Source organism: Streptomyces sp. Root1310 (assembly GCF_001426425.1).
Taxonomy (GTDB): Bacteria; Actinomycetota; Actinomycetes; order Streptomycetales; family Streptomycetaceae; genus Streptomyces.
The window spans coordinates 57,672-115,342 of record NZ_LMEQ01000003.1 but is presented as its reverse complement, the minus strand read 5'-3'; the positions used below and the strand labels follow the sequence as shown (position 1 = coordinate 115,342).

The window sequence follows — 57,671 nt, the reverse complement described above, 5'->3', positions numbered from 1 at the left end:
GAGCGCCTCCGCGAGGGTCGGCACCGCACCGGCCGTCAGCCCGCGCACCTCGGCGGCGGACAGCGACCGCAGCGGCCGGTCCTGCCCCCACAGCCGCTTCAACGTCTCGTCGTGCAGCAGGACGGGAACGCCGTCCCGGGTGAGCCGTACGTCGAACTCGACGGCGTCCGCGCCCCGGTCGAGCGCGGAACGCAGCGAGTCGACGGTGTTCTCGCGGAAGCGGTAGGGGTCGCCACGATGGGCCACGGCAGTCACGTTGTGCATGGGCCCATTGTGGCGGCCGCCGGCCCTCAGGGGGCGAGCCGGCCCGTCGTGTAGGCGTCGATCTCGGCCCTGATGCGGGCCTTGCCGGCCTCGTCCAGGAAGGACGCGTCGACCGCGTTGACGGCGAGGGCGGCGATGCCCCGCTCGTCGAGGTCGAGGAGGCGGGCGGCGACCGCGTACTCGTTGTCGAGGTCGGTGCCGAACATGGGCGGGTCGTCGGAGTTGATCGTGACCAGGACGCCGGCCCGCACGAACTCCTTGATCGGGTGCTCGTCGAGGGTGCGGACCGCGCGCGTGGCGATGTTCGAGGTCGGGCACACCTCCAGGGCGATGCGGTGCTCGGCGAGATGCGCGAGCAGCTTCTCGTCCTGCGCGGAGCTGGTGCCGTGACCGATGCGCTCGGCGCGCAGGTGCGTCAGCGCGTCCCACACCGTCTGCGGTCCCGTGGTCTCGCCGGCGTGCGGCACCGAGCGCAGCCCGGCGGCGATCGCGCGGTCGAAGTAGGGCTTGAACTGCGGGCGCGGTACGCCGATCTCGGGCCCGCCCAGCCCGAAGGAGACCAGCCCCTCCGGGCGGATCCGGTCGTCGGTGGCGAGCCGTGTCGTCTCCTCGGCGGCCTCGAGACCGGCCTCACCGGGGATGTCGAAGCACCAGCGCAGCACGGTCCCGAACTCCGCCTCCGCCGCCTTGCGGGCGTCCTCGATGGCGTCCATGAAGGCGAGTTCGTCGATGCCGCGCCGGGTCGAGGAGAACGGGGTGATGGTCAGCTCGGCGTACCGCACCTGCTGGCGGGCCAGGTCCCGGGCGACCTCGTACGTCAGCAGCCGGACGTCCTCCGGCGTGCGGATGAGGTCCACGACGGACAGGTACACGTCGATGAAGTGGGCGAAGTCGGTGAACGTGAAGTAGTCGACCAGGGCCTCGGGGTCGGTCGGCACCTTGGAGTCCGGGTGCCGGGCGGCCAGCTCGGCGACGATGCGGGGAGAGGCGGAGCCGACGTGGTGGACGTGCAGTTCGGCCTTGGGCAGCCCGGCGATGAAGGCGTGCACATCACGGGCGCCGGCCGCGGCGGCAGCGGTGGGACCTGCGGGTGCGCCGGAGACGGGTGCGCCGGAGACGGGGGTGCCTGGGCCGGGGGAGCCGGGGGCTGCGGCGGATGCGTCGAAGCGGTCGGTCATGGGGTCCTCCCCGGGACGGCGCCCCGGGCCCGGCGGGCCGGACGGGACGCGGGTGATCGGCTGATCGATGAGTCGGGATCATCGTAGGCGGAGCGGGTGGGAGACGACCGTCGGCCTCGCTCGCGGCATGAGCCAACGCCCGTCGCACCGCCCGTCGCCCGGGCCACCGGCCGCCGTCCGTCGCCACGGCCCGCCACCCACCGCACCGGCCGCGGGCCGTAGCATGACGGAACGTACGCAGGGCGGAACGGTGTACGGACGACGGAACGCAAGAGGGAACGCGCGAGAGCGAACGCGCAGGACGCTACGCGCAAGACCGAACGCCTGGCGGCACGCGGGGCGGAGGGCGACAGAGGGGATCCACGCATGTCCGACGACGCGCCGACTCCGGCCGGTGACGCCGCTCACGACCCGTGGCCCGCGCCCGCACCCGACGAGGCGGACGGTCCGCAGGACGCGGCTCCCAAGGTGCCGTTGGACAAGGGCACGTCGGACGCGGGTACGGCAGGCGCTCCGGGCCGGGCGGGCGGCACGGGCCCGGCAGGCGGCGCGGGCCCGGCGGAGAACGGTGCCGGCTCCGTCGCGTCCCAGTCCGCGTCGAACCCCTGGGCCGCCCCCGGCGACAGCGCGCAGAGCGGGGCCGGCTACACCGTCGCCGCGAACGACCCGCTCACGCCCGCCCCCGGATCCGCCCCCGGCCCCCGGGACCAGGTGCCGCCGGCCGTTCACGACCAGCTGACGGTGACCGCGCTGCCCGGCGTGCCCCCGCCGCCCGCGGACGTCACCCCGCAGCCCTGGGCCACCCCCTTCGGGAACCCGCCCGTGAGCGGCCCGCTCGGTTCCTTCCCGCCGCCCCACCCCGGCGCGGCGGCGGCCGGCGGCCCGCCGTTCCACCCCGGCAACCCCTTCGCTCCCCCCGGCGCGGGCGGGGCGGTACCGCCACCGCCCCCCGCGCCCTACGGGCCCGGACAGGTCCCGTACGGGTATCCGGGCGGCTACGGCTACCCGTCCCCTCCCCCTTACGGGGGCGGCGCGCCGGGCCCCTACGGCTGGCCCGGCGGGACGGGGGACAGCAACGGTATGGGCATCGCCGGGATGGTCCTCGGGATCGTCTCGGCGGTCGGCTTCTGCATGTGGCCGCTGGCCGTCGTGCTCGGCATCCTCGGGATCACCTTCGGCGCCGTCGGGCGCGGGAAGGCCAGGCGGGGCGAGGCCTCGAACCCCGGTCAGGCGCTGGCCGGGATCATCTGCGGAAGCGTGGGCATCCTGCTCGCGATCGGACTGGGAGTCCTGCTGATCGTGCAGCCCTGAGGCCCCGCCGGGCACGGACGCGGCGGCAGCCGCGCCCCAGCCCGAGCGGCGACGTCCGGGGCAGGCCCGTCTCGGCTTGGACGGCGACCTGCCGAGCAGGGACGTCTCGGGCAGCGGCGACGCCTCGGCGCGAGCGACGGCGCGCAGCGGAGGCGGCGTCACGGCTACGCGGCCGAGCGGAGAGGTCTCGGGCATTGAGCAGGGATGTCCTGGCAGCCGCGACGCCTCGGCGCGAGCGGCGGCGCCCGAGGCAGGCGCGTCTCAGCTCGTACGGCGACGCGGCCGAGCGGAGACGTCTCGGGCGTCGCCGCTCAGCGTGAGCAGCTACGCCGGAGACGGCCGCGTCTCAGCCTGAGCTGCGACGCGCAGCCCTGCCGGCCCCCGCGGGCCGGCAGCATGGCGGCGTCTCGGGCAGCCGCGACGCCTCAGGCCGAGCCGCGACGCCGAGGGCAGCCGCGTCTCAGCCCGGGCAGCTACGCCCGAGGCGGCCGCACCAAGGCGGCCGCACCAAGGCGGACGCGACCCAAGGCGGACGCGAGCCAAGGCGGCCGCACCAAGGCGGACGCGACCGAGGCGGCCGTGGCTCGGGCGGTGGCGGTTGCGGTGGCTCAGGCCGCCGCTCGTACTTTCTCCCGGGCCTCCATCAGCGCGAATCCCAGCAGGTTCGGCCCCCGCCAGCGCTGTGGATCCATCGCCGCCTCGTCGTCCGCCGCCAGGCCGATGCCCCACACGCGGTCCACGGGGCTCGCCTCCACCAGTACCCGCTCGCCCGTGTTCAACAGGTACGCCCGCAGCCCGGGCGTCGAGGCGAACTTGTGGACGCTGCCCTCGACCACGATCCGGAACCGCTCCCGCTGCCAGGTGGTCTCGTCGAAGCCGCGCACCAGCCGCCCCTCCTTCTTCGCCTGGGCGGGGGAGGCCGCGGCCAGCACCCGGCGCTCCGCTTCCGCGTCCTCGAAGAGGCGGGCCTTGCCGGCCATCATCCAGTGCTCGGCCGTCGCGTAGGTGATCCCGTCGACCACGAAGGGTGACGGCCACCACTGGCTCAGACAGCTGGAGCCCAGCCGGCCGTCGGGCCGCGGCCGGTGCCCCCAGAAATGCAGATACTTGATCCTCGCCCCGGCCCGGACCTGCCTGACCAGGGCCTCCTGGCAATCGATCTTCTCCATGCACGCGAGTCTGACACGCGCCACTGACAGGGCGTCCCGCCTTTTCCGCTCCGACTCGACACCTGGTCGACCCCCCGTCGACAGATTCCGTCGCGTAACCAAAAGGCAACAACGGAATCACTTGTTGGAGTGCCCTTGCTCTGTCAGGATCGGCAATCAAATCAAGCTGGAGCTACGCCAGCCGCCGCCGCGCACAGCGGGGCGAAGGCGGAGGAGAGCGACATGCAGGACCGGTTCCCCGCACAGGAACGATTCGCGGACGGCGCTCAGTACATCGGGGGCCGTCTCAGGCACGGCACATCCGGCCGGAGCCACGCCGTGATCGACCCCGCCACCGGCGAGGAGGTCTTCACCTACGAGCTGGCCGGCGCCGACGACGTCGACGCGGCGGTCGCCGCCGCCCGCGCCGCCTTCCCGGGCTGGGCCGGCACCACACCGGGCGAGCGCTCCGACGCGCTGCACCGGTTCGCCGCCGTCCTCGCCGACCGCGCCGAGGAGTTCGCCCGCGCCGAGTCCCTCCAGTGCGGCAAGCCGCTGAAGCTGACCCGCGAGTTCGACGTGCCGGGCACCATCGACAACACGGCGTTCTTCGCGGGCGCGGCCCGCCACCTCGCGGGCCAGTCCGCCGGGGAGTACTCCGGCGACCACACCTCCTACGTCCGCCGGGAACCCATCGGCGTCGTGGGCTCCATCGCGCCCTGGAACTACCCCCTCCAGATGGCCGCCTGGAAGATCCTCCCGGCGATCGCGGCGGGCAACACCATCGTGCTCAAGCCCGCCGAGCTCACCCCGCTCACCTCACTGCTCTTCGCCCAGGCGGCCACGGAGGCCGGCATCCCCGACGGTGTCGTCAACATCGTCACCGGGACCGGACAGGAGGCCGGTGAGCACCTCGTCGGGCATCCCGACGTCGCCATGACCTCCTTCACCGGCTCCACCGCCGTCGGCAAGCGCGTCGCCGAGGTCGCCGTCGCGACCGTCAAGCGGCTGCATCTGGAGCTGGGCGGCAAGGCGCCCTTCGTGGTCTTCGACGACGCCGACCTGGAGGCCGCCGCCAACGGCGCGGTCGCGGGGGCGCTCATCAACACCGGGCAGGACTGCACGGCCGCCACGCGCGCGTACGTGCAGCGGCCCCTGTACGAGGCGTTCGTCGAACGGACGGCCGCCCTCATGGAAACGGTCCGGCTCGGCGATCCCTTCGCCCCCGGCACCGACCTCGGCCCGCTGGTCTCGCACGTCCAGCGCGACCGGGTCGCCGCCTTCGTCGACCGGGCGCGTGGCTACGCGCGCGTGGTGACCGGCGGTGAGGCTCCCCAGGGCGATCTCAAGAAGGGCGCGTACTATCGCCCCACTCTGATCGCGGACGCCGCGCAGGACAGCGAGGTCGTCCGGTCCGAGATCTTCGGCCCGGTCCTGGTGGTGCTGCCCTTCGACAGCGATGACGAGGGCATCGCGCTCGCCAACGACACCCCGTACGGGCTGGCCGCCTCCGCGTGGAGCCGGGACGTCTTCCGGGCGAACCGGGCGACGCGCGAGATCAAGGCCGGGTGCGTCTGGGTCAACGACCACATCCCGATCATCAGCGAGATGCCCCACGGCGGTTACAAGTCCTCCGGCTTCGGCAAGGACATGTCCATGTACTCGTTCGAGGAGTACACGCAGGTAAAGCACGTTATGTTCGATAACACCGCGGTTGCCCGCAAGCCCTGGCACCGCACCATCTTCGGGGACTGTTAGAGCGACGACGACCGGCCGCCGACCACGGCCGACCCTCCCGAAAGGGCACCACGCGCATGGAGCAGTACGAGCCCGACCGCCTGAGCCGAGCCCAAGTGGCCGCGATGCGGCGCAGCCTCCGCAACGGCAGGGCGGCGATGACCCGCCGGTCGCTGTTGCGCGCCTCCACCGGAGGCGCCCTGGCGCTGGGCGGCCTCGGCGCGCTCAGCGCCTGCGGGATCCCCGCGGCCGGCAAGACCGAGGGCGGCACGTCCGCCGACGACCACTCGGCGAAGGAGAAGACCGTCAGCTTCTCCAACTGGACCGAGTACATGGACGTCGACGAGAGCGGCAAGCACCACCCGACGCTCGACGCCTTCACGAAACGCACCGGCATCAAGGTCAAGTACACCGAGGACATCAACGACAACAACGAGTTCTTCGGCAAGATCAAGCCGCAGCTCGCCGCGGGCCAGGACACCGGCCGCGACATCATCGTCCTCACCGACTGGCTGGCCGCCCGCCTCATCCGCCTCGGGTGGGTGCAGAAACTGGACCCGTCCAACCTGCCGCACGCCTACGCCAACCTGTCGGCCCAGTTCCGCAGCCCCGACTGGGACCCGGGCCGGGCGTACTCGTATCCCTGGCAGGGCATCTCCACGGTGATCGCCTACAACAAGAAGGCGCTCGACGGCGTCGAGGTGAAGTCCGTCTCCGACCTGCTCGACAACCCCAAGCTCAAGGGCCGCGTCGGCTTCCTCACCGAGATGCGCGACAGCGTGGGCATGACGCTGCTGGACATGGGCAAGGACCCGGAGAAGTTCACCGGCGACGACTACGACGCGGCCATCGCCCGTCTCCAGAAGGGCGTCGACAGCGGTCAGATCCGCCGCTTCACCGGCAACGACTACACGTCCGACATCACCAGCGGCGACTTCGCGGCCTGTATCGCCTGGGCCGGTGACGTCGTGCAGCTGAAGGCGGACAGTCCCGACGTCGACTTCGTCATCCCGGACAGCGGCTATCTGACCTCGAGCGACAACATGCTGATCCCCAACAAGGCACGTCACAAGACGAACGCCGAACGGCTCATGGACTACTACTACGAGCCGGAGCCGGCCGCCGAACTCGCCGCGTACATCAACTACGTCTGTCCCGTGGACGGCGTGAAGGACGCGCTGGCGAAGATCGACGAGGATGCGGCGAACAATCCGCTGATCATCCCTGACAAGGCCATGCAGGCGAAGTCGCACTCCTTCCGCTCGCTGAGCTCGAAGGAAGAGACCGCCTACGAGGCGAAGTTCGCGAAGCTCACCGGGGCGTGACGACGATGAAGACGACCAACAGCGGCAGCGGCGACGTCCGCCTGACCGGCATCAGCAAGACCTACGGCTCCTTCACCGCCGTCCAGCCGCTCGACCTGACCGTCCCGCAGGGCTCCTTCTTCGCCCTGCTCGGCGCCTCCGGCTGCGGCAAGACCACCACCCTGCGCATGATCGCCGGTCTGGAGGAACCCTCCTCCGGGACCGTCCACCTCGGCGACCAGGACGTGACGGCACTCCCGCCGTACAAGCGCCCGGTCAACACCGTCTTCCAGTCCTACGCCCTCTTCCCGCACCTCGACATCTTCGAGAACGTCGCCTTCGGCCTGCGCCGGCGCGGCATCAAGAGCGTGAAGAAGCAGGTCGAGGACATGCTGGAGCTCGTACAGCTCGGCGAGCAGGCCCGCAAGAAGCCGCACCAGCTCTCCGGCGGCCAGCAGCAGCGGGTCGCCGTTGCCCGCGCCCTCATCAACAAGCCCGGGGTGCTGCTGCTCGACGAGCCCCTCGGCGCCCTCGACCTCAAGCTGCGCCGTCAGATGCAGCTGGAGCTCAAGCGGATCCAGACCGAGGTCGGCATCACCTTCGTGCACGTCACGCACGACCAGGAGGAGGCCATGACCATGGCCGACACGGTCGCCGTGATGAACGCGGGCCGGGTCGAGCAGCTCGGCTCGCCGACCGACCTCTACGAGAACCCGAACACCACCTTCGTCGCCAACTTCCTCGGCACGTCGAACCTCATCGAGGCCGAGGTCGACACCAAGAGCGGCGACGACATCGTGCTCAAGGCGGGCGGCGGCAAACTCGTCCTGCCCGAGTCGCGCTGCTCCGCGCCCACGACGACCGGCGGCAAGGTGCTGGTCGGCGTCCGCCCGGAGAAGATATCCCTCACCCACGCCGACGACGCCGGCGAGATTCCCGAGGGCCGCAACCGCATCACCGGGCGCATCGCCAACTCGTCGTTCATCGGCGTCTCCACCCAGTACGTCATCGACACCCCGGTCTGCCCCGAGTTCGAGGTCTACGCCCAGAACATCGACCGGGACGCCCGCCTCGCCCCCGGCGCCGAGGTCGTCCTGCACTGGAGCCCCGCCCACACGTTCGGCCTCGACGCCGCCCAGGACATCGACGCGGGCATCCAGGAAGAGGCGGCCCTCTGATGGCGACGCTCACCGAGGCGCCCCCGCCTCTCTCCCCGACGGCGCCGACGGAGAAGCCGCCCCGCAAGCGCGGGCGCTGGACGCCCTACTGGCTGCTGCTGCCCGGTCTGCTCTGGCTGTTCGTGTTCTTCGCGCTGCCGATGATCTACCAGGCCTCCACGTCCGTGCAGACGGGCTCGCTGGAGGAGGGCTACAAGGTCACCTGGCACCTCGCGACCTACTGGGACGCGCTGAGCGAGTACTGGCCGCAGTTCCTGCGCTCGGTCCTGTACGCGGCGGCCGCCACGATCCTGTGCCTGGTGCTCGGCTATCCGCTGGCCTATCTGATCGCCTTCCGGGCCGGCCGCTGGCGGAACCTGATCATGATCCTGGTGATCGCGCCCTTCTTCACCAGCTTCCTGATCCGCACCCTCGCCTGGAAGACGATCCTCGCGGACGGCGGTCCGGTCGTCGGCGCCCTCAACACCCTGCACGTCCTCGACGTCACCAGCTGGCTCGGCTGGACAGCGGGTGACCGGGTCCTGGCCACCCCGCTCGCGGTGGTCTGCGGTCTGACGTACAACTTCCTGCCGTTCATGATCCTGCCGCTCTACACCTCGCTCGAGCGCATCGACGGGCGGCTGCACGAGGCGGCCGGGGACCTGTACGCCAGGCCGGTCACCACCTTCCGCAAGGTCACCTTCCCGCTGTCGATGCCGGGCGTGGTCTCCGGGACGCTGCTGACCTTCATCCCGGCGGCCGGCGACTACGTCAACGCGGAACTCCTCGGCTCGACGGACACCCGCATGATCGGAAACGTGATCCAGACGCAGTTCCTGCGGGTCCTGGACTATCCGACGGCGGCGGCCCTCTCGTTCATCCTGATGGCCGCGATCCTTTTCATGGTCACTCTCTACATCCGCAGGTCCGGGACGGAGGATCTGGTCTAAATGCCCTTCGTCAACTGGCTCAAGCGCCATTTCGTGGTCATCGCGGGACTTCTCACGCTCGCCTATCTCCTGCTGCCGAATGTCGTCGTCACGGTGTTCTCCTTCAACAAGCCGAAGGGGCGCTTCAACTACCAATGGCAGCAGTTCTCCACCGATGCCTGGAAGGACCCGTGCGGGGTCTCCGGGCTCTGCGGGTCGCTGTCGCTCAGCCTCCAGATCGCCGTATGGGCGACCCTCGGGGCGACCGCCCTCGGCACGATGATCGCCTTCGCGCTCGTCCGCTACCGCTTCCGCGCGCGGGGCGCCGTCAACTCGCTGATCTTCCTGCCGATGGCGATGCCCGAGGTCGTGATGGCCGCCTCGCTGCTCACCCTGTTCCTCAACCTGGGTGCCCAGCTGGGCTTCTGGACGATTCTCATCGCGCACATCATGTTCTGCCTCAGCTTCGTCGTGACGGCGGTCAAGGCACGCGTCATGTCGATGGACCCGCGCCTGGAGCAGGCCGCCCAGGACCTCTACGCCGGCCCGGCGCAGACGTTCCTGCGCGTCACGCTGCCCATCGCCGCCCCCGGAATCGCCGCGGGCGCGCTGCTCGCCTTCGCGCTCTCCTTCGACGATTTCATCATCACCAATTTCAACGCGGGCTCCACCGTCACCTTCCCCATGTTCGTCTGGGGTTCGGCACAGCGCGGAACGCCCGTTCAGATCAATGTCATCGGTACGGCCATGTTCCTGATCGCCGTACTGTTCGTACTGACCTCGATGGTCATCGGAAATCGCCGCAACAAGCAAAAGGCGTCATCGTAAAAGCCCTGTAGGGAGTTGAAATCATGGCCCCAAGCGCCATGAACCGGTGGATCACTTCTCTTTCCGACGCACAGCCGGTGCCGTACTGGCTGGAAGATCCCGGCAAGCCGCACCCCGAACCCGCGCTCACCGGCCCCGAGACCTGCGACCTGCTGGTCGTCGGCGGCGGCTACAGCGGACTGTGGACCGCGCTCGTCGCCAAGGAGCGCGAGCCGCAGCGGGACGTGGTGCTGCTGGAGGGCCGCGAGGTGGGCTGGGCCGCCTCGGGCCGCAACGGGGGCTTCTGCGCGGCCTCCCTGACCCACGGGCTGCCCAACGGGCTAGCCCGCTGGCCGGACGAGATCCACCGGCTCGAGGAGCTGGGGATGCGCAACCTCGACGAGATCGAGGCGGCGATCGCCCGGCACGGCATCGACTGCGACTTCGAGCGCTCCGGCGAGATCGACGTGGCCACCGAGACGTACCAGGCGTGGGAACTGCGCGACTGGTACGAGGAGCTCGAAGGCAAGGGTCTCGCCGACGGGCTCGAATTCCTCGACGCGGACGCGGTGCGCGAGCAGGTCGCCTCGCCCACCTTCCAGGCGGGTCTCCACGACCGCCGGGGCGTGGCCATGCTCCATCCCGCCAAGCTCGTCTGGGGTCTGAAGCAGGCGTGTATGCGGCTGGGCGTCCGCGTCTACGAGCACACCCCCGCCCTGTCGCTGAAGCCCTACGGCGCCGGAATGGCCGTGGGCACCCCCTACGGGCAGGTGCGGGCCCGGCAGGTCGCGCTCGGCACCAACATCTTCCCCAACCTGATCCGGCGGGTGCGGGCGTACACCGTCCCGGTCTACGACTACGCGCTGATGACGGAACCGCTGAGCGCCGAGCAGCTCGACTCGATCGGGTGGAAGAACCGGCAGGGGCTCGGGGACTCGGCCAACCAGTTCCACTATTTCCGGCTGTCGGCCGACAACCGGATCCTGTGGGGCGGATACGACGCGGTCTACCCCTACGGGGGCCGGGTGCGGGCCGAGTACGACGACCGGCCGGAGACGTACGCCAAGCTCGCCGGGCACTTCTTCGGCTGCTTCCCGCAGCTGGAGGGGGTGCGCTTCACCCACGCGTGGGGCGGGGCGATCGACACGTGCTCGCGCTTCTCGGCGTTCTTCGGCACGGCGCACCAGGGGAAGGTGGCGTACGCGGCCGGATACACCGGCCTGGGCGTCGGGGCCACCCGCTTCGGGGCCGAGGTGATGCTGGACCTGCTGGCGGGGGAGAGCACCGAGCGCACGTCGTTGGAGATGGTCCGCAAGAAGCCGCTGCCGTTCCCGCCCGAGCCCTTCGCCTGGACCGGCATCGCCCTCACCAAGTGGTCGCTGGCCCGCGCCGACGCGCACGGCGGGCGGCGCAACCTGTGGCTGAAGACGATGGACCGGCTGGGTCTGGGCTTCGACAGCTGACGGCTGACGGCTGACAGCCGGCGGCCGACACTCGACGGCTCACGGCCGACCGATGACGGCGAGGTGTGACCCGGTTCACTCCAACGGGTGGCCCCGACCCGCGTAATGCCCGCCGGGGACCTCCCTCTCCCTCGTGACGCGACCGCGTCCACGAGTGAATGGGAGGTCTTCTCATGGCTGGGGCGAAGACGGCTGTCGAATGGCTGGCATCCGTCGCACCGGATCCCGAGGCATGCCGCTGGGAGTGGGAGCGCAACCCCCTGGGGGTGGCGCTGCTGCCCGCGGGCAAGGCCTGGGACGTACTCATCCTGCCGGGCGAGCTCGGCTATCCCACCCTCGACGTGCTCACCCGGATCCTTCATCGGCCGGGGCCCGTGCTGGTCGACTTCGGAGACAACCGCATGGGCTTCTTCGTGGCGCCCGGCACGGCCGCCCGCTGGCTCGGCACCGGTATCCGTACGGCGGGGGCCGGCACCTGGATCGTCGTGCCGTATCCGGGCCGCTCGACCCGGGGTGTCCGCTGGCTGGTCCCGCCGGACGGCTCCGGCACCCTGACCGATGCCGCGCTGCTGGAGCTGGCGATGCACGAGGCGGCGGCGGGGCCGGCCGGCGGAGAGGACGGCTGACCGGCCGGACACCTCCGCCGCGGTACCCGGCCACCGACCCGGCCGGGACGGGCGTGCCTCCACGTCCCCCTGAACCGGGAGGCACGGCAGATCCCTTTCACGTCGGCCGCCCGTGCGGCCGGCGCGGACGCCTCCGCCTCCGGCGCGGACGCCTCCGCCTCCGCCTCCGGCGCGGGAACGACTGCTCAGCGCTGCGCCGCTTGCCTGGCGGTGCCCGGTGCCCGGTGCCCGGGGCCTGTGCTTGCGCACACTGCCGGGGAAGGCACCTCGCTCGGTCGCCCCCGACCTGTCCGATCCGGCCGGTCGTGCTCATGGGCCGATGTCGCCGCCGCCCTGCTCGGTCGCCCCTCGACCTGTCAGGTCCGGCCCTGTCCCGTCAGACGTGCTTCTTGGCCGACGTGGCCTCGCGTCTCGCGTCTTGCTCTGTCGCCTGCGACCGGTCTGTCCGCGGCCGGTCTGTCCGCGGCCGGTCTGTCCGCGAGCGGTTCGGTCCCGGCCGGTCCCGTCCTGCCCCGCCCCGCGCCCGTCGGGCTACTCGGCCGATGTCGTCTTCAGGGCCAGCCACAGCTCCATGCGGACGTCGGGGTCGTCCAGGGAACGTCCGAGGATCTCCTCCACCCGCCGCATCCGGTAGCGCAGGGTGTGCCGGTGGACGCCCAGGTCGGCCGCCGCCGCGTCCCACTGGCCGTGGCGGGAGAGCCAGGCCCGCAGCGAGGCCACCAGGTCGCCGCGGCCGGTCGCGTCGTGTTCGTGCAGGGCGCGCAGCAGACCGTCCGCGAACGCCTTCACCGCGTCGTCCGCGAGAAGGGGCAGCACGGAACCCGCCGCGAGCTGCTCGTGCTCCACGAAGACCCGGCCCCGGCGCCGCGCGACGGACAGCGCCTGCTCGGCCTGCTTGTACGCCGCCGCAGCGGCGATCGGTCCGGCCGGGGCGGACAGGCCCACGACGAGTCCGTCCTCGTCGCCGGACTCGGGCCCGGCGCCCCCGGCCGCCCGCGCACTCTCCAGCGAGGCCGTGTACTGGGCGCACGCCTGCGCGGCCGCGCCCCCGTCCGCGACCAGGGCCACCAGCCGGTCGCCCTCGGGCACCACGAGTACCGCCTCCCCGGCCCGGGCGGCGGCCGACTCGACGACCTCGGTGAGACCGTCGAAGGGGTCGCCGCCGCCGTCGGCGCCGCCCGACGCCGGTGTCGCGTCGGCGACGATCACCCGGAACGGGGCGTCGAGCAGCCCGCCGTACAGATCCCCGGCGACGGCCCGCGCGTGGTCCGGCTCGCCCGCCAGCAGCATGCACAGCACCGCCGCGCCGATCCGCTGCTGCGCCGCGTTCAGCGAGCGCGAGCGTTCGGTGGTCAGGGTGAGCAGCGCGATGGCCGAGTGGACGGCGTACCGCTCGGCGGTGCCGAGGGCCGAGGCGGTGCCGACCGCGAGCGCGGCGCGCGGGCGCCGCCCGGTGCCCAGGGAGTGCAGCTCGACCCGGTCGTCGTGCCGGTCGTCGGGTCCGGAGCGCTCCGGACCCCCGCCACCGCCCACCACCGCCGAGGCCGGGGCCGGCCGTTCCCGCAGCCGCTCCACCTCCGCCGTGAGCCGCCCCGCCCGCCGGCCCGCCCACTCCGGCGCGGCTCCCACGACGGCGCCCGAGGCGTCGTACAGGGCCGCCCACCCGTCGACCTGCGCGGCGAGCGCGCGGAGCAGGCCCTGCGGGCCGTCCGTCAGCGCCTGCTTCGTCAGCTCGCGCTGGGCCGCGAACCCCGCCGTGACCGCCCGGTACTGGTCGGCCGCGATCGCCGCCGACACCGCTTTGCTGATCGCGAGGAACGGCGTGCGGCGCGGCACCTCCAGCAGGGGCAGGCCCTCCTCCTCCGCCGCGTCCACGAGGGCCTTCGGGATGTCCTCGTAGTTGACGCCGACGGCGAAGCCGAGCCCGACCACCCCGGCCTTGGCCAGCCGCCGCACGTAGCGCTGCATGGCCTCCGGGTCCTCGGCGTCCAGCTTGAGCGCGGTGATCAGCAGCAGCTCCCCGCCCTCCATGTACGGCACGGGGTCCGCGAGCTCGCTGACGTGAGCCCAGCGCACCGGCACGTCCAGACGGTCCTCGCCGGCCCGCACGGTCAGTTTCAGCGCGGAGTGGTGGACGAGCGAGGCGAGCGTGGGAGGCATGGGGCCTTCAGGTCGGGGGAGTGAGCGGCGCCGTGATCTTTTGGCCGCCGCGTATGAACGGTCTCTCCCGATTCTGCCTCACTGTACGGACCGCGGACGCGTCTTCAGCCCCGCAGGTCCACCAGCAGCGGTGGTGCGTGCTCGCCCCGCACATCGGTCAGGGACAGCACCGCGTGGCCGGGCGGCACCTCGTGCGCCAGCCGGGACGCCGACCACCGTTCCCGTTCCACGTGGCGCACGGTCACCGCGTCCGTGGTCACCGCCTTGCCGGTGACGAGCTTGCGCAGGGCGTGGATGGCGCGGGTCATCGGCTGGTCGGCGAAGACGGTGTGCTGGGCGACCTCGGTGGTCTCCACCCACTCGGTGCCCCAGGTCTGCGCGAACCTGCTGCCGTCCCAGGTGGTGATGCCGGAGAACGCCATACGGCAGCCGACGGCCCCGTACAGCGGACCGTGCAGCGCCTCCGGGACGTCGCCGACGGAACGCAGGGCGAGCACCACGCCGGCGTTCTGCGAGCGCAGCCGCTGGAGCCGGCGTACCGACCCCTCGGTGACCGTTCCCGTCGCGTCGTCCAGGACCAGACAGGCGAAGTGGTCGCGCCGCTCCCGCACGACGGTGTGGAACTGGGCGAGGACCAGCCGGGTGATCAGCCGGGCGGCCTCCTCGTGACCGCGCTCGGGCAGGTCGACACGGACCCGCAGCGGATGGTGGGCGACGGCGCGCAGCGAGAACGCCCGGTGCGCGTTGCTGCCGCCGCCGAAGAACTCCGCGAACACCGGGCGGTTGAGCAGCGCCAGCCGGTCGGCGAGCGCCCGGCCCGCGTCGCCCGGCGCCCCCGTCTGCCGGACCCGTGCCTCCAGTTCGCGGCGCATCACCTCGTCACCGGCCACGGCCTCGCGCAGCGCGGACAGCGCGGCCGGTTCGCCTTCGAGGAGCTCGCGCAGCTCGGGCAGGGTGGGGAAGCAGCCGTGCGCGCTCCGGTAGGGGCCCAGCACCTGGGCGAGCGCCGTGGTCGCGCTCTGGCCGCTCACCGTGTCGAGGTCGCCGACCAGCGCCTCGGCGAGGATCGAGGCCGCCTCGTCCGGGTCCTCGGACTCCGCGTACGGGTCCAGGTCGTGCACCGACGACGGATTCCCGATGCCGACGATCACGTCGAACGCGGAGTCGGAGCCGAGCGGGCCGCCCCCGGGCGACGACACCGCGACGACGGCGCACGCCCCGGTGAGCGCCTGCAGGGCCAGCGCCTCGGTCAGCGGCTCGACCAGGGTCCGGGTCTTCCCCGATCCGGAGGGTCCGACCGCGAGCAGCGAGGTGCCCAGCACCTCCGGGCCGAGCGCGGCACCCGCGTCGTGATAGCTGACCGGGGTGCGTTCGGCGGCCACCCAGCGGCCGACCCGCACCTGCCCGGTGAGCAGATCGTGGCGCGCGGTGCGCCGGGGCAGGTCGCGGGCGCCGGAGGGGTGGGTCCAGGCCGCCCCGCCGTGGCGCAGCACCGTGTCCCGGAAGTCCGCGACCCCCGCCGTCCAGGCCCGTCGCACGCGTGCGCAGTCCACGTCGTTCATCCGGCCGGCGGCGACCTCGGCGGTCAGCAGCTCGGCCGCCTCGTACTGCCCCGCGTCCCGCAGCTCGGGCCACCGGGCGCGCGGCAGCTCGACCGCGGGCGCGGCCCGGCCGGGCTCGGCGCGCCGGGCGGCGAGTCGTTCCTGCAGGTACGGCCACCAGCCGCCGACCTTCGCGAACGGCCACACCACCAGCAGCGTGATGACCGTGTACAGCGCGTTCGTGAACAGGGGGGAGGCGAACAGCTCGTAGCTGCCGGAGATCAGGACGATCAGCGAGAACAGCGGGTCGACGACGGGCAGGGCGTCCCAGCCGACCCCGAAGGCGCCGGGGAAGACGAAGCTGAGGGCGGCGAGCGCGCCCAGCAGGGCGACGAGAGCCCGCGCGGGCTGCGGGCGACGGCCCACGAAGTGCCGCACGGCGTGCGCCCAGCTGCCCAGCCGGCCCATCCCGTAGACGAGGACGGCGAAGAACACGCCGTCGTAGACCACCCGCGCCTCGGCGCCCTCCATGGACTTCGGGGACGCGATCGTGCCGCCCCACCACCAGTCGTCCGGGGTGAACAGCCGCAGCAGGGTGAACTGGTAGGGCAGGCCGCCGCGGCGCCACAGCGACCACAGGACCAGCGCGACCACCAGCGGGATCAGCATCCCGACGACCGTCACCGGCGCGAGCCGCTCCGTCGCCCGGGCGGCCTTCGGCGGCCGGTACCCGAAGCGCCAGATCCCCGTCCCGGCCGTGGGGCGCGCCTCGTCGAGCCAGTCGGCGACGGCGGACGCGGCCCGCGGGGCGTGCCCGGGGGCAGGCGGCAGGCCCGGCGCCCGCTCCGGCCGCGGCGGCGGCGTCGACGGCGGCCGCGCCGGCCCCGCCGGGCGCGGCACGGGATTCGCCTGCGTACCCCGCGGGTCCTGCGTCCCGTCGCTGTCCATCGCCCCTGCCCCCTGACCAGCCGTTCCGTCCACCATCAGCGAGTCAATCTAACGCGCCCGCAAGGGGAGTTCACCGCTTACGCGGCCGGGCCTGTGACGATCACCGTCCGGTGGCACTGTCCATGACGGACAAGCCGCCCCGCCGACACCGCCCACATGGAGCATGCCCACCCTCCACTCCCCGTCCTAGCCTGCGAGAAAAGAACGAAAGTGTCCGCAAAACCCCAGGAGCCCCTCATGACCGCCCTTCCGCAGGAGCGCCGCGTCGTCACCGCCATCCCCGGCCCGAAGTCGCAGGAACTCCAGGCCCGCCGTACCGCCGCGGTCGCGGCCGGTGTCGGTTCGGTGCTCCCCGTCTTCACCACGCGCGCGGGCGGCGGCATCATCGAGGACGTCGACGGCAACCGCCTGATCGACTTCGGCTCCGGCATCGCCGTGACGTCCGTCGGCGCCTCGGCCGAGGCTGTCGTGCGCCGGGCCACCGCCCAGCTCGCCGACTTCACCCACACCTGTTTCATGGTCACCCCCTACGAGGGCTATGTGGCGGTGGCCGAGGCCCTCGCCGAGCTCACCCCGGGTGACCACGCCAAGAAGTCCGCACTGTTCAACAGCGGTGCCGAGGCCGTCGAGAACGCCGTCAAGATCGCCCGCGCGTTCACCAAGCGCCAGGCGGTCGTCGTCTTCGACCACGGCTACCACGGCCGCACCAACCTGACCATGGCGCTGACGGCGAAGAACATGCCGTACAAGCACGGCTTCGGCCCGTTCGCGCCCGAGGTCTACCGCGTCCCGGTCGCCTACGGCTACCGCTGGCCGACCGGCGCCGAGAACGCCGGCCCCGAGGCCGCCGCGCAGGCCATCGACGAGATCACCAAGCAGGTCGGCGCGGACAACGTCGCCGCGATCATCATCGAGCCGCTGCTCGGCGAGGGCGGCTTCATCGAGCCCGCCAAGGGCTTCCTCCCGGCGATCAGCAAGTTCGCGTCCGACAACGGCATCGTCTTCGTCGCCGACGAGATCCAGTCCGGCTTCTGCCGCACCGGCCAGTGGTTCGCCTGCGAGGACGAGGGCATCGTCCCGGACCTGATCACCACCGCCAAGGGCATCGCGGGCGGTCTGCCGCTCGCCGCGGTGACCGGCCGCGCCGAGATCATGGACGCAGCGCACGCGGGTGGCCTGGGCGGCACGTACGGCGGCAACCCGGTCGCCTGCGCGGGCGCGCTCGGCGCGATCGAGACGATGAAGGAGCTCGACCTCAACGCCCGGGCGAAGCACATCGAGTCCGTCATGAAGAACCGCCTCTCCGCCATGGCGGAGAAGTTCGAGATCATCGGCGACATCCGCGGGCGCGGCGCGATGATCGCGATCGAGCTGGTCAAGGACCGTACGACGAAGGAGCCGAACCCCGAGGCGACCGGCGCGCTCGCCAAGGCCTGCCACCAGGAGGGCCTGCTGGTCCTGACCTGTGGCACCTACGGCAACGTGCTGCGCTTCCTGCCGCCGCTCGTCATCGGCGACGACCTGCTGAACGAGGGCCTCGACATCATCGAGCAGGCTTTCGCGCGCATCTGAGCCGGGGCACCGCACAGCTGATTCCCATCCCCCGCAGAGGGTGTGAAGAAGGTGTGCGGGGAGGATGGCGGGACGGGATACGGCCTGTCGTACCGCCTGCCTCTGCCGTAGGTTCTCCCCAGATGAGAGATACACCCCGTCCACAGGGGACTGCGGACGGATCCAGGCCGGGGCCTCCCCAGCTTCGACCTGGTCGTGCCCTCGCGCACACAACCGGAGCTTCCGGCTTCGGATCTCCACACCGATCGGACGGCCGCCCGCCCCAAACCCCCCGGGGCGGCCGGTACTCCGGTCCGGACGGCCACCCCGGAACCACCCCCCCTGTTCCGGGGTGGCCGACCTCCTTCTCCGACACAGACCACGGAAAGCAGACCCCGGATCCGATCCGGGGTCTTTTTTCGGTCCCGGGTCGGGTCGAGCGGGGGTCGGGACTTTCCGTCCGGGCTTCGGTAGGGGCTCGCGTCCGGTCTCTCGGTGTGCCCGGGCTCGCGGTTCGGCCTCGCGGTTCGGCCTCGCGGTTCGGCCTCGCGGTTCGGCTTCCTTTTCCGCGGTCCGGCCGCCCCTGACAAGCTGGGGCCATGCCGTCCCGCCCGTCCCGTCCGTCCCGCGCCGTCCTCGGCCTGCTGCCGCCCGCGCTGCTCTTCGCGCTGATCACCTGGCAGGTCGCCGCCGACGGCCCGCTGCTGCGCCCGGACGAGCGTCTCAGCCGCGCCCTCGTCCATCCCGACCGGGCCTCCGAGCTGCTGGCCGACCTGGGGGAGGTGCAGATCGCGGTGCCCGTCCTGCTGCTGGTCGCCGGGTACACGGCGTGGCGGGGGAGAACGGCGGGTGTGGCGCGCTGGTGGGTACCGTCCCTGGCCGCGCTCGCCGTGCTGGCGACGGTGCCGCTGATCGTCGTCCCCCTGAAGCTGTGGACCGATCGCCCGGGTACGCCGGCCGTGCCCCCGGCCACCGGCTACTACCCCTCCGGGCACACGGCGACGGCGGCCGTCGCCTATGGTGCGGCGGCGATGGTCCTGCTGCCGTGGCTGCGCAGCGCGTCCGCCCGGTGGCTGGCCCTCGCGACGAGCGCGCTCCTCGTCCTGGGCGTGTCGTTCGGGCTGGTCCGGTGCGGCTACCACTGGCCCCTGGACGTCATGGCGAGCTGGTGTCTGTGCGCGGTGCTGCTCGGTGCGCTGTGGCTCCTCCTGGAACGTGAGCGGCCGGAACGCGAGCGGCCGGAACGTGAGCGGCCGCAATGCGAGCGGGCGGCGCGGGGACGGCTCCGGACCGCAGCGGGACGACCGTGCCAAACCGGCGCACCCCGGCCGTCCACCCGTACGACTCGGACAAGCGACCCTTCGGCCTCCCGCCCCTACCGTGGAGCACGAAAACCTCAGGACACCCCCTAAGCGGAAGGGCCGGGACTCGCAATGCCCCAGGAAAAGAATGTGGGGGCCACCCACGCCTTCTGGCTGGCCGGCCGCCAGGTCACCGGCGAGGACAGCTTCGACGTCACCTCGCCGTGGGACGGCCGTCTCGTCGGCAAGGTCAGCGTGCCCACGGACGCGCAGGTCGAGGAGGCCGTGGCCGCCGCGTACGCCGTGCGGGACGAGTTCGCCGCCACCCCGGCCCATGTGCGCGCCGCCGCCCTCGACCACGTCAGCAAGCGGCTCGTCGAGCGCACCGAGGAGATCGCCCGGCTGATCTCCGCCGAGAACGGCAAGCCGATCAAGTGGGCGCGGGGCGAGGTCGGCCGAGCCGTCTCGGTGTTCCGGTTCGCCGCCGAGGAGGCCCGGCGGTTCAACGGCGGCGAGGCCCAGCGCCTCGACACCGACGCCGGCGGCCAGGGGCGGCTCGCGCTCACCCGGCGCTTCCCCAAGGGGGTCGTGCTCGGCATCGCGCCGTTCAACTTCCCGCTGAACCTGTGCGCCCACAAGATCGCCCCGGCGATCGCGGCCGGTGCGCCGATCATCCTCAAGCCGGCCCCGGCGACCCCGCTGTCCGGCCTGATCATCGGTGACCTGCTCGCCGAGACCGAGCTGCCGGCCGGTTCCTGGAGCATCCTGCCGGTCTCCAACGACCGCATGCCCGCCCTTGTCCAGGACGAGCGGCTGCCGGTCATCTCCTTCACCGGCTCCGAGAAGGTCGGCTACGCGATCATGGACTCGGTGCCGCGCAAGCACTGCACCCTGGAGCTGGGCGGCAACGGCGCGGCCGTCGTCCTCGGCGACTTCGCGAGCGACGCCGACCTCGACTGGGCCGCCGGCCGCATCGCGACCTTCTCCAACTACCAGGGTGGGCAGTCCTGCATCTCCGTGCAGCGGGTCATCGCGGACGCCTCCGTGTACGACCGGCTGCTGCCGCGCATCGTCGCCGCGGTCGAGGCACAGGTCACGGGTGACCCCTCCGACGACAAGACCGACGTGGGCCCGCTGGTCAGCGAGGACGCCGCCAAGCGCGTCGAGACCTGGGTGGACGAGGCCGTCGCGGCGGGCGCCTCGCTCCTCGCGGGCGGCAAGCGCGACGGCGCCTCCTACGCGCCGACCGTCCTCACCGACGTACCGGCGGACACCACCCTCGCCTGCGAGGAGGTCTTCGGGCCGGTCCTCACCGTGACGAAGGTGGACGGCGAGGCGGAGGCCTTCGCCGCCGTCAACTCCTCCAAGTACGGCCTTCAGGCGGGCGTGTTCACGCACGACGTCCAGGTCGCCTTCCGCGCCCACCGCGCGCTGGAGGTCGGCGGCGTCATCGTCGGCGACGTGCCGTCCTACCGTGCCGACCAGATGCCGTACGGCGGCGCCAAGCAGTCCGGCGTGGGCCGCGAGGGCGTGCGGTTCGCGATGGACGACTACACGTACGAGCGGGTGCTGGTCCTCACCGGGCTCGCGCTCTAGCTCATGGGAACCATTTTCATATAGGCTCCCCGAAGGGGGCCGGCACCGATGCCTTCCGGTGCCGGCCCCCTTCTTCGTACCGGCTTCCTCCGGACCCTCAACCGGAGAAGCCGACATGCGCCAGCCGCAGTGGGCCGCGCAGTCCGAGGCGCAGATCGTGGACGCCCGCGGCGGTGAGGGCCGCGTCGACGGTGACGTGGTCGTACGGTCCAGGCGTGGGCGCGTCGACCGTCAGCGTGGCCAGAACCGGGCCGCCGTCGAGCGACAGCTCCACGCTGCCCGAGCCGGCCACAGTCACCGTCACCCCCGTCGTGCCGGTGCCGAAGTCGCAGGCCCGGTAGACCAGTTCGCCGGTACCGCCCGCCACCGGCGTCACCGCGTCGCCCGACACCTTCGTCCGGTCGACGATCTCGACGCCGCTCTGCTCGTCGAAGTCGGCGGGCGCCAGACCGCGCCGCCGGACCGGGCGCGGGGCGGCCGGTTCGCCCTCCAGCGTGACGGTCGTCCGCAGCCGGACGTCCGCGCTCGACGCGCCGACCAGGAGTTCGTACGGGCCGGACTCCAGACGCCACCGCCCCTGCGCCACGTCCCAGAACGCGAAGGACGACAGCGGGACGCCGAAGGAGAGCTCCGTGCTCGCGCCCGGGGCGAGCGTGACCCGGCGGTGGTCGAGCAGTTCGCGGCGCGGCCGGGTGACCGAGGGGTCCACCGCGCGGGTGTAGAGCTGGGCGACCTCGTCGGCCGTCACGTCCCCGGTGTTGGTGACCGTGAACGAGACGTGTGCCGTGCCGTCCTCGATGCGCACCGCCAGGTCCGCGTAGGAGAACGACGCGTACGACAGGCCGTGCCCGAACGGGAACAGCGGGGTGCCCTCGAAGTAGAGGTACGTCTGACGGGAGCCGATCACGTCGTAGTCGAGGAGGTCGGGCAGATCGGCGTCGCCGGCGTACCAGGTCTGCGGGAGGCGTCCGGCCGGGGAGACGTCTCCGGCCAGGACCCGCGCGAGAGCGGTGCCCGCGGCCTGGCCGCCGTGCGCCGTCCACAGCACCGCGGACAGCGGGCCCGGCTCGATCGCGTACGGATACGCCGACACCAGGGCCAGCACCGTCCGCGCGTTCGCCGCCCGGGCGGCCGCGAGCAGCCGCTCCTGGTGGGCGGGCAGCCGCAGCGTGGTGCGGTCCTCGGTCTCCCGGCCGTTGATGTGCGGGTCGTTGCCCGCCACGACCACGACCACGTCGGCCCCGGCCGTGACGCGGGTCACCGCGTCCTCGCCGGATTCGACCACGATGACCTCGACCACCTCGGAATTCTCCTCGTCCGGCCCGGCAACCCTGACGCCGTCGGCGGCGACACAGACAGGGCGACCCGTGCCCAGATGCAGCAGGAGGTGACCGTTTCCGTGAGTGTTGCCCGGTGTGTTCCCGTCGGCTTTCGCGCGCGGTTCCAGGCGGAACGTCTCCTGCACGACCCAGCCGCCGGGCTGGTCGGCCGAGGCGCGCAGCCGGCCGTCCTCGGCGACGGAGAGGTAGCGCCCGTCGGGCGCGCGCAGGGTCAGCACGCCCTCGCCCCAGTCGACGAGCGCGAACTCCGTGCCGGTCGCGTCCGTGGTCAGCGGCGGGAGGTCGGTGCGGCCCGCGAGCAGCGCCGGGTCGAGGGCGCCCTCCGCGCCGCGCACCTCGTCGGTGGCCTCCGCGGCGGTGGGAACCTTCAGGAACGTCCCCGCGGAGGTCTTGAGCAGGACCCGGTCCACGCCCTCGGCGAACTCCACCCGCTCGGCGCCGAACCGCTCGTACAGGCCCTCCAGAGGGGTGGAGCGGTGCAGCAGCGTGCCGCTGTACCAGTCGAGCTTGCACTCGTCGGCGAGCAGGCCGACCACCGCGATCCGGGTGTCCGCGGCCAGCGGCAGCACACCGTCGTTGCGCAGCAGGACGATCGCCTGCTCCGCGGCCTCCCCGGCGAGCGTGCGATGGGCCGGGGAGTCGAACTCGCCGGTGCCGGCGTGCGGGTCGTAGTGCGGGTCGAACTCGCCCAGCCGGAAGCGGACCGAGAGCTGGCGGCGGACCGCCGCGTCGACGTCGGCCTGCGTCAGCAGCCCTTGTTCCAGGGCCCCCTCGACCCGGGCGACGATCTTCGAACTGTCGGTGCCGTGGTCGGTGAAGCTGTCCACGCCGGCCATGAGCGCGGCCGCCGTCGCCTCCTCGTGGGTGTCGAAGTAGTGCTCGGAGTCCACCAGGTTGGAGGGCGCGCCCGCGTCCGAGCAGACCAGCAGCTCCTCGTCGGTCCACGTGCGCAGCTGCTCGCGCAGATACGGCGAGACATGGTTGGGGCGGCCGTTGACGAGGTTGTACGCCGGCATCACCCCGGCCACCGCGCCCGCCTCGACGCATCCGCGGAAGGCGCGCAGATCGTACTCGTGCAGCACACGCGGGCGGACCGAGGACGAGGTGACGTCCCGGCCGGTCTCGTTGTTGTGGGCCAGCCAGTGCTTGAGGACCGGTGCCGTGCGCCAGTACGTCGGATGATCACCGCGCAGACCGTGGGTATAGGCGGTGGCGATGGCGGAGGTCAGCCGGGGGTCCTCGGAGTACCCCTCCTCGTTGCGGCCCCACAGGGGGTGGCGCAGCAGGTTGACGGTGGGGGACCAGACGTTCAGGCCCACCCGGTCGTCGCGGGCGCGCATCGCCCGTACCTCCTTGGACACCGCCTCGCCGATCCGGCGTACCAGGTCGGTGTTCCAGGTCGCGCCCAGTCCCACCGCCTGCGGGAACACGGTCGCCGGGCCCATCCACGCGACGCCGTGCAGCGCCTCCTGGCCGGTGCGGAAGGCGGCGATGCCGAGGCGCTCGACGGCGGGTGCGAACTGGTGCAGGAAGGAGACCTTCTCCTCGGGGGTCAGCCGGGACAGCAGGTCGTCGATGCGCTTCGCGAACGGCAGCTGCGGATCGCGGAAAGGCGGCGTGGGCGGCGTGTGTGCGGTCACGTGGGGATCCCTTTGCGGTGGAGCGGGGAGGCTCTTTCGAAGCGCTTCGATGCTCATTCGACCGTGGGGCGGGTGTCAAGGGGACTTCACCGCTATTTCAAGCAGCACATACGGAGAGGTCGTCCCTGATACCTCGGAGGAATGTTGGGAGCGACCCTTGTGCACCCCAGGGTGTTCACTTAACCTCGCAGCAACATCGAAGCGCTTCGACTGTAAAAGCGAAACATCGTCGGAGGATCGCTTCAGCTCAGCCAGTTCCACTCGAGACACCGCAGCCGACGGCCACCGCCGGGTGTCCTGGTGCGCCATGAAGGGTTGACGCAATGACGCCGAACGCCGCTTCCGCCTCCTCCGGCCCGAGCCGGAGAAGCTTCCTCGCCTCCACGGCGGTCGCCACCGCCGCGGTGGCCGGAGGGATGCCGTTGCTTGCCGCCTGCGGCGGCACGGACAGCGGCTCGCGCGACGGCACCACGTCGGGCAAGGACGCGAAGAAGATCCTGCCCGCCTACGTGGCCAGCAACGTGGTGACGCCCGACATCCCGTCCAAGAACGGTTCCTCGGTCGGCTTCAGCAGCAAGCTCGACCTCACCACCCTGAAGACCTCGGTGCCGGAGAAGCTCGGCAAGGGCGGCAAGGTCACCGTGATGTCGCCGTTCTGGGGCTCGCCGCCGAAGGGTGACAACGCCTACTACACGGCGATGAACGCCCTCATCGGCGTCGACGTCGTCTGGCAGAACCAGGACGGCAACACCTACGACCAGAAGCTCGGCGCCGTGCTCGCCTCCAGCGACGTGCCGGACGTGGTGGTCGTCCCCGGCTGGAACATGGGCGGCAAGATACCCAGCGCCATCCTCGGCAAGTTCGCCGACCTGGGACCGTACCTGTCCGGCGACAAGGTCAAGGACTACCCGAACCTCGCGGCGATCCCGACCGACGCCTGGCAGCGCTCCCTCTTCGGCGGCAAGCTGCGCGGACTGCCGATGCCGTCGTCCTACGTGACGAACATCGTGCCCTTCTACCGCAAGGACCTCTTCGACAAGAACGGCTACGAGGTCCCCACGACGACGGACGAGTTCACCGCCCTGGCCAAGGAGATCACCAACGCCAAGGCCAAGGTGTGGGCCTGCGGCGACATGAAGTGGACCGCGTTCAACAGCTTCGGGGTCCCCTCCGGCGGGGAGAAGCCGCTCGGCTGGATCCTCGAGGGCGGCAAGCTCGTCAACCGCGTCGAGCTGGACTCCTACCTCGAGGCGCTGGAGTGGACGCGCAAGCTGTTCGCCGCCGGCTATGTGCACCCGGACTTCAAGCTGGGCAAGAGCCAGGCCGTCGACCCGAGCACCAAGTTCGCCGCCGGTGAGTTCCTCATCTACAACAACGACATCTCCAGCTGGTACGGGCAGCAGGCCTCGCAGGCCGCGCAGAACCCGGACTTCCGGATCTGGGGCATGGACATCTTCGGCCACGGCGGCGCCGACCCGGTCATCTACGCCACCCAGCCGGCCAACATCTTCGCCTTCGTCAACAAGAAGGCCTCCGAGGCCGTCATCCGCGATGTGCTGGCCGTCGCCAACGTCACCGCGGCCCCGTACGGCACCAAGGAGTACATGCTCACCAACTACGGGGTGGAGGGCACGCACTACAGCGTCAAGGACGGGGTGCCCGTCAAGAACGACAAGGGCAACCAGGAGGTCCTCAACGCATTCGTGATGGTCGCGAGCCCGGCGTCGACCATCGCCCACCCCGACTTCCCGGACATCGCCAAGGGCCAGGTCGAGTGGCAGCAGCGGATGGGCGCCTTCACCAAGAAGTCGGCCTTCTACGGCATGCAGATCACCGAGCCCAGCCGCTGGACCAACCTCTCCAACAACTTCGAGCAGCTGGAGGACGACATCGTCCGCGGCCGCAAGAAGATCAGCGACATGCAGGCGGCCGTCACCGACTGGAAGAAGAAGGGCGGCGACGGGCTGCGCGCCTGGTACCAGAAGCTGCTCGACGACAACGGCACGGCGGCGAGCTGACGGCAGCGAGGCGAGGAGAACGGCCGTGTCGCACAGCACGGTGCCTCGGAGCAGGGCCGAGGCCGACGAGTCGGGAAAGACCCCGGTGGCGCCCGGCGGCGCCACCGGCCCCCGGGGGAAACGGTCCTCCGGGAAGCTGGGTCTGCGGGTCAGGCTCAGACGGGACCGCGTCCTGCTGCTGATGACGCTCCCGGCGGTCGTCCTCATCCTGCTCTTCAACTACGTGCCGATCCTCGGCAACGTGGTCGCCTTCCAGGACTACGACCCCTACGTCAGCGACAACGGGATCGTCGCCATCTTCCACAGCCCCTGGGTGGGTCTGGAGAACTTCCAGCGGCTCTTCGAGGACTCGGCCTTCTGGGAGGCCGTCCGGAACACCCTCGTGCTGTTCTTCCTCCAGCTGGTCCTGTACTTCCCGATCCCGATCATGCTCGCGCTGCTCATCAACAGCGTGGTCAGGCCCCGGGTCCGGGCGGTGTCGCAGGCGATCCTCTACCTGCCGCACTTCTTCTCCTGGGTGCTGGTCATCGCCGTGTTCCAGCAGCTCTTCGGCGGCGCGGGGATCCTCTCGCAGCTGCTGCGGCAGCACGGGTACGACGGCATCGACATCATGACCGACCCGGAGACCTTCAAGTTCCTGATCACCGCCCAGAGCGTCTGGAAGGACGCCGGCTGGGGCATCATCGTCTTCCTCGCCGCCCTGGCCTCGGTCAACCCTGACCTGTACGAGGCGGCCGCGATGGACGGCGCGAACCGCTGGCGCCGGATGTGGCACGTGACGCTTCCGGCCCTGCGCCCGGTGATCGCGCTGCTGCTGGTGCTGCGGGTGGGGGACGCGCTGACGGTCGGCTTCGAACAGATCCTGCTCCAGCGCGACGCGGTCGGACCAGGGGCGTCGGAGGTCCTCGACACCTTCGTGTGGTGGAACGGCGTCCGCAACCAGGACTTCGGCTACGCGGCCGCCGCCGGTCTGATCAAGGGCGTCATCAGCCTCGGCCTGGTGCTCGTCGCGAACAAGGTGGCCCATCTCATGGGCGAGCAGGGGGTGTACCAGAAGTGACCGCCGTGATCGACAAAACCGTGCGCACGCCCGGCCGCTGGGCGGCGCCGCCACGGCCCGTGTGGGAGGAGGAGCCCAGCAGGGCCGGCCTCGCGGGCAAGGGCATCGCCCTGACCTTCGCCTGCCTGGCGATCCTCTTCCCGCTGTGGATCGTCCTCGTCACCAGCCTCTCCTCACGCAAGACCATCGACGAGGCCGGCGGGCTGGTGATGGTGCCCAGGGGGATCACCTTCATCGCCTACCGGGAGCTGCTCAGCGGTGGACAGGTCACCCGCGCCGCGGTCATCAGCGTCCTGATCACCCTCGTCGGCACGCTCTTCTCGATGGGCGTCTCCGTCCTGTGCGCCTACGGCCTCTCCCGCTCGGGCTCGTTCGGGCACCGCTGGATCCTGATGGTCCTGCTGGCGACGATGTTCTTCAGCGCGGGCCTGATCCCCACCTACCTGCTGGTGCAGTCCCTGGGTCTGATGGACACCTACCTCGCGCTGATCCTGCCGAGCGCGATCAGCGTGTTCAACATCCTGGTCCTGCGCGGCTTCTTCATGGGGATCTCGCAGGAACTGATCGACAGCGCGCGGATCGACGGCGCCGGGGACTTCCGCATCCTCTGGCAGATCGTCATGCCGCTGTCGCGTGCGGTGCTGGCCGTCATCACGCTGTTCTACGCCGTCGGGTACTGGAGCGCCTGGTTCAACGCGTCGCTGTACCTCAACGACCAGGACATGATGCCGCTGCAGAACGTCATGATCCAGCTCGTGCAGAAGCAGGAGGCGCCGGTCGGGCTGGGACAGGCGATCAAGACGGGGCAGCTGTCGGGGCTGGCCGTGCAGATGGCGGTCATGGTGATGGCTCTGCTGCCGGTGGCGGTGCTGTCCCCGTTCGTCCAGAAGCACTTCAAGAAGGGGATGCTGACGGGGGCCGTCAAGGGCTGACCTCCGGCGTCCGGAGCGCGGGAGCTACGGCGGCCGAGGGTTCGCCGTGGTCGGCCGCGTCCGCGCGGCGGAGCCGCAGGACGAAACAGCCCCGCGCCCCTGGCAGGGCCGGCGCGACCGGCCCTGCCAGGGGCGCGGGGAACTGCGCGACCAGCCCCCACCACCCGCACACGAACGACACACCCCGGACCCATTGGCCTTCACCCACCGAGGTACCCCAACATGCACCCCACCCGCCGCACCCTCCTCACCAGCACCGCAGGCGCCGCCACGCTCACCGCACTCCCAGGCACTTACAACCGAGCCCAAGCCGCACCGACGCGACCCGGCACGACCGCCGGAGGCTACCGCTGGCGCAACGCCGTGATCGGCGGCACCGGATTCGTCACCGGTGTGCTCTTCCACCCGGCCGTCCGGGGTCTCGCCTACGCCCGTACCGACATCGGCGGCGCCTACCGCTGGGACGACCGCACGGCCCGCTGGACCCCGCTCACCGACCACCTCGGCTGGGACGACTGGAACCTCCTCGGCGTGGAGGCCCTCGCCGTCGACCCCGCGCACCCGGACCGCCTCTACCTCGCCCTCGGCACCTACGCCCAGTCCTGGGCGGGCAACGGGGCCGTCCTGCGCTCCGAGGACCGCGGCACCACCTGGAGCCGCAGCGACCTCGCCGTGAAGCTCGGCGGCAACGAGGACGGCCGGGGAGCGGGGGAGCGGCTGCTCGTCGATCCGCGGGACAGCGACACCCTGTGGCTGGGGACCCGGCACGACGGGCTCCTCAAGTCCACCGACCGGGGCGTCACCTGGGCGGCCGCCACCGGATTCCCGGGGACCCCGAGCGCGAGCGGCCAGGGCGTCACCCTCCTCGTCGCCGCCGGCCGTACCCTCTACGCCGGCTGGGGCGACTCCGACGGGATGAGCGCCAACCTGTACCGGACCGCCGACGGCAGCACCTGGGAGGCCGTCCCCGGCCAACCCACCGGCAGCTCCGCCAAGGTGCCCGTCCGCGCCGCCCACGACCGCCACACCCGCGAGCTGTACGTCACGTACGCCGACGCGCCGGGACCCAACGGCCAGGCGGACGGCAGCGTGCACAAGCTGGCGACCGCGAGCGGCACGTGGACCGACGTCACCCCGGTCCGGCCCGCGGCCGGCGACACCTTCGGCTACGGCGGCGTCGCCGTGGACGCCCGGCGCCCCGGCACCGTCGTCGTCTCCACCAACAACCGCTGGTCGGCGGTGGACACCCTGTACCGGACCACGGACGGCGGCCGCACCTGGACGTCGCTCAAGGACACGGCGGTCCTCGACGTGTCCGAGACCCCGTTCCTCACCTTCGGCACCGACGCACCCAAGTTCGGCTGGTGGATCCAGGCCGTCGCCGTCGACCCGTACGACTCGCGGCACGTCGTCTTCGGCACCGGTGCCACGCTCTACGGCACCCGGGACCTGAAGCACTGGGCCCCGCAGATCCGCGGCCTGGAGGAGACCTCCGTACGGCAGCTGATCTCGCCCCCGGCCGGGCAGGCGCACCTGATCAGCGGGCTCGGGGACGTCGGGGTGATGTACCACGAGCGGCTCACCGCCTCGCCGTCCCGGGGCATGGCGACGAACCCCGTGTTCGGGACGGTGACGGGACTCGCGCAGGCCGCGGACCGGCCGTCGTACGTCGTCCGCACCGGCTGGGGCGACCACGGCAACGGCGCCTGGTCGGCCGACGGCGGCAGATCCTGGGCACCCTTCGCGGCCCAGCCCGCGCTCGCCAAGGAGGCGCCGGGGCCCATCGCCACGAACACCGACGGCAGCGTCCTGCTGTGGACCTTCGTGCACTGGGACGGCACCAAGTACCCCGCCCAGCGCTCCGCGGACAACGGGGCGACCTGGTCGGAGGTCCCCACCTTCCCCAAGGGCGCCACCCCGCTCGCCGACCCGTCCGACCCGGCGCGCTTCTACGCGTACGACACCGACACCGGAACCCTGTTCGCCAGTACCGACGCCGGTCTCACCTTCACCGCGCGAGCGGGCGGACTGCCCTCCGGCGACAGCCAGTTCCAGCTGGCCGCGGCCCCGGGGCGCTCCGGCGACCTGTGGCTGAGCACCAAGGGGAACGGCCTGTACCGGTCCACCGACGGCGGCGCGGCTTTCGCCAAGCTGACCAGCTGCCGGGCCTCCTACACCCTGGCCTTCGGCAAGGCCGCCGACGGCGCCGCGTACCCGGCGGTCTACCAGGTCGGCTCCACGGAGGCGATCACCGCCGTGTACCGCTCCGACGACGGCGCCAAGACCTGGGTGCGGATCAACGACGACCGGCACCAGTGGGGCTGGATCGGCGCGACCATCGCCGCCGACCCGCGCATCCACGGCCGGGTGTACATCGCCACCAACGGCCGGGGCATCCAGTACGGGGAGCCCGTCCGATGACCGCCCCCGTCCGGCCCGGTCTCGCCGACGCCACCCGCGGCCGCATCCTCTTCGGCGGCGACTACAACCCCGAGCAGTGGCCCGAGGAGACCTGGCACGAGGACGTCCGGCTCATGCGGGACGCCGGCGTCAACTCGGTCACCCTCGGCGTCTTCTCCTGGTCCAGGCTCGAACCCGAGCCGGGCGCCAGGGAGTTCGGCTGGCTCGACACGCTGATGGACCTGATGCACGCGAACGGCGTCGGCGTCGTCCTCGCGACCCCCACCTCCGCCCCGCCCCCGTGGCTCGGCCGGCTGCACCCGGACACCCTGCCCCGCGACGAGAACGGCGACGTCGAGTGGTGGGGCGGACGGCAGCACTTCTCGCACTCCAGCGCCACCTACCGGCGGTACGCGGCCGCCATCACCGAGGACCTGGCCGCCCGCTACGGCGGCCACCCCGCCCTCACGATGTGGCACATCAACAACGAGTACTGCACGGCCGATCACGGCGACGAGGCGGCCGTCGCCTTCCGCCGCTGGCTGCGCGAGAGGTACGGCACCCTGGACGCCCTCAACACCGCCTGGGGCACGGACTTCTGGAGCCAGGGCTACGACAGCTGGGACACCGTGCTGCCCGCCCGCCGCGCGCACTACCTGAAGAACCCCACCCAGGTGCTGGACTTCCGGCGCTTCACCTCCGACATGCTCCTGGAGTGCTATCTCGCCGAACGCGACATCGTCGCCCGGCACACCCCGCACATCCCGGTCACCACCAACTTCATGCCGCTCTTCGTCGGCCAGGACGCCTGGCGCTGGGCCGAGGAGGAGGACATCGTCTCCGTCGACCTCTACCCCGATCCGCGCGACCCGCTGGGCGCCCAGCACGGGGCACTGGTGCAGGACCTGACCCGTTCCCAGGCGCGCGGCCCCTGGATGCTGATGGAACAGGCCGCGAGTCCGGTCAACTGGCGCGGGGTGAACCACCCCAAGCCGCGCGGTCTCAACCGGCTCTGGTCCCTGCAGGCCGTGGCCCGCGGCGCGGACGCCGTCTGCTACTTCCAGTGGCGCCAGTCCCGGCAGGGCGCCGAGAAGTTCCACTCCGGGATGGTCAGCCACGCGGGGGAGCGGGGCCGCACCTTCCGGGAGGTCAAGCAACTGGGCGCCGAACTCGCCCGGATCGGCGCCGAGGTGACGGGCGGCCGCATCACCGCGGACGTCGCGATCCTGCACGACTGGGACGCCTGGTGGGCCGGCGCCCAGGACGGCCGCCCCTCCACCCTCGTCGACCATCCGGCAGTCCTGCACGCCTGGCACCGCGCCCTGTGGGAGAGCCACCTCATCACCGACTTCGCCCACCCCGGGCACGACCTCGGCGGCTACCGGCTGGTCGTCGTGCCCCAGCTGTACGCGCTGACGGACGCCGCGATCGACAACCTGGTGGCCTACGTCCGCGGCGGCGGCACCCTCGTGGCCGGCTTCCTGACCGGCGTGGCCGACCAGGACGACCGGGTCCGCCCCGGCGGGATGGACGCCCGCCTGCGCGAGCTGTTCGGCATCCGCACCCTGCACGAGTGGTGGCCCCTGGACGCGGGGGAGCACGTCGGGACCGACGGCTTCCGCGGGACCCTGTGGTCGGAGGAGCTGGAAGCCGAACGGGACGACGTGGTGGAAGCCGTCTACAAGGGCGGCGAACTCGACGGACTGCCCGCCGTCCTGCGCAACGACCGCGCCTGGTACGTCTCCACCCTCCCCGAGCCCGAGGCCTTCCGCGCGCTGCTCGCCCGCATCGCCGCCGGCGCGGGCGCCCGGCCCGTCCTCGAAGGCCTCCCGCCGGAGGTCGAGGCCGTACGGCGCGGTGAGCTGCTGTTCCTGCTCCACCACGGCCGTGAGCCGGTGACCGTCCGGCTCCCGGGCACCCACCACGACCTGCTGACCGGGACGGCCCACACGGACGAGATCACGCTCGGCCGCTACGGCGTGGCGGTGCTGCGCTCATGACCGGCACCCCACCTCCTGCGCGCCCCGGCCTCCCGAGCACCGACCGCCCCGTGCACGGAACCCACGAGTACCGGCCCGCCACCCGCTGGGAGGACGCCTTCCTCGGCGGCAACGGCCGGCACGGCACCCTCACGTTCGGCGATCCGTACGACGACCGGGTCGTCGTCACCCACCACACCCTGGTCCGCCCCAACGGCGCCGAACACGCCCGTCCGCCGGAGCTCGCCGCCGAACTCCCGGCCCTCCAGGACAAGTTGCTGGCCGGAGAGTGGGAGGCCGCCGAGAGCTTCACCGACCACCGGCCCCTGCAGTGGGTCCAGCCCTTCCACCMGGCCTTCCAGATACGGCTGAGGGCGTCCTCGGACGAGCCGCGCCGCCACCGGCTGCGGACCGTCGACTTCACCACCGGCGAGGCCACCGCCCTCTGCGAGGGCGGCGCCAGCCGGGTCTTCGTCTCCCGCGCCGACGACGTGATCGTCCAGCTGGTCACCGGTCTCGACCTGGACATCTGGCTCGACCACCGGCTGCCGGGCGCCCCCGCCGACCTCGCCGTCGGCCAGGGATCCGTCCTCACCCCCGAGGGCGCCCTGCTCACCCTGCGCGCCCGCTACCCCGGCAGCGACCGCGCCTACACGGGAGTGACCCTCGTCGTCGTCACCGGCGGCCGCACCCGGATAACCCACCCCGGCGTGCGGGTCACCGGCGCGGAGTCCGTGCTCCTGCTCACCCGCGTCCGCAGACACACCGGCGAACTGGACGTCACCGGGGAACAGCGCGCCCTGAGCGAGCTGCCACACCGCTACGACGATCTGCTCGACCGCCACCTCCCCCTCCACCGCACCGCCTACGAGCGCGTCACCCTCGACCTCCACGCGGAGCCCGACGAGCGCGGGCTCCCCGGCTCCGAGCTGCTGGAACGCCCCCGCAGCAGGGCGCTGCTCGAACGTCTCTTCGCGGCGGGGCGCTACCACCTCCTCTCCTCCTCCGGCCTCAACCCGCCCCGTCTGCCGGGACTGTGGACCGGCGACTGGGACACCGCCTGGGCGGGGGCGTTCACCAACGACGCCAACGTCAACCTCCAGACGGCCTCCGCCGCGGCCGCCGCGCTCCCCGAGGTCACCGACGCGCTGGCCTCCCTGATCCACCGGCAGCTCGACGACTGGCGGGAGAACGCCCGTGCGGTCTTCGGCGCCCGGGGCGCGGTCGCGCCCGCGCACTCCGACGGCGAGTCCGGGCTGACCTACCACTTCAGCCGCGAATACCCGCTCCACCTGTGGACGGCCGGCGCCGACTGGCTGCTCAAACCCCTCGTCGACCACGACGAGACCCGCGGCGAACGCGACCCGCGCACCGCCGCCGCCCTCGCCGAAGTCGCCCGCTTCTACGAGGACTTCCTCACCCGCACCGACCCCGGCGACCCCGACGGGCCGCTCGTCGTCGTCCCCTCCTACTCGCCGGAGAACCGGCCCACCGGCGGCAGCTGGGGTGCGGTGAACGCGGCCATGGACCTGTCGGCCGCCAGGCACGCGCTGCTCACCGCCGCAGGTCACCACCCGGGCACCGCCGAGGCCGAGCGCTGGCGTGCCCTCGCCGACCGCCTCCCGCCGCACCGGATCAACTCCGACGGCGCCCTCGCCGAATGGGCCCGGCCGGGCCTCGGCGACACCTACGACCACCGCCATCTGAGCCACCTCTACGGCGTCTGGCCCCTCGACGAGATCAACCCCTACGACACCCCGGGGCCGGCCGCCGCCGCCCTGCGCGCCCTCGAACTGCGCGGCGCCGAGAACCACTCCGCGCACGGCCACCTGCACCACGCGCTGATCGCGGCCCGCCTCCGGGACGGCCGGCGGGTCGCCCACGCCCTCGGCGAGGTCCTGGACGGCGACTTCTTCCACGCCTCCCTGATGAGCGCCCACTACCCCCGCCGTGACGTGTACAACGCCGACGCCGCGCACACCCTCCCCGCCGTGCTGATCGAGATGCTCGTCCAGTCGACCCCCGACCGGCTGGTCCTGCTGCCGGCGCTTCCCCCGGGGCTCCCGTCGGGCGAACTGCGCGGCGTGCGCACCCGGTTCGGCGCCGAACTCGACCTCTCCTGGGGGCCCGGCGGCAGCCGGGCCGTCCTGCGGCCGCGACGCGGCCACCGCATCGAAGTCCGGACTTCCTCCGGCGGCGCATCGCCGCTCGACCTGGTCGCCGGAGAAGACCACGTCCTCACCTCGGGGACGTGGTGACTCCCCCCACCCATGGAAGGGACACCATGGCAACACGTACGTTGAGCAGGGTCGGCAAGGCCCTGCTGGCCCCGGCGCTCGCACTCGGCGCGACCGTCGGACTCGCCGCCGCCCCCGCCCAGGCCGCCGTCTGGAACTCCTGCGACCAGTGGGGCAACACCAGCCTGAACGGCTACACGCTCTACAACAACATCTGGGGCTCCGGCGCCGGCAGCCAGTGCGTCTGGGCCAACTCCGGTACCAACTGGGGTGTCTGGGCCAACCACCCGAACACCGGCGGCATCAAGTCGTACCCCAACTCCAAGAAGGTGATCAACAAGACGATCACCTCGCTCGGCTCGCTGTCCAGCAGCTACAACGTCACGGTCCCGTCGTCCGGCGCCTACAACACGTCGTACGACATCTGGGACACGGACTACGACTACGAGATCATGCTCTGGGTGAACTACAACGGCGCCGTCGGCCCGCTCGGCACCTCGCAGGGCAACGTCACCCTCGGCGGCCACACCTGGACCGTCTACAAGGGCAGCAACGGCGCGAACGAGGTGTTCTCGTTCCTGCGCACGTCCGACTCGTCGTCCGGCACCGTCGGCATCCTGCCGATCCTCAAGTGGATCAAGGACACGAAGGGCTGGTTCGGCAACGAGACCATCGGTGACGTGCAGTTCGGATACGAGATCACCTCGTCCTCCGGCGGGCTGGACTTCGTGACCAACAACCTCACCGTCAGCAGCAGCTGACGCCGGGGCCGGGGCCGGCCGGCGTTCCTACGCCCGGTCGACCTCGGCCCGCAGCGCGTTGTAGTCGGCGAAGGCCGCGTCGACGTCGGCGCGGGTCAGACCGTACCGGGACAGGTCGTAGCGGTGCGGCCGGGCGCCTCGGGGACGGGAGGCGATCGCCGGCAGCCGGGCCGCGTCGGCGTCGGTCCAGCGGGCGCCGACCGCCGCGTAGAGCTTCGGGGCGCCGGCGGCCGGATCGGAGCCCAGCCAGGAGTACGGGACGTCCACGAGTGCCTCGCGGGCGACGCCGGGCCGGGCCGCGAGGCCGCGCCGCACCGAGCCGCTCAGCAGCTCCAGCCAGGTGGCCCCGAGGCCGTGCAGGTCGACGGGGCGCGCGGTGATGGCCATCCCGTGCTCGATCAGGCTGCAGAAGGACGCCACGACGGCGGCCGGATCACGGTGGGTCCACACCAGGGTGGCGTCCGGGAAGACCGTGAGCAGCGCGTCGAGGTTCCCGGTGTGCAGCGGCGACTTCAGCACCCAGCGGCGGCGGGGGCGGCCGTACTGGAGCACCTGGTAGATCTGCTTGAGGTACGCGTAGTCGGGCACGTGGTCCCGCTCGTCGAGCGCGGCCCGGTAGGCGGGGATGCGGGCCTGGGACAGCGGCATGACGGTGTGCGGGAGGGCGAAGGTGCACTCCTCGGGGCCCTCGGCGGCCAGGGGGTGGATGTCGCGGTAGCGCGGGGCGAACAGGTCGATGCCGCCGACCATCAGCCGCGCCGCGCCGATTGCCTTCCGGCGCCGCTCGGCAGGTCCCTCCAGGTCCGGCGTCAGTAACTCCCACAACAGGGGACATCGGTGCTGCTCCGAAAGGGACAGCACACCGTGCGTGAGGGTGGTGGCGGTGCGTGGCAGACCCACCACGAACACCGGCCTCTCGATGGGCTCCCGCGTGATCCCGGGGTGCTCGGCGACGAGCCGCCGGACCCGGGCGCGGTTGGCGAGATGCCTGCGGACATGGCCCTGCGCGGACCACCAGCCGACCGGCGTCAGGTTCTCGTCCCGGGACCAGTCGCGAAGGAGCAGCCGGAAGTCGTCGGCGAACCGCTGATCGCCGTCGGCCTGTCCGGCCCCGGCGAGAAGACGGTCGAAGACGCGGTCGGGGGTGCGCCGGGAGCGGTGGCCCGGCCGGAGCAGCAGATCGGCCAGGGTGAGGGCGAGCGGGGGTGAGGACATGGGCGGGACACCCTTCGAAGCGGGGACGGGCGGACAGGGCGGACGGGTGGTCCTTACCCCTTCAACTCGCCTTTGCCTCAACGGGAGTTCACGGATGTCCCAGGTTTCGCGGACGGCCGGTCCCTCCCCTGAGCCGGGACCGGCCGCCCGGGATTCCCCTCCCCGCGCGGCTACTCCGTCACCGGCAGCCGCGCCCCGTCCCGCAGGAACAGCGGGAGGCGGTCCAGCGGGGCGTCGACGGTCACGGCCGCGCCGCCCTCGTACGTCTCGCCCGTCCACGCGTCCGTCCAGGTCGCGCCGGCCGGGAGGTAGGCCGTGCGGGCCGTGGCGCCCGCCGTCAGCACCGGGGCGACGAGCAGGTCCCGGCCGAAGAGGTAGGAGTCGTCCACCGACCAGGTCGCCTGGTCGTCGGGGAACTCCAGGAACAGCGGCCGCATCGGGGGCAGCCCCTCCTCGTGGGCCTCCCGCATCACCTGGAGGACGTACGGCTTGAGCCGCTCGCGCAGCCGCAGGTACTTCTCCAGCACCGCCCCGGCCGCCTCGCCGTACGACCACACCTCGTTCGGGCCGCCGGTCATGTCCGGGCCCAGCGGCATCCCCGGGTCGCGGAAGCCGTGCAGCCGCATCAGCGGGGACAGCGCGCCGAACTGGAACCAGCGGACCATCACCTCCTGGTACGCCGGGTCGCCCGGGTCGCCGCCGTGGAAGCCGCCGATGTCGGTGTTCCACCACGGGATGCCCGACAGCGCGGTGTTCAGGCCGGCCGCGATCTGCCGGCGCAGGGTCGCGAAGTCGGTACCGATGTCACCGGACCACAGGGCGGCTCCGTAACGCTGGCTGCCCGCCCACGCCGAGCGGTTGAGGCTGATGATCTCCTCCTCGCCGAAGGCGCGCAGCCCCTCGTAGAAGGTGCGGGCGTTCTCGGCCGGGTAGATGTTGCCGACCTCCAGGCCCGGACCCGCCCAGTAGCGCAGGTTCTCCTGGAAGCCGGGCTTCAGCTCCGGCTCGCAGGCGTCCAGCCAGAACGCCGTGATCCCGTACGGGGCCAGGTAGTTGTCGCGGATCTTCGACCACACGAACTCCCGGGCGTCGGGGTTCGTCGCGTCGTAGAACGCCACCTGGACCGTCGACGCGACGCCCTTGTCCGGCCAGTCGGCGTGGGCCATCGGGCCGTACTGGGTGCCGATGAAGAAGCCGCGCTGCTCCATCACCGGATGGTTCTCGCTCAGCGGCGACACGGACGGCCAGACGCTCACCACCAACTTGACGCCCAGCTCGTCCAGTTCGCGGACCATCGCCGCCGGGTCGGGCCACTCGGCCAGGTCGAACTTCCACTCGCCCAGGTGGGTCCAGTGGAAGAAGTCGCACACGATGACGTCGAGCGGCAGGCCTCTGCGCTTGTACTCCCGTGCCACGCCAAGGAGTTCCTCCTGGGTGCGGTAGCGCAGCTTGCACTGCCAGAAGCCCGCCGCCCACTCCGGCAGCATCGGGGTGCGGCCGGTGGCCGCGCTGTAGCGGCGCTGGGCGTCGGCCGGGGCCCCCGCCGTGATCCAGTAGTCGATCTGCCGGGCCGAGTCCGCGACCCAGCGGGTGCCGTTGCCGGCCAGCTCCACCCGGCCGATCGCCGGGTTGTTCCACAGCAGGGTGTAGCCGCGGCTGGAGGTGAGCACCGGGATGCCCACCTCGGCGTTGCGCTGGACCAGGTCCAGGACCAGGCCCTTCTGGTCCAGGCGGCCGTGCTGGTGCTGGCCGAGACCGTACAGCTTCTCGTCGTCGTAGGCGGCGAAACGCTGTTCCAGGCGGTGGTGGCCGTTCCCGACGGCCGTGTACAGGCGGGTGCCCGGCCACCAGAAGTGGGCGCGTTCCTCGGCCAGGATCTCCGTCCAATCGTCCGTCCGCAGGAACCGGATCACGCCCTCGGCGCTCACCTCGACGGTGAGGGCGCCGACGGTCAGCCGGCCCTCGGAATCGGTGATCTTGACGCTGCTCTCGGTGGCCGGCGGCTCGTCGAGGAGCGCGCCCGGCAGCCCCTCGAGGATCGGCCCGCCGAGCCGGGCGCGCACCCGGACGGCGTCCGGACCCCACGGCTCGACCCGCAGGGTCTCCTGGCGGCCGCTCCACTCCAGGGCGCCGCCGTGCTCACGGAAGGTGCCGACCGTGGGCGACGACTGCGCGAGGCTGACCTGAGGCTGGTTCTCGGCAGGCTGGTTCATGTGAGGTGCTCCTTGAAGGAGTGCAGACATGGCGGTGCCCTGGCAAGGGGCGCTACGGCGGAGGGGCGGGGTGGGTCAGGAGACGGTGGGGGCCGGTCCCGTGCTCGCCCGGACCGTCAGCTCGGGCGCGATCAGCACGACTTCGTCGCTGCCGTGCCCCTCCAGCTTGGCGACGAGGCGTTCCACGGCATGGCGGCCCATCTCCTGCGCGGGGATGGCGACCGACGTCAGCCGCACCGAGGCCTGGACGGCGACCTGGTCGGGGCAGATGGCCACCACCGACACGTCCTCCGGTACGGCCCGGCCCTGCTGGCGCAGCAGCGCGAGCAGCGGCTCGACGGCCGACTCGTTCTGGACGACGAAGCCGGTGGTGCCCGGACGCTCGTCGAGGACCCGGGCCAGGGTCACGGCCATCGCGTCGTACCCGCCCTCGCACGGGCGGTGCAGCAGCCGCAGGCCCAACTCCTTCGCCCGGTACCGGAGTCCGTCGAGGGTGCGCTCGGCGAAGCCGGTGTGCCGTTCGTAGACGGCCGGCGCCTCGCCGATGACAGCGATGTCACGGTGCCCCAGCAGGGCCAGGTGCTCCACGCACAGCGCGCCGGTCGCCGCGAAGTCCAGATCGACGCAGGTCAGACCGGAGGTGTCGGCGGGCAGCCCGATCAGCACGGACGGCTGGTCGGTGGAGCGCAGCAGCGGCAGCCGCTCGTCGTCGAGCTCGACGTCCATCAGGATCATCGCGTCGGCGAGCCCGCTGCCGGTGACACGGCGCACGGCGTCGGGACCCTCCTCGCCGGTGAGCAGCAGGACGTCGTACCCGTGCGTGCGCGCGGTGGTGGCCACCGCGATCGCGATCTCCATCATCACCGGCACGTACATGTCGGTGCGCAGCGGGATCATCAGCGCGATGATGTTGGACCGGCTGCTGGCCAGTGCGCGGGCGCCCGCGTTCGGGTGGTAGCCGAGCTCCCGGATGCTCTGTTCGACCCGCTGCCGGGTGTTCGTGGAGATGGACCGCTTGCCACTGAGGACATAGCTCACCGTGCTCGCCGAGACTCCGGCGTGCTGGGCGACCTCGGCGAGGGTGACCATCCAGCTCTCCAAGTTTTGTGAAGCGCTTCGACAGTGCGCAGGGCGAACAGGGGCGGGTGAGGGAGGGTGGTTCGACAGTAGCTCTAGCGGGGGTGGGTGTCCATAGGTTGTCGAAGCGCTTCGACAGCGAGTTGTGGGGGATTGGTGAAGAAGAGTACGGCACGCTTTTCCGGCCCCCGCGGCCGCCACTCGTTCGGCGCAAGCCGCGCACCGACGACCGGTGCGTCCCCGGCGGCGGAGCGGGCGCCGCGGCCCCGAAGGGAACAGGCCACCCGGACCGGAGCCTTACGCCTCCGCCACCGGCCGGAGGCACGCGCGTGGGGTGGCCACCTCGCCCCGGATCGGGTACCAACGATCGGGTAGCACCCATCGGTAACCAATGTGGCCCGAGATCCCGATTCGCGGCGAGGTGAGCCTCATGTCCGCACCACCCCTCAAGAAACCCACCGTCACGGAGCGCGAGGCACGCCAAGTCGCCGAAGCGGCGCGGGAGCAGGACTGGCGCAAGCCCAGCTTCGGCAAGGAACTGTTCCTCGGCCGCTTCCGGCTGGACCTCATCCATCCCCATCCGCTGCCCACCGACGAGGCCGTCCGGCGCGGAGAGCAGTTCCTGACGAAACTCCGCGCCTTCTGCGAGACGAAGGTGGACCCGGCCCTCATCGAGCGTGAGGCCCGCATCCCCGACGAGGTGATCAACGGGCTCAAGGAGCTCGGCGCCCTCGGCATGAAGATCGACCCCAAGTACGGCGGCCTCGGCCTCACCCAGGTGTACTACAACAAGGCGCTGGCCCTGGTGGGCTCGGCCAGCCCCGCGGTCGGCGTGCTGCTCTCGGCGCACCAGTCGATCGGCGCACCGCAGCCGCTGAAGCTGTTCGGCACCCCGGAGCAGAAGCAGCGGTTCCTGCCGCGCTGCGCCCGCACCGACATCAGCGCCTTCCTCCTCACCGAGCCGGACGTCGGCTCCGACCCGGCGCGGCTCGCGACGAGCGCGGTGCCGGACGGGGACGACTACGTCCTCGACGGGGTGAAGCTGTGGACCACCAACGGTGTGGTCGCCGACCTGCTGGTCGTGATGGCCCGGGTGCCGAAGAGCGAGGGCCACCGGGGCGGCATCACCGCCTTCGTCGTGGAGGCGGACTCGCCCGGCATCACCGTCGAGAACCGCAACGCCTTCATGGGCCTGCGCGGCATCGAGAACGGCGTGACCCGCTTCCACCAGGTCCGGGTCCCGGCCGCGAACCGCATCGGCCCCGAGGGCGTGGGCCTGAAGATCGCCCTGACCACGCTCAACACCGGACGCCTCTCGCTGCCCGCGTCCTGCGTGGCGGCGGGCAAGTGGTCGCTGAAGATCGCCCGCGAGTGGTCCGCCGCCCGTGAGCAGTGGGGCAGGCCGATCGCGCACCACGAGGCCGTCGGCGCGAAGATCAGCTTCATCGCGGCGACCACCTTCGCCCTGGAGGCGGTGCTCGACCTGTCCTCCCAGATGGCGGACGAGGACCGCAACGACATCCGGATCGAGGGCGCGCTGGCCAAGCTCATCGCCTCCGAGCTGGGCTGGCGCATGGCCGACGAGCTGGTCCAGATCCGCGGCGGCCGCGGCTTCGAGACGGCGGCCTCGCTGGCCGCCCGCGGCGAGAAGGCCGTCCCCGCCGAGCAGGTCCTGCGCGACCTGCGGATCAACCGCATCTTCGAGGGCTCGACGGAGATCATGCACCTCCTCATCGCCCGCGAGGCCGTCGACGCCCACCTCTCGGTGGCCGGTGACCTGATCGACCCCGACAAGTCCCTCCAGGACAAGGCGAGGGCGGGTGCGAACGCGGGTGTCTTCTACGCCAAGTGGCTGCCGAAGCTGGTGGCGGGACCAGGTCAGCTGCCGTCCTCCTACCCGGAGTTCAAGCACGGTATCGACCTCTCCCCGCATCTGCGGCACGTCGAGCGGCACTCCCGCAAACTCGCCCGCTCCACGTTCTACGCCATGTCCCGCTGGCAGGGCCGGATGGAGACCAAGCAGGCCTTCCTCGGCCGGATCGTCGACATCGGCGCGGAGCTGTTCGCGATGAGCGCGGCCTGCGTGCGCGCCGAGATGCTGCGCTCGCGCGGCGAGAACGGCCGGGAGGCCTACCAGCTCGCCGACGCGTTCTGCCGCCAGTCCCGCATCCGCGTCGACGAGCTCTTCGGCCGGCTGTGGAGCAACACCGACGACGTGGACGGCAAGGTCGTCAAGGGCGTCATGGCCGGCACCTACGAGTGGCTGGAACACGGCGTCATCGACCCGTCCGGGGACGGTCCCTGGATCGCCGACACCACACCGGGACCCAGCGAGCGGACGAACGTCCACCGTCCCATCCGCTGAGCGGCGCCGGGACGTGGGTCCGCCACCGCGCGCACTCACGTCCCGGCGGCGCCGCCCCCGGCCCCCGGTGCCCTCCTGGTCAGCACCCTGACCACGTTCGTCGGAACGGTGATCACCCGGCTCCTGGCCCGGGCGGTCACCGCCAGTTCGACCCAGCGCGGCAGCGGATCCGGCGGCAGGCAGGCACCGGCCCGCAGCTCGAGACGCCTGACGAGCTGCGACTCCAGCTGCCACAGCGCGATGTCCAGGCCGCCCTCGGGGACGTCGTACGACAGCGTCCGCGTGAACTCGGACTCCGTGTTCACCGAGATGGTCGACCTGGTGAGCCGGGACCACTGCGCGCTGGCCTGCGCGGCGAGGAACGGGATGTCCAGCTTCGCCTCGAGGCCGATGGTGGTCGCCAGCTCCCGGGTGGTCTCCTCGCTGACGCCCACGCGGACCGTCCGCTCGTCGGTGAACTGGCTGGGCCCGTCGGCGGACACCACCCACAGCAGCCGCCAGCGCTGCACATGACCGAGCCGGAACGTCAGTACCTCGGAGGCCGCGCCCAGCTGCGACGACGCCAGCGTGCCGAAGCCTGGCTCGCGCGCGAGCAGCCGGCGGGTGAACGCCGGGGCGGAGATGCTGCGCGAGACCAGCCAGGCGGACTGGCGGTGCTGGAGCTCACCGAGCGAAGAGCCCACCGACTCGCCCGGGAACGCGGGCGGTTCACGATGGGTCAGGGCGATGGTGCGCCGGTTCGTGGCCGTGCTCATGGCCGGGGTCCGTTCTGCCCGCCCCGGGCGGGCGGCCCGGCCGGCCGGTGCAGCGCCCGGTGGTGGATGTCGGCCGCGCACTGCGCGATGGATTCCACCGCCCTGAGCGCGAAGGCGAGATCGCCCGACCGGTCGCCGGTCAGACTGACCTCGAGGGTCTGGTTCCCCGCCACGGTCACCTTCAGCAGCCCGTCGGTCGTGTGGGCCGAGGTCGGGTACAGCACATGCAGGGTCACCGGGACCCGGCCGGCCCAGACCACCTGACCGGTCACCGCGATCCTGTCCGAGCGGACGACATGGCGCAGCCCGCTGTACTTCGCTATCAGGTCCCGGTCACGGGCCAGCCGCTCCTGACCCTGGGGCGAGTCGGTCCAGCCCGGCACCGACAGCGGCACGGGCCCCTGCGCCGCCGCATCGGGAACCGCGACGGTCCCGCCCGCCGAGCCCGCCGGGTCCGTCGGGTCCGGCGGCCCCTCGGCCACGATCAGGTTCTCCCGCGTCAGCTCGTAGTAGTGCCGGTCGCCCCGGACGAAGAGGAAGTGCCGGGCCGACGCGAATCCGCGGCTGTCCGTGCCCAGGCTGGCGAAGAAGAAGTCGTGGTTGTGCCCCTGGGCGTTCACCGTGTCCCGGTATCCCTCGATGTCCCCGGAACTGAGGTTGCGCAGCTGGTTGGGATGGTGGCTGTGCCAGCTGCCCAGATGCTCGATCTCGGGGTACCGCTTCTCCAGCCGCCGGAACTCCTGGATCTGGAACTCCGTGTCGCCGCGGTGGAACGTGGGGGTGCGCTCCGCCCGCGGCCCGTCGTCGATGTAGTCCACGACATGCAGTTCCAGCCGCTCCATCGCCTCATGGCGCGCGTCCAGGCGTTCGGACCGCTTCGTGCCCCGGATGAACCCGACGTACTTGCCGCCCACCTCCACCTTCGGATGGCCGAGGATCTCCTGTGTGAAGCGATGGGTCACCCGGGGCCGTACGAAGACCCGCAGCGTGGCTGGGCATTTCCTCCGGGCTGTTCCGAACATCTCCACCGTCCTCACTCGCTGTCCGTGTCGGGCTCGGTGGCCGGCCCACAGGCGAGATGGCACCCGGTGAGCGGCCGGAGCAGGATGCGCGTGTTGTCGTACGAATTGCCGAAGAGGCCTTCGGCCCGGCGGATGCCGACGGTCAGCCAGTTGAAACTCGGCTGGAGCAGATACCGCGAGCGGCGGCCGCCCAGCAGCGAGAGCACGTAGTGGGCGTGGTACGAGGCCACGATGGAGATGTCGGCGGCCAGCCCGGAAGCGGCGAAGTCGGTCTCGCCCAGGCCGTAGATCCGCTGCTGTTCCTCGTCGGTGAGTTCCAGCCAGTCGTCGAGGTCCAGGCCCCGGTCCATGCAGAACTTCAGCTTGCAGTCGTGGCAGCCGGTCTCGCCCGGAAGATAGGCGTACACCTCACCGCCCAGTCCGGTGCGGAACACCATGCCGAAGACGCATGGGACGCGGCTGCGCACGCACAGCTCGTTGACGTAGTTGCGGGCCACGGCGTCGTCGACCGCGCACACCACCAGGGCCGCCCCGGCGATCGCCCGCTCGATCTCGGGGGACCTGGTCACGTCGTGCGGGTAGGAGTCGACCCGGCTCGCCGGATTGCGGTCCACGAGCCATTCCGTGGCGATGTCGGTCTTGAGCCGCCCGAGGTCGCTGCGCCGCGCCGGATGCTTGACCAGGTTCTCCGGCTGGAGCACGTCGGGGTCGAACAGCGCCCAGTCGCGGATGCCGCACATGGCCAGGCGCTCCATGACCACGGTCCCTCCGCTCCCCAGGCCGACCAGGACGATCCTGGCCCGGCCCAGTGCGGAGGTGTCGAGGAGATAGTCGATACGGGATGTGTCGAGCACCGCGTCAGCGGTCATGCCAGGACCTCCTCAGATGCCCGGTGGCCCCGGTCAGTGGGGCTGCTGCGGGCCCGGCCATACCTGCCGCTCGACCCAGACCTCGTACTTGTTGAGCCAGATCGCCGCCTTCGCGACCACGGCGGCCGCCGAGAAGAAGGAGGACCACTGTCTGCGACGCATCACACAGATCGTGCCGTCCGCGTACATGTGAGGGTTCTTCACCGGCGTCCAGCCGTGCGGCCAGACCTGCGGAAGGCTGTGCGGATAGCCGTCGGGCAGATCGATCCAGATGCCGTACTGGGTACCGGCGAACGTCCGCAGCGTGCCCCGGGCGACCGCCCACGTGCCCGCGCGCGGAGTCGTGGAATCCAGGACGAACGAGGGGAAGTGCAGCGCCAGGATGCGCCTCTCCTCGGCCAGCCGGCCGCCCACCGGGTCGGCGCCGATGACCAGGCTGCGGGTGACCTTGATGTCCCTCGCCCCGCCCGCCACGTCAGGACCGGCCCGTCCGGGAGTACTCCCCCTTCTGGTCGGCGATGCCGACGATCGGCTTGTTGATGAACCCGGCGGGCGACTTTCCGGCGGCATAGATGTTGCCGTCCTCGCCGACCTCCACGAGGTCGTTGTCACCCAGCGATGACAGCAGTTGCTCCGCCTCTGCGCGGCTCGTCATCAGAACCCCCCGATCGATCCGCAGATCCTGCGCGAAAGCTAGCGGCAGGGGTAGGTGAAGTGCCAACGAAATAGGCGAAACGGTCTGGATGGGGAGCAGTATGAAAAACTTCGTACAGCGGGCGGCGGGAAACATGCATCACCGGCCAGGTTCGGCCGTGCGTCGTGGGGCATACGCGACCGGTGTGCCCTCCCGGGGGACACCCCGGTCCTGCCGCGCACCCGTTGCGGCAACAATGGGGGGATGAGCGACAGTCCAGCCCCCCTCGCCGACCCGCACCTCGTCTACGACCCGGTCGCGGGCGACGGCCCGAAGGACGTGGTGATCCTCGGCTCCACCGGTTCGATCGGCACGCAGGCCATCGACCTCGTGCTGCGCAACCCGGACCGCTTCCGGGTGACCGGCCTGTCCGCCAACGGCGGCCGGATCGCCCTCCTCGCCGAGCAGGCCCGCAGGCTGCGGGTACGGACCGTCGCGGTCGCCCGCGAGGACGTCGTGGCGGCCCTGCGCGAGGCCCTCGCCGCCGAGTACGGGACGGGGGAGCCGCTCCCCGAGATCCTGGCCGGCCCGGAGGCCGCCACCCTGCTCGCCGCCTCCGACTGCCACACCGTCCTCAACGGCATCACCGGCTCCATCGGCCTCGCGCCCACCCTCGCCGCGCTCCGGGCGGGCCGCACCCTCGCGCTCGCCAACAAGGAATCGCTCATCGTCGGCGGCCCGCTGGTCAAGGCGCTGGCCGAGCCCGGCCAGATCATCCCGGTGGACTCCGAGCACGCCGCCCTCTTCCAGGCTCTCGCCGCCGGCACCCGCGCGGATGTGCGCAAGCTGGTCGTCACCGCCTCCGGCGGCCCCTTCCGGGGCCGCACCAAGCGGCAGCTGGCGAACGTGACGGTCGAGGAGGCCCTCGCCCACCCCACCTGGTCCATGGGCCCGGTGATCACGATCAACTCCGCGACCCTGGTCAACAAGGGACTGGAGGTCATCGAGGCGCACCTGCTCTACGACATTCCCTTCGACCGCATTGAGGTCGTCGTGCATCCCCAGTCGTATGTCCACTCGATGGTGGAGTTCACGGACGGATCGACGCTGGCCCAGGCGACGCCCCCCGACATGCGCGGGCCGATCGCCGTCGGTCTGGGCTGGCCCCGGCGCGTGCCCGACGCGGCGCCCGCCTTCGACTGGAGTACGGCGTCGACGTGGGAGTTCTTCCCGCTCGACAACGAGGCCTTTCCCTCGGTGAACCTCGCCCGGCACGTGGGCGAGCTCGCGGGCACGGCCCCGGCGGTGTTCAATGCCGCCAACGAGGAGTGTGTGGAGGCGTTCCGCAAGGGCGCGCTCCCGTTCAACGGGATCATGGAGACCGTCACCCGGGTCGTGCAGGAGCACGGCACGCCGGCGACGGGAACTTCACTCACCGTGTCGGACGTCCTCGAAGCGGAGACCTGGGCACGGGCCCGGTCCCAGGAACTGACGGCTACCGCGGAGGCGCGTGCATGACAGCCCTGATGATGATCCTCGGCATAGTCGTCTTCGCGGTCGGCCTGCTGATCTCGATCGCCTGGCACGAGCTGGGACACCTGTCCACGGCCAAGCTCTTCGGCATCCGGGTTCCGCAGTACATGGTCGGCTTCGGCCCGACGATCTTCTCCCGGAAGAAGGGCGAGACCGAGTACGGCGTCAAGGCGATCCCCTTCGGCGGCTACATCCGCATGATCGGCATGTTCCCGCCGGGCGACGACGGCCGGATCACGGCCCGCTCCACCTCACCCTGGCGCGGCATGATCGAGGACGCCCGCTCGGCCGCGTACGAGGAGCTCCAGCCGGGCGACGAGACGCGCATGTTCTACACGCGCAAGCCGTGGAAACGCGTCATCGTGATGTTCGCGGGCCCGTTCATGAACCTGGTGCTCGCGGTGGGCCTGTTCCTCACCGTCCTGATGGGCTTCGGCATCCAGCAGCAGACCACCACCGTCAGCTCGATCTCCCCCTGCGTCATCTCGCAGAGCCAGAACCGCGACGAGTGCAGGTCGACCGACCCGGCCTCCCCGGCCGCGGCCGCCGGCATGAAGCCGGGCGACAAGATCGTCGCCTTCGCCGGGGAGAGGACGGCCGACTGGGACACGCTGTCCGACCTGATCCGGGTCAGCGCAGGCAAGGAGGTGGCCATCGTCGTCGACCGGGGCGGCAAGGAACTGACCCTGCACACGACGATCGCCACCAACCAGGTCGCCAAGAAGAACTCGGACGGCACCTACGTCCAGGGCGAGTACATCAAGGCCGGCTTCCTCGGCTTCAGCGCGGCCACCGGCGTCGTCAAGCAGGACTTCGGTGACTCCGTGTCCTGGATGACCGACCGCGTGGGCGAGGCCGTCGACTCCATCGCCGCCCTCCCCGGCAAGATCCCGGCCCTGTGGAACGCCGCCTTCGACGGCGCTCCGCGCGAGCCCGACTCACCCATGGGCGTGGTCGGCGCGGCCCGTGTCGGCGGTGAGATCTTCACTCTGGACATCCCGGCCTCGCAGCAGCTGGCCATGGCCGTGATGCTGGTCGCGGGCTTCAACCTCTCCCTGTTCCTCTTCAACATGCTCCCGCTGCTGCCGCTGGACGGCGGGCACATCGCGGGCGCCCTGTGGGAGTCCCTGCGCCGCAACCTGGCCAAGCTCCTGCGCAGGCCGGACCCGGGCCCGTTCGACGTGGCGAAGCTGATGCCGGTGGCGTACGTGGTGGCGGGCATCTTCATCTGCTTCACGGTGCTGGTCCTCATCGCGGACGTGGTGAACCCGGTGCGCATCTCCTAGCCACCCTCTCGTCACACATGGTTCGGGGCGGCCCGGGACGATATGTTCCGGGCCGTCTCCCGTCATGTTCCGGGCCGCCCTCCATCGAGTGGGTTTGACGGCGGCCGGGTCCTCCCGTCGAGTGGTTCGCGGTGGGGGAGTGCTCGGGCCGGGGCCGGTGCCGTAATCTCGAAGCCTGGAACCCGCCTGAAGACGGGACCTGGGCCTTGATCCACGACTTGGGGTTGCACAGCAGATGACTGCGATTTCTCTCGGCATGCCGTCCGTTCCGACCAGGGTTGCCGAGCGCCGGAAGAGCCGGCAGATCCAGGTCGGATCCGTGGCGGTCGGCGGAGACGCCCCGGTGTCCGTGCAGTCGATGACCACGACCCGTACCTCCGACATCGGCGCCACCCTCCAGCAGATCGCCGAGCTCACCGCCTCCGGCTGCCAGATCGTCCGGGTGGCCTGCCCCACCCAGGACGACGCCGACGCGCTGGCCACGATCGCCCGCAAGTCCCAGATCCCGGTGATCGCGGACATCCACTTCCAGCCGAAGTACGTGTTCGCCGCGATCGAGGCGGGCTGCGCCGCGGTCCGGGTGGCTCGCTGGACCGCCGCCTGCTCCAGAAGTACGGCAAGGCGACCCCCGAGGCCCTCGTCGAGTCCGCCCTGTGGGAAGCCTCCCTCTTCGAGGAGCACGACTTCCGCGACATCAAGATCTCGGTCAAGCACAACGACCCGGTCGTGATGATCGAGGCGTACCGCCAGCTCGCCGCCCAGAGCGACTACCCGCTCCACCTCGGCGTCACCGAGGCGGGCCCCGCCTTCCAGGGCACGATCAAGTCGGCGGTCGCCTTCGGCGCCCTGCTCTCCCAGGGCATCGGCGACACGATCCGCGTCTCCCTGTCGGCCCCGCCGGTCGAGGAGGTCAAGGTCGGCAACCAGATCCTGGAGTCCCTCAACCTCAAGCAGCGCGGCCTGGAGATCGTCTCCTGCCCGTCCTGCGGCCGCGCCCAGGTCGACGTCTACAAGCTGGCCGAAGAGGTCACCGCCGGCCTCACGGGCATGGACGTCCCCCTCCGCGTCGCCGTCATGGGCTGCGTCGTCAACGGCCCCGGCGAGGCCCGCGAGGCCGACCTCGGCGTCGCCTCCGGCAACGGCAAGGGCCAGATCTTCGTGAAGGGCGAGGTCATCAAGACCGTCCCCGAGTCGAAGATCGTGGAGACCCTCATCGAGGAGGCCATGAAGCTGGCCGAACAGATGGAGGCGGACGGCATCACGTCCGGCGAGCCGTCGGTATCGGTCGCGGGCTGACCGTCCCGAACGCCTGAGCCACGCCGGGCGCGGCCGGCCCCGTCCGGCCCGCCCGGTGCGGCCGGGGGCGAGGCCCGACCGTCTCGGGCTCGTGTACCGGCCCGGACCCAGCCGGTCCCGCCCGGTGGTTGAGGGCGGGGGCGTCTGGGGCTTGCGGCGCAGGGTCGGCTGTACCCAGGCCGTCCGGGGTTCGGGGGCGAGGCCGTCCTCGGCTCCGGTGTCGGGTCGGGTGCGTCCGGCCTGTCCGTTGTCCGAGGGCGAGGGCCGGCTGTTCCGGTCAGTGGTCGGGGGCGGGGGCGTCTGGGGCTTGCGCGGAGGGCCGGCTGTATCCAGCCCGTCCGGCGTTTGAGGACGAGGCCGTTCAGGCCGACAGCGGGGGGCTGGGGGCGGCAGCCCCCGGGGGACGGCACGACACCCGACGGTCACCTGCAGACGAACGCCGGCTGAACACGGGTCGGCACCGCCCAGCTTCCGCAGGTACAGTGCGGGGACCAGCAGACCTGAGTGTGAGGCCCCGCGCGTGTTGACCCAGACCACCTCCCGGGTCCTCGAACCGAGCGACCTGGACGCCGCGCTCGCCGTCCTCGACCGCGAGCCGGTCGCCAACGCCTTCGTCACCTCCCGCGTACAGGTCGCCGGCCTCGACCCGTGGCGCCTCGGCGGCGAGATGTGGGGCTGGTACGAGGACGGCATGCTGACGTCCCTGTGCTACGCGGGCGCCAACCTCGTCCCGATCTGCGCGACACCGCGAGCGGTGCGCGCCTTCGCCGACCGCGCCCGCCGGGCGGGCCGCCGCTGCTCCTCGATCGTCGGCCCCGCCGAGCCGACCACCCAGCTGTGGCGCCTCCTCGAACCCCACTGGGGCCCGGCCCGCGAGGTCCGCACCCGGCAGCCCCTCATGGTCACCGACCGCATGCCCACCGACATCGCCCCGGATCCCTACGTCCGCCGCATCCGCAAGGACGAGATGGACACGATCATGCCGGCGTGCGTGGCGATGTTCACCGAGGAGGTCGGCGTCTCCCCGATGGCCGGCGACGGAGGCCTGCTCTACCAGGCCCGGGTGGCCGAACTCGTCGGCTCCGGACGCTCGTTCGCCCGCCTCGACGACCGGGGCAGGGTCGTCTTCAAGGCGGAGATCGGCGCCGCGACCTCCCACGCCTGCCAGATCCAGGGTGTGTGGGTGGCCCCGGAGTACCGGGGCCAGGGCCTGGCCGCCCCCGGCATGGCGGCGGTCCTGCGCTACGCCCTGGCCGACGTGGCCCCGGTGGTCAGCCTCTACGTGAACGACTTCAACACCACGGCGCGGCGCACCTACAGGAGGGTGGGCTTCCAGGAGGTCGGCGCCTTCATGAGCGTCCTCTTTTGAGGCCCCTGTAGGCTCCCCGCCATGGACCTCGTGATCGGCCCCCTGGACCTCCCCGCCCATGTGGACGAGGCCCTGGCCGTACAGGCGATCGCCTTCGGACTGGGCCCCGACGAGGTGGCCGTCCGCCGCCAGATCGTCCTGCGTCACATGGCGCACCCGGGCGCGAGAGCCTTCGGCGCGACCGTCGGGGAGCGACTCGTCGGCTTCGTCTACGGCATGCCCAACGACCGGGCCCACTGGTGGTCGACGGTCGTACAGCCCTACCTCCGGGCCCAGGGCAACGAGCAGTGGCTGGACGACTCCTTCGTGATCACGGAACTGCATGTCCACCCCGCCCACCAGAACCGCGGCGCGGGCCGGGCCCTGATCACCACGATCACCGACACCGCGACCCAGCCGCGCTCGATCCTCTCCGCGATCGACACCGAGAGCCCCGCCCGAGCGCTCTACCACTCCCTGGGCTACCAGGACCTGGCCCGCCGCGTCCTGTTCCCCAGTGCTCCCCGTCCTTACGCGGTGATGGGCGCCCCGCTCCCGCTCCTGCGGGGATAACGGATTTCCGGCCCGCCACGCTCCCCGGCTAACCTCCTAGCCAACACCCTCCCTCGCTCTCGGTGGCGCTCGAGCGGGGGACCCCCTTCGGCAGGAGTACGAGAACCATGGCGAACGCACCGGTCCAGCGCATGTCCCAGTTGATGGCGAAGACGCTGCGCGACGACCCTGCGGACGCCGAGGTCCTGAGCCACAAGCTCCTCGTCCGCGCCGGGTACGTCCGTCGTACCGCAGCCGGCATCTGGTCCTGGCTGCCGCTCGGCAAGAAGGTCCTCGCCAACGTGGAGCGCATCGTCCGCGAGGAGATGGACGCCATCGGCGCCCAGGAGGTCAGCCTCCCCGCCCTGCTGCCGCGCGAGCCCTACGAGGCGACCGGCCGCTGGGACGAGTACGGCCCGGAGCTGTTCCGTCTCCAGGACCGCAAGGGCGGCGACTACCTCCTCGGCCCCACCCACGAGGAGATCTTCACGCTGATCGTGAAGGACCAGGCGTCCTCGTACAAGGACCTGCCGGTCATCCTCTACCAGATCCAGACGAAGTTCCGTGACGAGGCCCGCCCCCGGGCCGGCATCCTGCGCGGCCGTGAGTTCCTCATGAAGGACTCCTACTCCTTCGACACCGAGGACGAGGGCCTCGCGCAGTCGTACGCCCTGCACCGCCAGGCGTACCGGAAGGTGTTCGAGCGGCTCGGCCTGGACTACCGCATCTGCGCGGCGACCGCGGGCGCGATGGGCGGCTCCAAGTCGGAGGAGTTCCTCGCCCCGGCCGCCGCCGGCGAGGACACCTTCGCCGACTGCCCGAACTGCGACTTCGCGGCCAACACCGAGGCGATCACGTACGAGTTGCAGCCGGTGGACGCCGACGGCGTGGCCGCTCTCGAGGAGATCCCCACCCCGGACACCCCCACCATCGAGACCCTCGCCGCCCACCTCGGCGTCCCGGCCTCGGCCACCCTGAAGAACCTCCTGGTGAAGGTCGACGGCGAGATCGTCGCCGTCGGTGTCCCCGGCGACCGCGAGGTCGACCTGGGCAAGGTCGAGGCGCACTTCGCCCCGGCGCCCGTCGAGCTGGTCACCGCCGAGGACTTCGTGGGCCGCCCGGACCTGGTCCGCGGTTACGTCGGCCCGCAGGGTCTGGACAAGGTGAAGTACATCGCCGACCCGCGCGTGGCCCCGGGCACCGCCTGGATCACCGGCGCCAACAAGGAGGGCCTGCACGCGAAGAACGTCGTCGCGGGCCGGGACTTCGAGGTCGGCAGTTACGTCGACGTCGTGGTCGTCCAGGAGGGCGACCCCTGCCCGAAGTGCGGCACCGGCCTCAAGCTGGACCGCGCCATCGAGATCGGCCACATCTTCCAGCTGGGCCGCAAGTACGCCGACGCCCTCAAGCTCGACGTGCTCGGCCAGAACGGCAAGCCGGTCCGCGTGACCATGGGCTCGTACGGCATCGGCGTCTCCCGCGCGGTCGCCGCCCTCGCCGAGCAGAGCGCCGACGAGAAGGGCCTGTGCTGGCCCGCCGAGGTCGCCCCGGCCGATGTGCACGTCGTCGCGGCGGGCAAGGCCCTCCAGACCGAGCTGGCGCTCGACGTCTCCGAGAAGCTGCGCGCGGCCGGGCTGCGTGTCCTGGTCGACGACCGGGCCGGCGTCTCCCCGGGCGTGAAGTTCACCGACTCCGAGCTGATGGGCGTGCCGAAGATCCTGGTGGCGGGCCGCCGCTCGGCCGAGGGCGTCCTGGAGCTGAAGGACCGCAGGACCGGCGAGCGCGAGGAGCTCACGGTCGACGAGGCGATCGCCCGGCTGACGGCCTGATTCTCAGCAACGTCTCAGGGATTTCTGCCGGGGCGTACGGCCGCCTCACAGACTCCTCTCAGACCGTTCCCCGACCGTAGGACGTGACAGAACGTCACTGCGGAGGGGAACGGTCATGGCGACCAGGGAAGAGGAACGGGGGGCCGCGGCAGCGGTCCGCAGAGGTGCGCGGCGTACGGCCGCCCTGGCCGCGGCGGTCACGCTCGCGGCGGCGGCCGGGGTGTTCGCCCTGGTCGGCACCATGCAGGCCGACGCCGGGACGACGGCGAGCGGCACGAGCGGCAACTCCGGCGCCAGTTCCAGTTCGAGCTCCTCGGACACCGGCTCCCCGGACACCGGCTCCACCGACACGGGCACGACCGACGGCAGCAGCACAACCGACGGCGGCAGCACCGACAGTGGTACGGACTCCTCGTCGAGCGGTTCGTCGAGCGGTTCGTCGTCCTCCGACAGCGGCAGCGCCTCCTCGGACAGCGGTCTCACCTCCTCCTCCGGCGGCTCCACCGACTCCACCTCGGGAGCGTCGTGATGAGCGCCTCCCCCGGGTCCCGCACCAAGGCCGCCGCACAGTGGCGTGCCCTCGGCACCACGGTCCGCCTCGTCGTCACCGACCCGGCCCTGCTGGAGTCGTGCAACCTGCTCCTCGCCCGGCATCTCGCCGAGGTCGACGCGGCGTGCAGCCGCTTCCGCGCCGACTCCGAGCTGGCCGCCCTCGACGGCACGGCCGGCCGGCCCGTCCGGGTCAGCCCGCTGCTCGCCGAGGCCCTCTACGTGGCCCTGCGCGCGGCCGAGGCCACCGACGGGACGGTGGACCCCACCGTCGGCTCCGCGATGGACGCCCTCGGCTACGACCGCGACTTCACCCTCGTCCGCGAGGACGATCGCCCGGCCCGGCTCACGGTCCGGCGCACCCCGGGGTGGCGCACCGTGCGCCTGGACCGGGCGACCGGCACGGTGACCGTCCCCGAGGGCATCCGCCTCGACCTGGGCGCGACCGCCAAGGCGTGGGCCGCCGACCGGGCCGCGGGGACGCTGGCCGCGGCGGCCGGCTGCGGCGTCCTGGTGAGTCTGGGCGGTGACACGGCCGTCGCGGGGGAGTCCCCGGCGGGCGGCTGGCAGATCCGCGTCCAGGACATCACGGGAGCCGTCGACGAGGTCCCCGCCGAGGGGCCCTGCGACTCGGTGGGTCTGCGCGGCGGGGGCCTGGCCACCTCGGGCACGACCGCCCGGCGCTGGCGGCGCGGCGGTCACGACCTGCACCACATCGTCGACCCGCGTACCGGCCTGCCGGTCCGTTCCCCGTGGCGCACGGTCTCCGTCGCCGCCGGGACCTGCGCCGACGCCAACGCGGCGAGCACGGCGGCCCTGGTGAAGGGCGCGGCCGCGGAGCGGTGGCTGCGTCGGCGGGGCCTGCCGGCCCGTCTGGTGGCCCAGAACGGCACCGTCGTCACCACGCCCGGCTGGCCCACGTCGGCCGCTCTCCCGCGGGAGGCGGCCGCGTGACCTCCGAGACCCTCTGGTACGCCAACCGTGCCACGGGTGCCGTCTGCCTCGTCCTCTTCACGGTCGTCGTCCTGCTGGGAATCGCGGTCCGGACGAGAACCCGGCTCCCGGGGCTCCCCCGGTTCGGCACGATGAGCCTGCACCGCACGCTCTCCCTCTCCGCGACCGCGTTCCTGGCCCTGCACATCGCCGCCGCGGTCGTGGACGGCTATGTCGACATCACCGTCGTGGACGTCCTCGTCCCCTTCGTCGGCGACTACCAGCCCCTCTGGCTCGGCCTCGGAACGGTCGCGCTGGACCTGATGCTCGCCGTCGTGGTCACCAGCCTGCTGCGGGCGCGCCTCGGTCACCGCGCCTGGCGAGCCGTCCACCGGCTGGCGTACGTCTCCTGGCCGGTCGCGCTCGTCCACGGCATCGGCATCGGCACGGACACCGGCGCCGACTGGATGACCTGGTTGACCGTCGCCTGTGTGGCCACGGCGGTCGCCGCCTTCGCCGCCCGCCTCGCACACGCCGCCCGGACCGGCCGCCGCACGCCCGCGACCCTCCTGCGCGCCGCCGAAGGAGCCCGACCGTGACCGCCACCTTCCCGGACCTCCACCTGCCCCCACGACTCCTCGCCCCCGACGCCACCCCGGCCGACCTGGCCGTCCACCAGCGGCGTTACGGCCCGCTGTCCCACGGAGACCCCGAGACCCTGCTCCGCACGGTCGCCGAGTCCGGGCTCACCGGGCGCGGCGGAGCCGGCTTCCCGACGTACCGCAAGCTCGTCTCCGTCGCGGAGGCCGGCCGGCGTACCGGCCGGGCTCCCGTGGTCGTGGCCAACGGCGCCGAGGGCGAACCGGCCAGCCACAAGGACAAGGCCCTGCTACGCCTGTCGCCCCATCTCGTCCTGGACGGGCTCCAGTTGGCCGCCCGCACGGTCGGCGCGGGGGAGGCGTACCTCGCCGTGGAGGACGGCGTGACCTGGCTGGAATCCGCCCTTGCCCAGCGCACCGCGGACCCGCTGCCGGTGAAGGTCGTCCGCCTGCCCAGGTCGTTCCTGTCCGGCCAGGCCGCCGCCCTCGCCCGGTACGTGTCCGGCGGCGCGGCCCTGCCCACCCACCAGCGCCCGCCGGTCCGCGAGCGCGGAGTGCACCGGGCCCCGACCCTCGTACAGAACGTCGAGACCCTGGCCCACCTCGCGCTGGTCGCCCGCTACGGCGCCGGCTGGTACCGCACCGCCGGTACCCCGACGCAACCCGGCAGCGCGCTGTGCACGCTTCATGTGCCGGGCCGCGAACCCCGGGTGGTGGAAGCGCCCTACGGCCTGCCCCTGGGCCGGCTGGTGCCGCTGGAAGGCGCCCGGGCGGTGCTGGTCGGCGGTTACCACGGCACCTGGATCCCGGCCCCGGAGGCGGCTCGACTGGGCCTGGACGGCAGCTGCCTGGGCGCGGGCGTGCTCGCCGTGCTGCCCGTCGACCGCTGCGGTCTCGCCGAGACAGCCCGGGTCCTGCGCTATCTCGCCCTCCAGTCGGCCGGCCGGTGCGGCCCCTGCCTCAACGGCCTGCCCCGCATCGCCACCGCCTTCCGTACCCTCGCCGCACCCGGCCCCCAGGGCACGGTCCGCGCCGACCTGGCCCGCTGGTCGGGACTGGTCGAGGGCCGGGGCGCCTGCCATCACCCCGACGGCACCGTCCGTCTGGTCCGCAGCGCACTGACCGCCTTCGCCGCCGAGGCCGACGCGCACGCCCGGGGCCACTGCACCGCGACCGACCACACGCCCCTGCTGCCCGTCCCCGAGGAGGACTGACCCATGAGCACGGCCCAGCACCTCGACATCGACTGGACCGCCTGCCAGGGGCACGGCCTCTGCGCGGACTTCCTCCCCGAACACATCGTCCTCGACGAATGGGGCTACCCCCTGGTCGACGGCGCCCCGGTCCCGGCCGGCACCGTGCGACGGGCCCGCCGGGCGGCGGCCGACTGCCCGGTGCTCGCCCTGGCGTTGGTTCCGGGGCGGGCGGGCCGGGGGGAGGACGGGGAGGTCAGCAGACCTCGGCCGCGAGGACGCCGTAGGGCGTGAGTTCCCGTGGGAGTTCCACCCGCATACCGCAGAAGCACCACAGGAGGCTGCCCCGTGAGGCAGGGGCGCCGAGGTCGACCATCAGAATGTCGCGAACTTCCCGGAGCACGTCACTCAGTTGGAAGCCTCTGGCCACGCGGATACTGACCTCATCCGGGTCCCAGACCGCAATTTTGGGCAAATTGTCTGCCAATGAAATGTGGATGCACACAACTGTCTCCCCAGGGATGCACAACGACACGAGTGCTCCGCTCCGGGAGGTCAGCGGCTGACTGATGGTAGCCGCGACTCTCGCGGCTAGGGGGAGTTTCGGTCATATTCATTCGTAGGGAATGCGTCGGTTTGCGGAATCCCCGGGAGCGGGCATCGCGGCACGTTGGGCCGGGAGGGATGCCCGCTGACCTCAGGTGATGCGGCTGACCTGCAACATTGCCTCGGCATCCTTCAGCAGGGCTCGTTGACGTGCCTCCGGCAATTGCCGGTACAGCTTGAGGAGTCGTGCCTCCCGCTCGTCCCCGCTGGGTCCGGGCGCGGGACGGCCGACCGCCTCGAAGAACTCCCTCGGTGTCGTCGCCACGCCCCAGCGCCGGAACACGTCGACCATGGCCCGCAGCTTCTCCGGGTCGATGCGGGAGGTGCCGCGCGTCCGGTTCATCCACGCGTTCAGCGTCGGGTACGAGATGCCGGCCGCCGAGGCCAGGTCCTTCTGGGTCTTCCCCGG

45 protein-coding genes and 2 pseudogenes (2 of these 47 cut by a window edge) are annotated in these 57,671 nt (G+C 71.8%); 32 read left to right on the top strand and 15 right to left on the bottom strand.

Going from position 1 to position 57,671, the window contains the following annotated elements; genetic code table 11:
- Together ASD48_RS11535 and ASD48_RS11530 are read right to left on the bottom strand one after the other, a co-directional pair.
- Positions 1-264: the start of a glycerophosphodiester phosphodiesterase gene (locus tag ASD48_RS11535; RefSeq protein ID WP_057601471.1), read on the bottom strand. 423 nt of this gene lie to the left of the window's left edge; 264 of the gene's 687 nt are visible here — the first part of the coding sequence; its start codon is at positions 262-264; its stop codon lies off the left edge, out of view.
- A gap of 26 nt (positions 265-290) precedes the next feature.
- Positions 291-1,442 carry an adenosine deaminase gene (locus ASD48_RS11530; RefSeq protein ID WP_079073725.1) on the bottom strand — a complete coding sequence of 384 codons (1,152 nt, stop codon included), beginning with the start codon at positions 1,440-1,442 and terminating at the stop codon, positions 291-293.
- Between the two features lie 366 nt (positions 1,443-1,808).
- Between ASD48_RS11530 and ASD48_RS45130 the strand changes: the two genes are divergently transcribed.
- Entirely contained in the window at positions 1,809-2,753 is a 945-nt protein-coding gene (locus ASD48_RS45130; RefSeq protein ID WP_107104294.1) for a DUF4190 domain-containing protein, read from the top strand.
- Positions 2,754-3,361: 608 nt separating this feature from the next.
- On the opposite strand, the gene ASD48_RS11520 is transcribed toward ASD48_RS45130, so the two are convergent.
- The gene (locus ASD48_RS11520; protein ID WP_057601470.1) at positions 3,362-3,922 is read right to left on the bottom strand and encodes an NADAR family protein; all 561 of its coding nucleotides are present in this window, start codon (positions 3,920-3,922) and stop codon (positions 3,362-3,364) included.
- Positions 3,923-4,144: 222 nt separating this feature from the next.
- Here ASD48_RS11520 and ASD48_RS11515 point away from each other — a divergent pair, with 222 nt between their 5' ends.
- The 7 genes from ASD48_RS11515 to ASD48_RS11485 all read left to right on the top strand — a co-directional run bounded on the left by ASD48_RS11515 (position 4,145) and on the right by ASD48_RS11485 (position 11,924).
- Entirely contained in the window at positions 4,145-5,659 is a 1,515-nt protein-coding gene (locus tag ASD48_RS11515) for a gamma-aminobutyraldehyde dehydrogenase (RefSeq protein WP_057601469.1), read from the top strand.
- Between the two features lie 56 nt (positions 5,660-5,715).
- A complete protein-coding gene (locus tag ASD48_RS11510; protein ID WP_057601468.1) occupies positions 5,716-6,963 on the top strand; it encodes a spermidine/putrescine ABC transporter substrate-binding protein in 1,248 nt (415 codons plus the stop codon).
- Entirely contained in the window at positions 6,960-8,120 is a 1,161-nt protein-coding gene (locus tag ASD48_RS11505; RefSeq protein WP_057601467.1) for an ABC transporter ATP-binding protein, read from the top strand. The genes ASD48_RS11510 and ASD48_RS11505 overlap by 4 nt, the downstream gene beginning before the upstream one ends.
- Complete coding sequence (locus ASD48_RS11500) at positions 8,120-9,049, top strand: ABC transporter permease (RefSeq protein WP_057601466.1); 930 nt, start codon at positions 8,120-8,122, stop codon at positions 9,047-9,049. The genes ASD48_RS11505 and ASD48_RS11500 overlap by 1 nt, the downstream gene beginning before the upstream one ends.
- Complete coding sequence (locus tag ASD48_RS11495) at positions 9,050-9,856, top strand: ABC transporter permease (protein ID WP_057601465.1); 807 nt, start codon at positions 9,050-9,052, stop codon at positions 9,854-9,856.
- A gap of 23 nt (positions 9,857-9,879) precedes the next feature.
- Positions 9,880-11,298 (top strand): FAD-dependent oxidoreductase, encoded by a 1,419-nt coding sequence (locus tag ASD48_RS11490; RefSeq protein ID WP_057601464.1) that lies wholly within the window; start codon positions 9,880-9,882, stop codon positions 11,296-11,298.
- A 173-nt stretch (positions 11,299-11,471) separates the two neighbouring features.
- On the top strand, positions 11,472-11,924 hold the full coding sequence (locus tag ASD48_RS11485; RefSeq protein ID WP_057601463.1) for a hypothetical protein: 453 nt from the start codon (positions 11,472-11,474) through the stop codon (positions 11,922-11,924).
- Between the two features lie 531 nt (positions 11,925-12,455).
- Here the strand turns inward: ASD48_RS11485 and ASD48_RS11480 are convergent.
- Both ASD48_RS11480 and ASD48_RS11475 read right to left on the bottom strand, forming a co-directional pair.
- Positions 12,456-14,084 (bottom strand): PucR family transcriptional regulator, encoded by a 1,629-nt coding sequence (locus tag ASD48_RS11480; RefSeq protein WP_057601462.1) that lies wholly within the window; start codon positions 14,082-14,084, stop codon positions 12,456-12,458.
- Between the two features lie 104 nt (positions 14,085-14,188).
- On the bottom strand, positions 14,189-16,573 hold the full coding sequence (locus ASD48_RS11475) for a hypothetical protein (protein ID WP_057601461.1): 2,385 nt from the start codon (positions 16,571-16,573) through the stop codon (positions 14,189-14,191).
- Positions 16,574-16,810: 237 nt separating this feature from the next.
- Between ASD48_RS11475 and gabT the strand changes: the two genes are divergently transcribed.
- The 4 genes and pseudogenes from gabT (at position 16,811) to ASD48_RS11460 (ending at position 21,021) form a co-directional block, all read left to right on the top strand.
- A complete protein-coding gene (gene gabT, locus ASD48_RS11470; protein WP_057601460.1) occupies positions 16,811-18,145 on the top strand; it encodes a 4-aminobutyrate--2-oxoglutarate transaminase in 1,335 nt (444 codons plus the stop codon).
- Positions 18,146-18,267: 122 nt separating this feature from the next.
- Positions 18,268-18,483: pseudogene (locus ASD48_RS45125) on the top strand (phosphoesterase); the annotation flags it as partial.
- A gap of 240 nt (positions 18,484-18,723) precedes the next feature.
- On the top strand, positions 18,724-19,536 hold the full coding sequence (locus tag ASD48_RS11465; protein WP_057601459.1) for a phosphatase PAP2 family protein: 813 nt from the start codon (positions 18,724-18,726) through the stop codon (positions 19,534-19,536).
- Between the two features lie 39 nt (positions 19,537-19,575).
- Complete coding sequence (locus tag ASD48_RS11460) at positions 19,576-21,021, top strand: aldehyde dehydrogenase family protein (RefSeq protein ID WP_057601458.1); 1,446 nt, start codon at positions 19,576-19,578, stop codon at positions 21,019-21,021.
- A 97-nt stretch (positions 21,022-21,118) separates the two neighbouring features.
- Here ASD48_RS11460 and ASD48_RS11455 read toward each other — a convergent pair whose 3' ends face one another.
- Positions 21,119-24,001, bottom strand: a complete 2,883-nt coding sequence (locus tag ASD48_RS11455; protein ID WP_057601457.1) for a glycoside hydrolase family 3 C-terminal domain-containing protein — start codon at positions 23,999-24,001, stop codon at positions 21,119-21,121.
- Between the two features lie 323 nt (positions 24,002-24,324).
- On the opposite strand from ASD48_RS11455, the gene ASD48_RS11450 reads away from it, so the two are divergent.
- The 7 genes from ASD48_RS11450 to ASD48_RS11420 all read left to right on the top strand — a co-directional run bounded on the left by ASD48_RS11450 (position 24,325) and on the right by ASD48_RS11420 (position 35,388).
- Positions 24,325-26,019 carry an extracellular solute-binding protein gene (locus ASD48_RS11450; protein WP_057601456.1) on the top strand — a complete coding sequence of 565 codons (1,695 nt, stop codon included), beginning with the start codon at positions 24,325-24,327 and terminating at the stop codon, positions 26,017-26,019.
- A gap of 25 nt (positions 26,020-26,044) precedes the next feature.
- Positions 26,045-27,079 (top strand): ABC transporter permease subunit, encoded by a 1,035-nt coding sequence (locus ASD48_RS11445; protein WP_057601455.1) that lies wholly within the window; start codon positions 26,045-26,047, stop codon positions 27,077-27,079.
- Complete coding sequence (locus ASD48_RS11440) at positions 27,076-28,011, top strand: carbohydrate ABC transporter permease (protein ID WP_057601454.1); 936 nt, start codon at positions 27,076-27,078, stop codon at positions 28,009-28,011. The genes ASD48_RS11445 and ASD48_RS11440 overlap by 4 nt, the downstream gene beginning before the upstream one ends.
- A 222-nt stretch (positions 28,012-28,233) precedes the next feature.
- Positions 28,234-30,432 carry a sialidase family protein gene (locus ASD48_RS11435; RefSeq protein WP_057601453.1) on the top strand — a complete coding sequence of 733 codons (2,199 nt, stop codon included), beginning with the start codon at positions 28,234-28,236 and terminating at the stop codon, positions 30,430-30,432.
- Positions 30,429-32,411, top strand: a complete 1,983-nt coding sequence (locus tag ASD48_RS11430; RefSeq protein WP_057601452.1) for a beta-galactosidase — start codon at positions 30,429-30,431, stop codon at positions 32,409-32,411. Before ASD48_RS11435 ends, ASD48_RS11430 begins: the two co-directional genes overlap by 4 nt.
- The gene (locus tag ASD48_RS11425) at positions 32,408-34,648 is read left to right on the top strand and encodes a glycoside hydrolase N-terminal domain-containing protein (RefSeq protein ID WP_057601451.1); all 2,241 of its coding nucleotides are present in this window, start codon (positions 32,408-32,410) and stop codon (positions 34,646-34,648) included. The genes ASD48_RS11430 and ASD48_RS11425 overlap by 4 nt, the downstream gene beginning before the upstream one ends.
- Positions 34,649-34,674: 26 nt before the next feature.
- Positions 34,675-35,388 carry a hypothetical protein gene (locus tag ASD48_RS11420; protein ID WP_057601450.1) on the top strand — a complete coding sequence of 238 codons (714 nt, stop codon included), beginning with the start codon at positions 34,675-34,677 and terminating at the stop codon, positions 35,386-35,388.
- A gap of 27 nt (positions 35,389-35,415) precedes the next feature.
- Here the strand turns inward: ASD48_RS11420 and ASD48_RS11415 are convergent, their stop codons facing one another.
- The 3 genes from ASD48_RS11415 to ASD48_RS11405 form a co-directional block, all read right to left on the bottom strand.
- Positions 35,416-36,603 (bottom strand): sulfotransferase, encoded by a 1,188-nt coding sequence (locus ASD48_RS11415; RefSeq protein ID WP_057601449.1) that lies wholly within the window; start codon positions 36,601-36,603, stop codon positions 35,416-35,418.
- Between the two features lie 170 nt (positions 36,604-36,773).
- Entirely contained in the window at positions 36,774-38,816 is a 2,043-nt protein-coding gene (locus ASD48_RS11410) for a glycoside hydrolase family 31 protein (protein WP_057601448.1), read from the bottom strand.
- 75 nt (positions 38,817-38,891) lie between these two features.
- Positions 38,892-39,905 carry a LacI family DNA-binding transcriptional regulator gene (locus ASD48_RS11405; RefSeq protein ID WP_057601447.1) on the bottom strand — a complete coding sequence of 338 codons (1,014 nt, stop codon included), beginning with the start codon at positions 39,903-39,905 and terminating at the stop codon, positions 38,892-38,894.
- Positions 39,906-40,323: 418 nt separating this feature from the next.
- On the opposite strand from ASD48_RS11405, the gene ASD48_RS11400 reads away from it, so the two are divergent.
- Positions 40,324-42,258 carry an acyl-CoA dehydrogenase family protein gene (locus ASD48_RS11400; protein ID WP_057601638.1) on the top strand — a complete coding sequence of 645 codons (1,935 nt, stop codon included), beginning with the start codon at positions 40,324-40,326 and terminating at the stop codon, positions 42,256-42,258.
- 35 nt (positions 42,259-42,293) lie between these two features.
- Here ASD48_RS11400 and ASD48_RS11395 read toward each other — a convergent pair whose 3' ends face one another.
- From ASD48_RS11395 to ASD48_RS44160, 5 genes are read right to left on the bottom strand one after another with little or no spacing between them, the layout of a single operon-like run.
- On the bottom strand, positions 42,294-43,013 hold the full coding sequence (locus ASD48_RS11395; protein ID WP_057601446.1) for a hypothetical protein: 720 nt from the start codon (positions 43,011-43,013) through the stop codon (positions 42,294-42,296).
- A complete protein-coding gene (locus ASD48_RS11390; protein ID WP_157880619.1) occupies positions 43,010-44,035 on the bottom strand; it encodes a hypothetical protein in 1,026 nt (341 codons plus the stop codon). The genes ASD48_RS11395 and ASD48_RS11390 overlap by 4 nt, the downstream gene beginning before the upstream one ends.
- 11 nt (positions 44,036-44,046) lie before the next feature.
- Positions 44,047-44,904 (bottom strand): ThiF family adenylyltransferase, encoded by an 858-nt coding sequence (locus ASD48_RS11385; RefSeq protein WP_057601444.1) that lies wholly within the window; start codon positions 44,902-44,904, stop codon positions 44,047-44,049.
- Positions 44,905-44,937: 33 nt separating this feature from the next.
- Complete coding sequence (locus tag ASD48_RS11380; protein WP_057601443.1) at positions 44,938-45,378, bottom strand: ubiquitin-conjugating enzyme E2; 441 nt, start codon at positions 45,376-45,378, stop codon at positions 44,938-44,940.
- 1 nt (position 45,379) lies between these two features.
- Positions 45,380-45,559, bottom strand: a complete 180-nt coding sequence (locus tag ASD48_RS44160; protein WP_020128630.1) for a hypothetical protein — start codon at positions 45,557-45,559, stop codon at positions 45,380-45,382.
- Between the two features lie 243 nt (positions 45,560-45,802).
- On the opposite strand from ASD48_RS44160, the gene dxr reads away from it, so the two are divergent.
- The 12 genes and pseudogenes from dxr to ASD48_RS11320 all read left to right on the top strand — a co-directional run bounded on the left by dxr (position 45,803) and on the right by ASD48_RS11320 (position 56,950).
- On the top strand, positions 45,803-47,056 hold the full coding sequence (dxr, locus tag ASD48_RS11370) for a 1-deoxy-D-xylulose-5-phosphate reductoisomerase (protein WP_057601442.1): 1,254 nt from the start codon (positions 45,803-45,805) through the stop codon (positions 47,054-47,056).
- Positions 47,053-48,357: a site-2 protease family protein gene (locus ASD48_RS11365; RefSeq protein ID WP_057601441.1), complete on the top strand. Its 1,305-nt coding sequence runs from the start codon at positions 47,053-47,055 to the stop codon at positions 48,355-48,357. The genes dxr and ASD48_RS11365 overlap by 4 nt, the downstream gene beginning before the upstream one ends.
- Before the next feature lie 235 nt (positions 48,358-48,592).
- Positions 48,593-49,519: pseudogene (locus tag ASD48_RS11360) on the top strand (flavodoxin-dependent (E)-4-hydroxy-3-methylbut-2-enyl-diphosphate synthase).
- Positions 49,516-49,653 (top strand): hypothetical protein, encoded by a 138-nt coding sequence (locus tag ASD48_RS46150; protein WP_348983212.1) that lies wholly within the window; start codon positions 49,516-49,518, stop codon positions 49,651-49,653. The pseudogene ASD48_RS11360 and the gene ASD48_RS46150 overlap by 4 nt, the downstream one beginning before the upstream one ends.
- A 520-nt stretch (positions 49,654-50,173) precedes the next feature.
- Complete coding sequence (locus tag ASD48_RS11355; protein WP_057601440.1) at positions 50,174-51,022, top strand: GNAT family N-acetyltransferase; 849 nt, start codon at positions 50,174-50,176, stop codon at positions 51,020-51,022.
- Positions 51,023-51,043: 21 nt separating this feature from the next.
- Positions 51,044-51,574: a GNAT family N-acetyltransferase gene (locus ASD48_RS46145; RefSeq protein ID WP_057601439.1), complete on the top strand. Its 531-nt coding sequence runs from the start codon at positions 51,044-51,046 to the stop codon at positions 51,572-51,574.
- 107 nt (positions 51,575-51,681) lie between these two features.
- Positions 51,682-53,382 (top strand): proline--tRNA ligase, encoded by a 1,701-nt coding sequence (locus ASD48_RS11345; protein WP_057601438.1) that lies wholly within the window; start codon positions 51,682-51,684, stop codon positions 53,380-53,382.
- 115 nt (positions 53,383-53,497) lie between these two features.
- A complete protein-coding gene (locus tag ASD48_RS44155; protein ID WP_157880618.1) occupies positions 53,498-53,911 on the top strand; it encodes a hypothetical protein in 414 nt (137 codons plus the stop codon).
- The gene (locus ASD48_RS11335) at positions 53,911-54,885 is read left to right on the top strand and encodes an FAD:protein FMN transferase (RefSeq protein WP_057601436.1); all 975 of its coding nucleotides are present in this window, start codon (positions 53,911-53,913) and stop codon (positions 54,883-54,885) included. The genes ASD48_RS44155 and ASD48_RS11335 overlap by 1 nt, the downstream gene beginning before the upstream one ends.
- Positions 54,882-55,463 (top strand): ferric reductase-like transmembrane domain-containing protein, encoded by a 582-nt coding sequence (locus ASD48_RS11330; protein ID WP_057601435.1) that lies wholly within the window; start codon positions 54,882-54,884, stop codon positions 55,461-55,463. Before ASD48_RS11335 ends, ASD48_RS11330 begins: the two co-directional genes overlap by 4 nt.
- Positions 55,460-56,677 carry an NADH-ubiquinone oxidoreductase-F iron-sulfur binding region domain-containing protein gene (locus tag ASD48_RS11325; RefSeq protein ID WP_057601434.1) on the top strand — a complete coding sequence of 406 codons (1,218 nt, stop codon included), beginning with the start codon at positions 55,460-55,462 and terminating at the stop codon, positions 56,675-56,677. Before ASD48_RS11330 ends, ASD48_RS11325 begins: the two co-directional genes overlap by 4 nt.
- 3 nt (positions 56,678-56,680) lie before the next feature.
- Positions 56,681-56,950, top strand: coding sequence for a ferredoxin (locus ASD48_RS11320; RefSeq protein WP_057601433.1), 270 nt, complete (start codon positions 56,681-56,683; stop codon positions 56,948-56,950).
- Between the two features lie 403 nt (positions 56,951-57,353).
- On the opposite strand, the gene ASD48_RS11310 is transcribed toward ASD48_RS11320, so the two are convergent.
- Positions 57,354-57,671, bottom strand: partial view of a helix-turn-helix domain-containing protein gene (locus ASD48_RS11310; protein ID WP_057601431.1) — the 3' portion only. 105 nt of this gene lie beyond the right edge of the window; only the last 318 of its 423 coding nucleotides appear in the window; its start codon lies beyond the right edge, outside the window — the gene reads right to left on this strand; its stop codon occupies positions 57,354-57,356.

Excerpts from the sequence above, each read along its gene's own strand:
- ASD48_RS11530 (WP_079073725.1), bottom strand. The coding sequence starts at position 1,442 with ATGACCGACCGCTTCGACGCATCCGCCGCAGCCCCCGGCTCCCCCGGC.
- ASD48_RS45130 (WP_107104294.1), top strand. The coding sequence starts at position 1,809 with ATGTCCGACGACGCGCCGACTCCGGCCGGTGACGCCGCTCACGACCCG.
- ASD48_RS11520 (WP_057601470.1), bottom strand. The coding sequence starts at position 3,922 with ATGGAGAAGATCGATTGCCAGGAGGCCCTGGTCAGGCAGGTCCGGGCC.
- ASD48_RS11515 (WP_057601469.1), top strand. The coding sequence starts at position 4,145 with ATGCAGGACCGGTTCCCCGCACAGGAACGATTCGCGGACGGCGCTCAG.
- ASD48_RS11510 (WP_057601468.1), top strand. The coding sequence starts at position 5,716 with ATGGAGCAGTACGAGCCCGACCGCCTGAGCCGAGCCCAAGTGGCCGCG.
- ASD48_RS11500 (WP_057601466.1), top strand. The coding sequence starts at position 8,120 with ATGGCGACGCTCACCGAGGCGCCCCCGCCTCTCTCCCCGACGGCGCCG.
- ASD48_RS11495 (WP_057601465.1), top strand. The coding sequence starts at position 9,050 with ATGCCCTTCGTCAACTGGCTCAAGCGCCATTTCGTGGTCATCGCGGGA.
- ASD48_RS11490 (WP_057601464.1), top strand. The coding sequence starts at position 9,880 with ATGGCCCCAAGCGCCATGAACCGGTGGATCACTTCTCTTTCCGACGCA.
- ASD48_RS11485 (WP_057601463.1), top strand. The coding sequence starts at position 11,472 with ATGGCTGGGGCGAAGACGGCTGTCGAATGGCTGGCATCCGTCGCACCG.
- ASD48_RS11480 (WP_057601462.1), bottom strand. The coding sequence starts at position 14,084 with ATGCCTCCCACGCTCGCCTCGCTCGTCCACCACTCCGCGCTGAAACTG.
- ASD48_RS11475 (WP_057601461.1), bottom strand. The coding sequence starts at position 16,573 with ATGGACAGCGACGGGACGCAGGACCCGCGGGGTACGCAGGCGAATCCC.
- gabT (WP_057601460.1), top strand. The coding sequence starts at position 16,811 with ATGACCGCCCTTCCGCAGGAGCGCCGCGTCGTCACCGCCATCCCCGGC.
- ASD48_RS11465 (WP_057601459.1), top strand. The coding sequence starts at position 18,724 with ATGCCGTCCCGCCCGTCCCGTCCGTCCCGCGCCGTCCTCGGCCTGCTG.
- ASD48_RS11450 (WP_057601456.1), top strand. The coding sequence starts at position 24,325 with ATGACGCCGAACGCCGCTTCCGCCTCCTCCGGCCCGAGCCGGAGAAGC.
- ASD48_RS11435 (WP_057601453.1), top strand. The coding sequence starts at position 28,234 with ATGCACCCCACCCGCCGCACCCTCCTCACCAGCACCGCAGGCGCCGCC.
- ASD48_RS11430 (WP_057601452.1), top strand. The coding sequence starts at position 30,429 with ATGACCGCCCCCGTCCGGCCCGGTCTCGCCGACGCCACCCGCGGCCGC.
- ASD48_RS11420 (WP_057601450.1), top strand. The coding sequence starts at position 34,675 with ATGGCAACACGTACGTTGAGCAGGGTCGGCAAGGCCCTGCTGGCCCCG.
- ASD48_RS11415 (WP_057601449.1), bottom strand. The coding sequence starts at position 36,603 with ATGTCCTCACCCCCGCTCGCCCTCACCCTGGCCGATCTGCTGCTCCGG.
- ASD48_RS11410 (WP_057601448.1), bottom strand. The coding sequence starts at position 38,816 with ATGAACCAGCCTGCCGAGAACCAGCCTCAGGTCAGCCTCGCGCAGTCG.
- ASD48_RS11405 (WP_057601447.1), bottom strand. The coding sequence starts at position 39,905 with ATGGTCACCCTCGCCGAGGTCGCCCAGCACGCCGGAGTCTCGGCGAGC.
- ASD48_RS11400 (WP_057601638.1), top strand. The coding sequence starts at position 40,324 with ATGTCCGCACCACCCCTCAAGAAACCCACCGTCACGGAGCGCGAGGCA.
- ASD48_RS11395 (WP_057601446.1), bottom strand. The coding sequence starts at position 43,013 with ATGAGCACGGCCACGAACCGGCGCACCATCGCCCTGACCCATCGTGAA.
- ASD48_RS11390 (WP_157880619.1), bottom strand. The coding sequence starts at position 44,035 with ATGTTCGGAACAGCCCGGAGGAAATGCCCAGCCACGCTGCGGGTCTTC.
- ASD48_RS11385 (WP_057601444.1), bottom strand. The coding sequence starts at position 44,904 with ATGACCGCTGACGCGGTGCTCGACACATCCCGTATCGACTATCTCCTC.
- ASD48_RS44160 (WP_020128630.1), bottom strand. The coding sequence starts at position 45,559 with ATGACGAGCCGCGCAGAGGCGGAGCAACTGCTGTCATCGCTGGGTGAC.
- dxr (WP_057601442.1), top strand. The coding sequence starts at position 45,803 with ATGAGCGACAGTCCAGCCCCCCTCGCCGACCCGCACCTCGTCTACGAC.
- ASD48_RS11365 (WP_057601441.1), top strand. The coding sequence starts at position 47,053 with ATGACAGCCCTGATGATGATCCTCGGCATAGTCGTCTTCGCGGTCGGC.
- ASD48_RS46145 (WP_057601439.1), top strand. The coding sequence starts at position 51,044 with ATGGACCTCGTGATCGGCCCCCTGGACCTCCCCGCCCATGTGGACGAG.
- ASD48_RS11345 (WP_057601438.1), top strand. The coding sequence starts at position 51,682 with ATGGCGAACGCACCGGTCCAGCGCATGTCCCAGTTGATGGCGAAGACG.
- ASD48_RS44155 (WP_157880618.1), top strand. The coding sequence starts at position 53,498 with ATGGCGACCAGGGAAGAGGAACGGGGGGCCGCGGCAGCGGTCCGCAGA.
- ASD48_RS11335 (WP_057601436.1), top strand. The coding sequence starts at position 53,911 with ATGAGCGCCTCCCCCGGGTCCCGCACCAAGGCCGCCGCACAGTGGCGT.
- ASD48_RS11320 (WP_057601433.1), top strand. The coding sequence starts at position 56,681 with ATGAGCACGGCCCAGCACCTCGACATCGACTGGACCGCCTGCCAGGGG.